58 protein-coding genes (2 of these 58 running past the window's edge) are annotated in these 54636 nt (G+C 72.2%); 23 read left to right on the top strand and 35 right to left on the bottom strand.

The genetic code is table 11. The annotated features are described in order from the left end of the window. The 3 genes from crtI to ACLJPY_RS13405 all read left to right on the top strand — a co-directional run. Positions 1-180 carry the 3' end of a phytoene desaturase family protein gene (crtI, locus tag ACLJPY_RS13415; RefSeq protein WP_410588547.1) on the top strand. 1293 nt of this gene lie to the left of the window's left edge, so only the last 180 of its 1473 coding nucleotides appear in the window; its start codon lies off the left edge, out of view; its stop codon occupies positions 178-180. Next, on the top strand, positions 177-1073 hold the full coding sequence (locus tag ACLJPY_RS13410; protein ID WP_410588546.1) for a phytoene/squalene synthase family protein: 897 nt from the start codon (positions 177-179) through the stop codon (positions 1071-1073). Before crtI ends, ACLJPY_RS13410 begins: the two co-directional genes overlap by 4 nt. Before the next feature lie 250 nt (positions 1074-1323). Beyond that, on the top strand, positions 1324-2103 hold the full coding sequence (locus ACLJPY_RS13405; protein WP_410588545.1) for an LLM class F420-dependent oxidoreductase: 780 nt from the start codon (positions 1324-1326) through the stop codon (positions 2101-2103). A gap of 3 nt (positions 2104-2106) precedes the next feature. Here ACLJPY_RS13405 and ACLJPY_RS13400 read toward each other — a convergent pair whose 3' ends face one another. From ACLJPY_RS13400 to ACLJPY_RS13390, 3 genes are all read right to left on the bottom strand, one after another. Beyond that, positions 2107-2628, bottom strand: coding sequence for a CGNR zinc finger domain-containing protein (locus tag ACLJPY_RS13400; RefSeq protein WP_410588543.1), 522 nt, complete (start codon positions 2626-2628; stop codon positions 2107-2109). A 240-nt stretch (positions 2629-2868) separates the two neighbouring features. After that, positions 2869-3279, bottom strand: coding sequence for a hypothetical protein (locus tag ACLJPY_RS13395; RefSeq protein ID WP_410588541.1), 411 nt, complete (start codon positions 3277-3279; stop codon positions 2869-2871). A gap of 481 nt (positions 3280-3760) precedes the next feature. Further along, a complete protein-coding gene (locus ACLJPY_RS13390) occupies positions 3761-4129 on the bottom strand; it encodes an Rv2175c family DNA-binding protein (protein WP_410588540.1) in 369 nt (122 codons plus the stop codon). Between the two features lie 103 nt (positions 4130-4232). On the opposite strand from ACLJPY_RS13390, the gene pknB reads away from it, so the two are divergent. The 5 genes from pknB to ACLJPY_RS13365 all read left to right on the top strand — a co-directional run bounded on the left by pknB (position 4233) and on the right by ACLJPY_RS13365 (position 10439). Then, on the top strand, positions 4233-6272 hold the full coding sequence (pknB, locus tag ACLJPY_RS13385; protein WP_410588538.1) for a Stk1 family PASTA domain-containing Ser/Thr kinase: 2040 nt from the start codon (positions 4233-4235) through the stop codon (positions 6270-6272). Next, entirely contained in the window at positions 6269-6478 is a 210-nt protein-coding gene (locus tag ACLJPY_RS13380; RefSeq protein ID WP_410588537.1) for a hypothetical protein, read from the top strand. Before pknB ends, ACLJPY_RS13380 begins: the two co-directional genes overlap by 4 nt. A 111-nt stretch (positions 6479-6589) precedes the next feature. Then, positions 6590-8098, top strand: coding sequence for an SPFH domain-containing protein (locus ACLJPY_RS13375; RefSeq protein ID WP_410588536.1), 1509 nt, complete (start codon positions 6590-6592; stop codon positions 8096-8098). A 133-nt stretch (positions 8099-8231) separates the two neighbouring features. Next, positions 8232-8936, top strand: coding sequence for a hypothetical protein (locus ACLJPY_RS13370; protein WP_410588534.1), 705 nt, complete (start codon positions 8232-8234; stop codon positions 8934-8936). Positions 8937-9122: 186 nt separating this feature from the next. Continuing rightward, positions 9123-10439, top strand: coding sequence for a wax ester/triacylglycerol synthase family O-acyltransferase (locus ACLJPY_RS13365; RefSeq protein WP_410588532.1), 1317 nt, complete (start codon positions 9123-9125; stop codon positions 10437-10439). 9 nt (positions 10440-10448) lie between these two features. On the opposite strand, the gene ACLJPY_RS13360 is transcribed toward ACLJPY_RS13365, so the two are convergent. Further along, positions 10449-11840 (bottom strand): class II 3-deoxy-7-phosphoheptulonate synthase, encoded by a 1392-nt coding sequence (locus tag ACLJPY_RS13360; protein WP_410588530.1) that lies wholly within the window; start codon positions 11838-11840, stop codon positions 10449-10451. Positions 11841-11864: 24 nt separating this feature from the next. Here ACLJPY_RS13360 and ACLJPY_RS13355 point away from each other — a divergent pair, with 24 nt between their 5' ends. Continuing rightward, entirely contained in the window at positions 11865-12464 is a 600-nt protein-coding gene (locus ACLJPY_RS13355; protein ID WP_410588529.1) for a hypothetical protein, read from the top strand. A gap of 10 nt (positions 12465-12474) precedes the next feature. On the opposite strand, the gene ACLJPY_RS13350 is transcribed toward ACLJPY_RS13355, so the two are convergent. From ACLJPY_RS13350 to gltB, 4 genes are all read right to left on the bottom strand, one after another. Beyond that, the gene (locus ACLJPY_RS13350; protein ID WP_410588527.1) at positions 12475-12690 is read right to left on the bottom strand and encodes a hypothetical protein; all 216 of its coding nucleotides are present in this window, start codon (positions 12688-12690) and stop codon (positions 12475-12477) included. After that, on the bottom strand, positions 12687-13574 hold the full coding sequence (locus ACLJPY_RS13345) for a peptidase (protein WP_410588525.1): 888 nt from the start codon (positions 13572-13574) through the stop codon (positions 12687-12689). The genes ACLJPY_RS13350 and ACLJPY_RS13345 overlap by 4 nt, the downstream gene beginning before the upstream one ends. A gap of 195 nt (positions 13575-13769) precedes the next feature. After that, entirely contained in the window at positions 13770-15278 is a 1509-nt protein-coding gene (locus ACLJPY_RS13340) for a glutamate synthase subunit beta (protein ID WP_410588523.1), read from the bottom strand. After that, positions 15271-19824 (bottom strand): glutamate synthase large subunit, encoded by a 4554-nt coding sequence (gene gltB / locus ACLJPY_RS13335; protein WP_410588522.1) that lies wholly within the window; start codon positions 19822-19824, stop codon positions 15271-15273. Before gltB ends, ACLJPY_RS13340 begins: the two co-directional genes overlap by 8 nt. Positions 19825-20124: 300 nt before the next feature. On the opposite strand from gltB, the gene ACLJPY_RS13330 reads away from it, so the two are divergent. Continuing rightward, positions 20125-20910: an SDR family oxidoreductase gene (locus ACLJPY_RS13330; RefSeq protein ID WP_410588521.1), complete on the top strand. Its 786-nt coding sequence runs from the start codon at positions 20125-20127 to the stop codon at positions 20908-20910. Between the two features lie 306 nt (positions 20911-21216). Here ACLJPY_RS13330 and lgt read toward each other — a convergent pair whose 3' ends face one another. The 4 genes from lgt to ACLJPY_RS13310 all read right to left on the bottom strand — a co-directional run bounded on the left by lgt (position 21217) and on the right by ACLJPY_RS13310 (position 26078). Next, a complete protein-coding gene (gene lgt / locus ACLJPY_RS13325; protein ID WP_410588520.1) occupies positions 21217-22236 on the bottom strand; it encodes a prolipoprotein diacylglyceryl transferase in 1020 nt (339 codons plus the stop codon). A gap of 124 nt (positions 22237-22360) precedes the next feature. Then, positions 22361-23533 (bottom strand): M20 metallopeptidase family protein, encoded by a 1173-nt coding sequence (locus ACLJPY_RS13320; RefSeq protein ID WP_410588519.1) that lies wholly within the window; start codon positions 23531-23533, stop codon positions 22361-22363. Then, complete coding sequence (locus tag ACLJPY_RS13315; protein ID WP_410588518.1) at positions 23530-24654, bottom strand: amidohydrolase family protein; 1125 nt, start codon at positions 24652-24654, stop codon at positions 23530-23532. The genes ACLJPY_RS13320 and ACLJPY_RS13315 overlap by 4 nt, the downstream gene beginning before the upstream one ends. Continuing rightward, positions 24651-26078 (bottom strand): APC family permease, encoded by a 1428-nt coding sequence (locus ACLJPY_RS13310; protein ID WP_410588517.1) that lies wholly within the window; start codon positions 26076-26078, stop codon positions 24651-24653. The genes ACLJPY_RS13315 and ACLJPY_RS13310 overlap by 4 nt, the downstream gene beginning before the upstream one ends. 58 nt (positions 26079-26136) lie before the next feature. On the opposite strand from ACLJPY_RS13310, the gene ACLJPY_RS13305 reads away from it, so the two are divergent. Further along, the gene (locus tag ACLJPY_RS13305; protein ID WP_410588516.1) at positions 26137-27495 is read left to right on the top strand and encodes a glutamine synthetase; all 1359 of its coding nucleotides are present in this window, start codon (positions 26137-26139) and stop codon (positions 27493-27495) included. 118 nt (positions 27496-27613) lie between these two features. Further along, positions 27614-28885: a hypothetical protein gene (locus tag ACLJPY_RS13300; protein ID WP_410588515.1), complete on the top strand. Its 1272-nt coding sequence runs from the start codon at positions 27614-27616 to the stop codon at positions 28883-28885. Between the two features lie 3 nt (positions 28886-28888). Here ACLJPY_RS13300 and ACLJPY_RS13295 read toward each other — a convergent pair whose 3' ends face one another. The 7 genes from ACLJPY_RS13295 to ACLJPY_RS13265 all read right to left on the bottom strand — a co-directional run bounded on the left by ACLJPY_RS13295 (position 28889) and on the right by ACLJPY_RS13265 (position 35775). Next, positions 28889-29548 (bottom strand): peptidoglycan recognition family protein, encoded by a 660-nt coding sequence (locus tag ACLJPY_RS13295; protein ID WP_410588513.1) that lies wholly within the window; start codon positions 29546-29548, stop codon positions 28889-28891. Positions 29549-29594: 46 nt separating this feature from the next. Then, a complete protein-coding gene (locus ACLJPY_RS13290; protein WP_410588511.1) occupies positions 29595-30164 on the bottom strand; it encodes a Uma2 family endonuclease in 570 nt (189 codons plus the stop codon). Between the two features lie 154 nt (positions 30165-30318). Further along, a complete protein-coding gene (trpA, locus tag ACLJPY_RS13285; RefSeq protein ID WP_410588510.1) occupies positions 30319-31110 on the bottom strand; it encodes a tryptophan synthase subunit alpha in 792 nt (263 codons plus the stop codon). After that, complete coding sequence (trpB, locus tag ACLJPY_RS13280) at positions 31107-32333, bottom strand: tryptophan synthase subunit beta (protein ID WP_410589191.1); 1227 nt, start codon at positions 32331-32333, stop codon at positions 31107-31109. The genes trpA and trpB overlap by 4 nt, the downstream gene beginning before the upstream one ends. After that, positions 32312-33121, bottom strand: a complete 810-nt coding sequence (trpC, locus tag ACLJPY_RS13275) for an indole-3-glycerol phosphate synthase TrpC (protein WP_410588508.1) — start codon at positions 33119-33121, stop codon at positions 32312-32314. Before trpC ends, trpB begins: the two co-directional genes overlap by 22 nt. A gap of 124 nt (positions 33122-33245) precedes the next feature. Beyond that, positions 33246-33770, bottom strand: coding sequence for a Trp biosynthesis-associated membrane protein (locus ACLJPY_RS13270; RefSeq protein ID WP_410589190.1), 525 nt, complete (start codon positions 33768-33770; stop codon positions 33246-33248). 445 nt (positions 33771-34215) lie between these two features. Further along, entirely contained in the window at positions 34216-35775 is a 1560-nt protein-coding gene (locus tag ACLJPY_RS13265; RefSeq protein WP_410588506.1) for an anthranilate synthase component I, read from the bottom strand. A gap of 94 nt (positions 35776-35869) precedes the next feature. On the opposite strand from ACLJPY_RS13265, the gene ACLJPY_RS13260 reads away from it, so the two are divergent. Then, positions 35870-36484, top strand: coding sequence for a TetR/AcrR family transcriptional regulator (locus tag ACLJPY_RS13260; RefSeq protein WP_410588504.1), 615 nt, complete (start codon positions 35870-35872; stop codon positions 36482-36484). 25 nt (positions 36485-36509) lie between these two features. Here ACLJPY_RS13260 and ACLJPY_RS13255 read toward each other — a convergent pair whose 3' ends face one another. Both ACLJPY_RS13255 and ACLJPY_RS13250 read right to left on the bottom strand, forming a co-directional pair. After that, positions 36510-37508, bottom strand: coding sequence for a DUF3592 domain-containing protein (locus tag ACLJPY_RS13255; RefSeq protein WP_410588503.1), 999 nt, complete (start codon positions 37506-37508; stop codon positions 36510-36512). Then, a complete protein-coding gene (locus ACLJPY_RS13250) occupies positions 37505-38578 on the bottom strand; it encodes a DUF3592 domain-containing protein (protein ID WP_410588502.1) in 1074 nt (357 codons plus the stop codon). The genes ACLJPY_RS13255 and ACLJPY_RS13250 overlap by 4 nt, the downstream gene beginning before the upstream one ends. 187 nt (positions 38579-38765) lie before the next feature. Between ACLJPY_RS13250 and ACLJPY_RS13245 the strand changes: the two genes are divergently transcribed. Beyond that, on the top strand, positions 38766-39599 hold the full coding sequence (locus ACLJPY_RS13245; RefSeq protein WP_410588500.1) for a helix-turn-helix domain-containing protein: 834 nt from the start codon (positions 38766-38768) through the stop codon (positions 39597-39599). 11 nt (positions 39600-39610) lie between these two features. Continuing rightward, positions 39611-39778, top strand: coding sequence for a DUF397 domain-containing protein (locus ACLJPY_RS13240; RefSeq protein ID WP_410588498.1), 168 nt, complete (start codon positions 39611-39613; stop codon positions 39776-39778). A 1-nt stretch (position 39779) separates the two neighbouring features. On the opposite strand, the gene ACLJPY_RS13235 is transcribed toward ACLJPY_RS13240, so the two are convergent. From ACLJPY_RS13235 to hisF, 4 genes are read right to left on the bottom strand one after another with little or no spacing between them, the layout of a single operon-like run. Further along, positions 39780-40142, bottom strand: coding sequence for a DUF1304 domain-containing protein (locus tag ACLJPY_RS13235; protein ID WP_410588497.1), 363 nt, complete (start codon positions 40140-40142; stop codon positions 39780-39782). Then, positions 40139-40501, bottom strand: a complete 363-nt coding sequence (gene hisI, locus ACLJPY_RS13230) for a phosphoribosyl-AMP cyclohydrolase (protein ID WP_410568839.1) — start codon at positions 40499-40501, stop codon at positions 40139-40141. The genes ACLJPY_RS13235 and hisI overlap by 4 nt, the downstream gene beginning before the upstream one ends. Then, positions 40498-40875, bottom strand: coding sequence for a hypothetical protein (locus tag ACLJPY_RS13225; protein ID WP_410588495.1), 378 nt, complete (start codon positions 40873-40875; stop codon positions 40498-40500). The genes hisI and ACLJPY_RS13225 overlap by 4 nt, the downstream gene beginning before the upstream one ends. Continuing rightward, the gene (gene hisF / locus ACLJPY_RS13220) at positions 40872-41645 is read right to left on the bottom strand and encodes an imidazole glycerol phosphate synthase subunit HisF (RefSeq protein ID WP_410568841.1); all 774 of its coding nucleotides are present in this window, start codon (positions 41643-41645) and stop codon (positions 40872-40874) included. Before hisF ends, ACLJPY_RS13225 begins: the two co-directional genes overlap by 4 nt. A 150-nt stretch (positions 41646-41795) precedes the next feature. Between hisF and ACLJPY_RS13215 the strand changes: the two genes are divergently transcribed. Both ACLJPY_RS13215 and ACLJPY_RS13210 read left to right on the top strand, forming a co-directional pair. Then, entirely contained in the window at positions 41796-42296 is a 501-nt protein-coding gene (locus ACLJPY_RS13215) for a SigE family RNA polymerase sigma factor (RefSeq protein ID WP_410588494.1), read from the top strand. Further along, positions 42293-43270 carry a hypothetical protein gene (locus ACLJPY_RS13210; protein WP_410588493.1) on the top strand — a complete coding sequence of 326 codons (978 nt, stop codon included), beginning with the start codon at positions 42293-42295 and terminating at the stop codon, positions 43268-43270. Before ACLJPY_RS13215 ends, ACLJPY_RS13210 begins: the two co-directional genes overlap by 4 nt. On the opposite strand, the gene ACLJPY_RS13205 is transcribed toward ACLJPY_RS13210, so the two are convergent. Next, on the bottom strand, positions 43260-44195 hold the full coding sequence (locus ACLJPY_RS13205; protein WP_410588491.1) for a hypothetical protein: 936 nt from the start codon (positions 44193-44195) through the stop codon (positions 43260-43262). The two genes, ACLJPY_RS13210 and ACLJPY_RS13205, sit on opposite strands and share 11 nt — an antisense overlap. A 164-nt stretch (positions 44196-44359) precedes the next feature. Here ACLJPY_RS13205 and ACLJPY_RS13200 point away from each other — a divergent pair, with 164 nt between their 5' ends. Further along, the gene (locus ACLJPY_RS13200; RefSeq protein ID WP_410588490.1) at positions 44360-44746 is read left to right on the top strand and encodes a PPOX class F420-dependent oxidoreductase; all 387 of its coding nucleotides are present in this window, start codon (positions 44360-44362) and stop codon (positions 44744-44746) included. On the opposite strand, the gene ACLJPY_RS13195 is transcribed toward ACLJPY_RS13200, so the two are convergent. From ACLJPY_RS13195 to ACLJPY_RS13170, 6 genes are all read right to left on the bottom strand, one after another. Further along, entirely contained in the window at positions 44730-45206 is a 477-nt protein-coding gene (locus tag ACLJPY_RS13195) for a GNAT family N-acetyltransferase (protein ID WP_410588488.1), read from the bottom strand. The genes ACLJPY_RS13200 and ACLJPY_RS13195 overlap by 17 nt on opposite strands. A gap of 437 nt (positions 45207-45643) precedes the next feature. After that, positions 45644-46225: a TetR/AcrR family transcriptional regulator gene (locus tag ACLJPY_RS13190; RefSeq protein WP_410588486.1), complete on the bottom strand. Its 582-nt coding sequence runs from the start codon at positions 46223-46225 to the stop codon at positions 45644-45646. Positions 46226-46253: 28 nt separating this feature from the next. Continuing rightward, a complete protein-coding gene (locus ACLJPY_RS13185; protein WP_410588485.1) occupies positions 46254-46721 on the bottom strand; it encodes a MarR family winged helix-turn-helix transcriptional regulator in 468 nt (155 codons plus the stop codon). A gap of 515 nt (positions 46722-47236) precedes the next feature. Beyond that, positions 47237-47974: a bifunctional 1-(5-phosphoribosyl)-5-((5-phosphoribosylamino)methylideneamino)imidazole-4-carboxamide isomerase/phosphoribosylanthranilate isomerase PriA gene (gene priA / locus ACLJPY_RS13180; RefSeq protein ID WP_308670266.1), complete on the bottom strand. Its 738-nt coding sequence runs from the start codon at positions 47972-47974 to the stop codon at positions 47237-47239. 36 nt (positions 47975-48010) lie between these two features. Then, positions 48011-48628 carry an imidazole glycerol phosphate synthase subunit HisH gene (gene hisH, locus ACLJPY_RS13175; RefSeq protein ID WP_410589188.1) on the bottom strand — a complete coding sequence of 206 codons (618 nt, stop codon included), beginning with the start codon at positions 48626-48628 and terminating at the stop codon, positions 48011-48013. A 32-nt stretch (positions 48629-48660) separates the two neighbouring features. Next, positions 48661-49524, bottom strand: coding sequence for a hypothetical protein (locus ACLJPY_RS13170; protein ID WP_410588483.1), 864 nt, complete (start codon positions 49522-49524; stop codon positions 48661-48663). A 170-nt stretch (positions 49525-49694) separates the two neighbouring features. On the opposite strand from ACLJPY_RS13170, the gene ACLJPY_RS13165 reads away from it, so the two are divergent. From ACLJPY_RS13165 to ACLJPY_RS13155, 3 genes are read left to right on the top strand one after another with little or no spacing between them, the layout of a single operon-like run. Beyond that, positions 49695-49871 carry a hypothetical protein gene (locus tag ACLJPY_RS13165; RefSeq protein ID WP_410588482.1) on the top strand — a complete coding sequence of 59 codons (177 nt, stop codon included), beginning with the start codon at positions 49695-49697 and terminating at the stop codon, positions 49869-49871. A gap of 48 nt (positions 49872-49919) precedes the next feature. Continuing rightward, positions 49920-51092 carry an acyl-CoA dehydrogenase family protein gene (locus ACLJPY_RS13160; protein WP_410588480.1) on the top strand — a complete coding sequence of 391 codons (1173 nt, stop codon included), beginning with the start codon at positions 49920-49922 and terminating at the stop codon, positions 51090-51092. A 37-nt stretch (positions 51093-51129) separates the two neighbouring features. Continuing rightward, positions 51130-51720, top strand: coding sequence for an NIPSNAP family protein (locus ACLJPY_RS13155; RefSeq protein ID WP_410588479.1), 591 nt, complete (start codon positions 51130-51132; stop codon positions 51718-51720). On the opposite strand, the gene ACLJPY_RS13150 is transcribed toward ACLJPY_RS13155, so the two are convergent. The 3 genes from ACLJPY_RS13150 to ACLJPY_RS13140 are packed head-to-tail and all read right to left on the bottom strand — an operon-like array spanning position 51706 to position 53848. Beyond that, on the bottom strand, positions 51706-52236 hold the full coding sequence (locus ACLJPY_RS13150) for an NUDIX hydrolase (RefSeq protein ID WP_410588478.1): 531 nt from the start codon (positions 52234-52236) through the stop codon (positions 51706-51708). The two genes, ACLJPY_RS13155 and ACLJPY_RS13150, sit on opposite strands and share 15 nt — an antisense overlap. A 23-nt stretch (positions 52237-52259) precedes the next feature. Further along, positions 52260-53153: a transketolase family protein gene (locus tag ACLJPY_RS13145; RefSeq protein ID WP_410588477.1), complete on the bottom strand. Its 894-nt coding sequence runs from the start codon at positions 53151-53153 to the stop codon at positions 52260-52262. 2 nt (positions 53154-53155) lie between these two features. Then, positions 53156-53848 carry a thiamine pyrophosphate-dependent enzyme gene (locus tag ACLJPY_RS13140; RefSeq protein WP_410588476.1) on the bottom strand — a complete coding sequence of 231 codons (693 nt, stop codon included), beginning with the start codon at positions 53846-53848 and terminating at the stop codon, positions 53156-53158. Positions 53849-53900: 52 nt separating this feature from the next. Between ACLJPY_RS13140 and soxR the strand changes: the two genes are divergently transcribed. Further along, a complete protein-coding gene (gene soxR / locus ACLJPY_RS13135) occupies positions 53901-54362 on the top strand; it encodes a redox-sensitive transcriptional activator SoxR (protein WP_410588474.1) in 462 nt (153 codons plus the stop codon). A 33-nt stretch (positions 54363-54395) separates the two neighbouring features. Beyond that, positions 54396-54636, top strand: partial view of an RNA 2'-phosphotransferase gene (locus ACLJPY_RS13130; RefSeq protein ID WP_410588473.1) — the beginning only. 293 nt of this gene lie beyond the right edge of the window; only the first 241 of its 534 coding nucleotides appear in the window; the start codon lies at positions 54396-54398; the stop codon falls past the right edge of the window.

Raw genomic sequence — 54636 nt, 5'->3', positions numbered from 1 at the left:
GCCGGGACGCCGTTCTCGCTGGCGCACACGTTCACCCAGACGGGTCCGTTCCGGCCGGCGAACCTGGTCCGCGCGGCGGCCAACGTCGTCCTGGCCGGCTGCGGCACCACCCCCGGCGTCGGCATCCCGCCGGTGCTCATCTCCGGCCGCCTGGCGGCGGAACGGATCACCGGCCGGTGAACGAACTCGACGCGGCGGGCATCCACGCGCCGGAGCTGCGGGCCGCGTACACGGAGTGCCGGCGCATCAACGCCCACTACGGACGCACGTTCTTCCTCGCGACGCGGCTGCTGCCGCCCCGCGCCCGGCCCGCCGCGCACACGCTGTACGGCTTCGCGCGGATGGCGGACGAGCTGGTCGACAACCCGGCGCCGGGCAGCGACCCCGCGGCTTCACTCGACCGGGTCGGTGAACTGGTCGACGTCGTGTTCTCCGGCGGCACCCCGGACGAGCCGGTGCTGGTGGCACTGGCCGACACGGTGCGGCGCCACGGCCTTTCGCGGGAGCTGTTCGACGCGTTCCTGAAGTCGATGCGGGCGGACCTTTCGCCGGTCGAGTACCGGACGTTCGCCGAGCTGGGCGAGTACGTGTACGGCTCGGCCGCGGTGATCGGGCTGCAGCTGCTGCCGGTGTTCGGCACGGTGGGCCCGCTCGCCGAGGCTGCCCCGGGGGCGATCGCGCTCGGGGAGGCGTTCCAGCTGACGAACTTCCTGCGCGACATCGGCGAGGACCTCGACCGCGGGCGGCTGTACCTGCCCACCGCGGAACTGGCCGCCTTCGGCGTCACGCGCGCGTTGCTCGAGGCTCGCCGCCCCGACCCGCGGATCCGGGCGGCCCTGGCGTACTTCGTCGCGCGGACGCGGGCGGTGTACCGGCGGGCCGAAGCGGGAGTCGCGTGGTTGCGCCCGGAATCGCGGCCGTGCGTGCGGACGGCGTTGACGCTGTACGAAGGGATCCTCGACGAGATCGTCGCGCTGGACTACGACGTGTTGACGCGGCGGGCGGTGGTCTCGAAGCGGCGGAGGCTGGCGGTCGCGGGACCGGCGTTGGTGCGCGTGGCCTGGCGCCGGTGAACGGGCACGGCATGCTCGCTCACCGGCCGCGACTCCTGAGCGGGCGGGCGGTGGTTCCGAAGCGGCTGGCCATCGCGGGACCCGCACTGGTGCGCGCCACCTGGCGCCGCTGAGCGGACACAGCATGCTCGCCACAGGCCACTACTCCCGACCGGTCGGGCGGTGGTCCCGAAGCGGCTGGCGGTCGCGCTACCCCTCGGCCGGCCCGCTGGGCGCGCGGGAAGCTCGAGAGCGGTCGTAGGCTGCGATCATGACCGAACGACGCATCCGGATCGGCCTGCAGCTCCAGCCGCAGCACGCCGACTACGACAGCATCCGGCGCACCGCGTCGGCCGCCGAAGAGCTCGGGGCCGACATCGTCTTCAACTGGGACCACTTCTACCCGCTCTACGGCGATCCCGACGGCAAGCACTTCGAGTGCTGGACGATGCTCGGCGCGTGGGCGGAGTCGACGTCCCGGGTGGAAATCGGCGCCCTCGTCACCTGCAACAGCTACCGCAACCCCGAACTGCTCGCCGACATGGCCCGCACCGTCGACCACATCTCCGGCGGGCGGCTCATCCTCGGCATCGGGTCCGGCTGGTTCGAGAAGGACTACGACGAGTACGGCTACGAGTTCGGCACCGCCGGCGGCCGCCTCGACGACCTCGCCGAGTCCCTCCCCCGGATCGAAAGCAGGCTCGGCAAGCTGAACCCGGCGCCGACGCGCAAGATCCCGGTCCTGATCGGCGGCGGCGGCGAGAAGAAGACGCTCAAGCTGGTGGCCAAGCACGGCGACATCTGGCACGGCTTCGGCGACCCGGAGGTCGTCGCCCGCAAGGTCGAGGTCCTCGACCGGCACTGCGCCGACGTCGGCCGCGACCCGGCCGAGATCGAGCGGTCGTGCGGTGTCCAGGGTGAGCCGGACGAGCTCGGGCCGAAGCTGCTGGACCTGGGCGTCACGACGTTCACCGTCGGCGTCGGCGGCCCGGACTACGACCTCGACGCCCTGAAGTCCTGGATCGCCTGGCGCGACAAGACCCAGGGCTGAGCTTCACCCGCGCGCCCGGTGCGCGGCGACGCGTTCGCGTGTCGCGCACCGGGACGAGCAGAACTTCCGCGGGCTGCCGCCTCCCGTGTGCGCGAACGGCTTCCCGCACGCCGGTGACGCGCACAGCCCGCCCGGCACGTCCTGCCGCTCCGCCAGCAGGGACGCCAGTCCCAGCGCCGACGACGTCACCAGCCACGCGCCCCACGGCCCGTCGTCGGCCGCGTCGACGTGCAGGTGCCAGCCGTAGCCCGCCTCGTGGTCCGTCAGGCGCGGCGGTCCCGCGTACGCCGCGAACAGCGCGTTGAGCACCGAAGCCGCCGAAGCGACGTCGGGCGCCGCGAACACCTCTCGCAGTGAAACCGCCGCCGCGCGCAGTTCCGAGACGTCGTCCGGGGACAGCGACACGTCCGGTTCGCCGTGCTCGCGCAGGACCTGGGCCACCGAGGCCGGGTCAGGGGACGACACCAGCAACACACCCAGCAGGTCGACCGCGCGCTGCACGGAATTCCGGTGCGGAAAGGCCATGCCCCACTGTAACGTCTTGGCCGTGATAAGGCGTTACCTGGTCGGTGCCACGCTCGCCCGGACCGGCGACGAGCTGTCCGGGCCCGCGCTGCTGCTGCTCGGGCTGACCGCCGGTCCGCACGGGGGCTCGGCGCTGCTCGCCGGGCTGACCGCGGCCGCCGCCGTCGGCGGGCCGGGGTTCGGCGCCCTGCTGGACCGCAGCGGCGCGCCCGGACGGCTGCTCGCCGTCGCCCTCGGCGGCTACGCGGCCGGGCTCGCCCTGGTCAGCGCCACCTTCGGGCACCTGTCGCTCGCCGCCGTCGTCGCCGTGGCCGTCGCGGCGGGCCTGCTCAACCCCGCCATCGCCGGCGGCTGGACCGCGCAGCTGCCCGCCGTCGCCGGGCCCGGGCTGCCGCGGGCCAGCCGCTTCGACGCCATGACGTTCACCGCCGCCGCGCTCGCCGGTCCCGGCCTGGCCGGGCTCCTCGGGGGTGCGGCCGGGCTGGTCGTCGCGGTCGGGATGGTCGCCGCCGCTGTCCCGCTGGCGTGGGTGCTGCCGCGGCGGGAACCGAAGCCGACCCGGCTCAAGGACAGCTTCCGGGTCCTGATGCGCAACGCGCCGCTGCGTCGGGCGACCGTCGCCTCGACGATCTCCTGCACCAGCATCGGCATGGTGACCGTGTGTTATCCCCTGCTGGGCGCCGCGCAGCTGCGCGGCCCGGCGGACGGCGCGCTGCTGCTGGCCGTCCTGGCCGTGGCGTCGCTGGCGGCGAACGCCGTCCTCGCCAAGAAACCGCTGCCGTGGGCGCCCGACCGGACCGTCTGGCTGAGCACCCTGCTGCTCGCGGCGAGCTGCCTCGTCGCCGCGAGCGGGCGCGGCGTCTTCGTGGCGGCAGTGCTGGCCGGGTTCGCCGAAGGTCCGCAGCTCACGGCGTTGTTCGCGATCCGCCACCGCGAAGCGCCCGAGCACGTCCGCGCTCAGGTGTTCACGACGGCGGCGAGCATGAAGATCACCGGGCTGGCCGCGGGCGCGGCGCTGGCCGGTCCGCTGGCCGCGTGGTCGCTGCCGGCGTGCCTGATCGCCGCGGCCGCCGTTCAGCTGGCCGCGGCTCTCAGCTGTTCGCGCAGGTCAGAACGCCGGTCAGAACGCCGGTCAGAACGCCATGGCCTGGGCGCGCCGCTTGACCTCGGTGCCGTGGCTGGTGCGCAGGGCGTTGATGGGCGTGCTCCCGGGCAGCGTGTCGTCGGCGGTGAACAGCCACCGCAGCATCTCGGTCCGGGAGAACCCGGAGTCGGCGAGCACGGTTATCGTCCCGGTCAGGCCCTTGACCACGCCGTCCTTGACGAAGAAGTCGCTGGGCACGCACAGCTCACCGCCGCGCTTGAGCGCGATGAGCTGCCCGTCGCGCAGCATCTGCCGCACCTTGTTGGTCGAAGTCCCGAGGACGGTCGCCACCTCCGTCAAGGGGAGGACCGCGATGGCGGTGTCGAGGATGTCTTCGGCGACAGGAATCCCACTCACAGGTGACACTGTGCCACATTCGGTCCCCGCACCCGCTAGTGCGCACGGGTGACCCGCCAGGTCTCCTCCACGAGGAGTGCGCGGTTCCGTACCATCCATACTCGTGACACGCACCCAACCCAGCCTGGTCGGCACGCTCTTGGAGCGGCGCTACCGGGTGGACCGGCTGCTCGCCCACGGCGGAATGTCTTCCGTCTACCGGGGGACGGACACCCGGCTGGATCGTCCGGTCGCGATCAAGATCATGGATCCGCGCTTCGCCGACGACCGGTCGTTCGTGGACCGGTTCGTGCGGGAGGCGCAGTCGGCGGCGCAGCTGCACCACCCGCACGTCGTGGCGGTGCACGACCAGGGGTTCGACCTGCCGCCGGGTGCGGAGTCCGGGCTGGCGTTCCTGGTGATGGAGCTGGTCGACGGCGGGACGCTGCGCGACCTGCTGGACGACCACGGCTCGCTGGACGTCGCGCTGGCGCTGAGCGTCGCCGAGCCCGTGCTGTCGGCGCTGGCCGCCGCGCACCGGGCCGGGCTGGTGCACCGGGACGTCAAGCCGGAGAACGTGCTGATCGGCCGGGTCGGCCAGCAGACCGGCGGGGCGGTGAAGGTCGCGGACTTCGGCCTGGTGCGGGCCGTGGCGAGCGCGGGCACGACGAGTTCGAGCGTCATCCTCGGCACGGTCGCCTACCTCTCCCCCGAGCAGGTCGCCACCGGCGCGGCGTCCGCGCGCGGCGACGTCTACTCGGCCGGGATCCTGCTCTACGAAATGCTGACCGGTCAGGTCCCCTACACGGGTGATACGGCCATCTCGGTGGCCTACCGGCACGTGAACGACGACGTCCCGCGGCCGAGCGAGCTGCGCCCGGACCTGCCGCCGGCGCTCGACGACCTGATCGTGCGCGCGACGCGGCGGGACCCGCAGGCGCGCCCGGCCGACGCCGGCGAGTTCCTCACCGAGCTGACCGCGGTGCGCGCCCAGCTGGGGCTGCTGCCGGTGACCGTGCCGATCCCGGTGTCCCACAACCAGGGCGACCTCGCCGACACCGAGCGCACGCTGCCGCGGATCCCGCAGGTGCCGGACACCGCGAAGACGATGCCGGTGCACCGGCCGAACGCGACGCGGGCGCTGCACCACGCCGCCGGCCCGCTGACCACGCAGATCCCGCCGCTGACCACGCAGATCCCGCCGGTGACGCCACCGCCGCGGCGCCGCAGCCGGCCCGAGCCGGAGCAGCCGCCGCGGGACAACCGCAAGCGGGCCCTCGTGATCGCCGCCGCGGTGCTGCTGCTCGGCGGGCTGATCGGGGCGTTCGCGTTCATCCTCACCGACACCGGCGGCGACAAGACCGCCCGCGTGCCGAAGCTCGTCGGGCTGAACCAGGCCGCGGCCGGTGACGCGCTGCGCGCGGTGAAGCTGAACCCGCAGTTCAGCCAGGAGTACGACAACACGGCGCCGTCGAACACCGTGCTGCGCGCCGACCCGGCCGAGGGCACGCCGCTGTCGCCGAACGCGACGGTGTCGGTGGTGCTGTCGAAGGGCCGCCCGCAGGTGCCGGACGTCCGGCCGGGCACCGCGGTGCCCGACGCCGAGCAGGCGATCAAGGCGGCGCAGCTGACCCCGGTCCGCGGCGCCGACGACTTCGACGCCGAGGTCCCGCAGGGTGCGGTCATCCGCACGACGCCGTCGGCGGGCAGCCAGCTGACGATCGGCGGCCAGGTCACGATCATCGTGTCGAAGGGCCCGATCCCCTTGCCGCCGGTGCCGGACGTCACCGGCCGGCCCAAGGACGAGGCGTTCCAGACGCTGCAGCAGGCCGGGTTCGAGCCGTTCCAGGCGGGCGAGGAGTTCAAGCAGGACGTCCCGGCCGGTGCCGTCACCCGCACCGACCCGCCGGCCAACTCGCCGGCGAAGGCGAAGCGGATCGGCGTGTTCGTCAACAACGCCGTGCAGGTGCCGGACGTCCGGTTCCGGTCGTTCGAAGACGCCCAGAAGCTCCTGGAGCAGGCGGGGCTGAAGGCCGACCGCGACGGCGGCGGTCACGGGCGCGGCAACGGCGGCGGGTTCGACTTCGTCTTCCAGCAGGACCCGCAGCCGGGCTCGTTCGTGGCGAAGGGCTCGAAGGTCAAGCTGAAGGGCTTCGGGGGATGATCGGCAGCCGAGGCCGCGTGACGGGCACGATCGGCCCCGGCCTCATCGGCGAAGTGCTGTTGAACGTCCGAGGCGGCACGGAGGCGTTCTACGCGTACCCGGCGGACCCGGAGGAGACGTTCAAGCTGGGCACGCAGGTGCTCGTGGTGGACTTCGAGCCGCCGCGGACGGTGTACGTCGAACGGTGGCAGTCGCTGACCCGCTGACCGCCGTTCCGGGCCGCGGAATTCCCTTCCCCCGGTGGCAACCCCCGGGCCGCCGGTGGCGTCGAAGAGGCACCAACACACCCACAACAGAAAAGCGAGGGGGTCGGTGCCATGAGCCTCGTGCAAATCCTGCTGGTCTCGGCCGGTGGCGTCATCGCCGTACTGATCGTCGTCTTCGGCATCCTGCGGCTGCTCTACAAGGTCGCCGAGCCCAACGAAGCGCTGATCATCTCCGGGCTGGGGGTCCGCGTCGACCGGGCCGAGACCGCGGACAGCCTCGGCTTCAAGATCATCACCGGGCGCGGGGTCAACGTCATCCCCGGGTTCCAGACCGCCCGGCGGCTGTCGCTCGACACGCGCGGGGTCAACCTGCAGGTCTCCTGCGTCACCAAACAGGGGCTGCCGGTCACCGTGCGGGCCGTCGTCATCTACAAGGTCGGGGACGACTACGCCTCGATCGCCAACGCCGCCCGCCGGTTCCTGGACCAGCAGAAGGGCATGAACGACACGATCCACGAGCTGTTCTCCGGGCACCTGCGCTCGATCGTGGGCGGGCTGACCATCGAAGACATGATCCACAACCGGGACGCGCTCACCGGCGAGGTCCGGCAGTCCTCGGCGAACGAGATGATCAAGCTGGGGCTGATCGTCGATTCGCTGCAGATCCAGGAGATCGACGACGAGTCCGGCTACATCAACAACCTCGGCAAGCCGCACGCCGCCGCGATCGCCGCGTCGGCCCGGATCGCCGAGGCGCAGCGGGACCAGGAGGCCGCCGAGGTCGAGCAGGTCTCCGCCGCGAAGAAGGCGGCCGCCGTCCGGGAGAGCCAGATCCAGCAGGCCGGCTACCAGGCCGAGGTCGACCAGGCGCGGGCGAAGGCGTCGCAGTCCGGGCCGCTGGCCGAGGCGACCGCGCGCCAGGAGGTCGTCGTCCAGGAGACCCGCGCGGCCGAACTCGAAGCGGCGCTGGCCGAGCAGCGGCTGCAGTCGCAGGTCCGCAAGCCGGCCGACGCGAAGGCGTACGACACGCGGACCACGGCCGACGCCGCCCGTGACGCCTCGATCGCCAAGGCCCAGGCCGAGGCGAAGGAGACCGAGCTGCGGGCCGCGGCGGACGCGACCCGCGTCAAGACGGCCGCCGAAGCCGAGGCCCAGGCCACGAAGGCCCGCGCCGAGGCGATGGCGGGCGCGACCCGGGCGACCGGTGAGGCCGAGGCCGCCGCGGCCAAGGCCCGCGGCCTGGCGGAGGCCGAAGCCGCGAAGGCTCGCGGTCTCGCCGAAGCCGAGGCGGCCCGCGCCAAGGGGCTCGCCGAAGCGGACGCCATCAAGGCGCGTGCCGCGGCGCTGGCGGAGAACCAGGAGGCCGTCGTCGCGCAGCAGCTCGCCGAGCGCTGGCCGGAGATCGTCGAGGCCGGCGCGAGCGCGTTCGGCAACGTCGACCACATGGTCGTGCTCAACGGCGCCGACGGCATGTCCGACATGTTCGCGAAGGCCCTTTCGCTCGGCGGAACCGGTCTCGGCCTGGCCCGTCAGCTGATGGACGCGATGGGCAAGCCGACCGAGAAGGAGCTCGAAGAGCACGCGCGGAAGAACGGGGAGCTCAAGCTGAGCGACCAGTAGGTCACGCTGCGTACGGCCCTGGCGTCCCGGATCACGGGAAGCCGGGGCCGTACGCCCGATCGGGGGCGGAAATTCCCGGGCGGTTGTCCTACCGTGGGCGCATGGTGCCGGACAGCGTGTCGCGGGCCGCCCGATGAGCAGCTTCTTCACCGGCGGTCCTCGCGAGCGTCCCCTGTTCCCCGTCCCGGAACAGGAGCTCTACGCGTTCAACGGACGGCACTGGACGGATCCCCCGCGCGAGTACATCGTCCCGGCCGTGCTGCCGTGGGCGCAGCCGCTGGGCCGCTCCGACCGCACGGTGGTCGCGCTGCGGGCCATCGAGGTGTGGCCCGAGGCGCTGACCCTGCGCGTCACGGTGTACTCCCGGGACAGCCTGGTCGACGACCCCGCCGAGGGCCTGATCGACCACCGGCGCAAACCCGACTACAACGGGCTGCTCATCGGCGTCCTCTACGCCGACGGCAGCCGGGCGAGCTCCGAGACGGTCTCGGTGCCGTCCGCCTCCGAACCGGATGACCCGGTGCTGCGGGCCCAGCCGGTCGGCGGCACGCGGTTCGCCGTCGAGCACGAGGTGTTCCTCTGGCCGCTCCCCTCGGCCGGCCCGCTGAAGCTGGTCGTGCAGTGGACGGACCGGGACATCCCGGAGACCCGCACGACCCTCGACGGCGGCGCCATCCGGTCCGCGGCGAAGGACGCCGCGGAGATCTGGCCGGGGCTCGGCAGGCGGCAGGTGAACGGCCTGCCGGTGCGCCGCGTCGGCAAGCAGGTCGCGCTGACCCCCGATTGGGGCACGCCGGTGGCCCGGGCGGAAGAACCGGGGCATGCTCCAGGGGAATGACCCCTTTCCCGAGCTGTGAGCCGGGGCACCGCGGCCCGGGGTGTCTCGAACGGACGAACGGGGTGGGTAGTTAGCGTCGTGGAAACACTTCGACCACCCGGCCGTCACGTCGGGCTGGTGCAGTGGGTTCCTCCCCTTCCGACGCACGAGGCCGTGCGCCCCACCGCGAACCCGGAAAGGTCGCCCATGGCAGGCTCGCCGCTCAGCGCACTCGACGTCGCTTTCCTTTGCCTGGAAAGCGAAACGACCCCGATGCACATGGGGGCGGTGGTCACCTTCACCGCCCGCGGCCCGGTGGACCCGGCCGCGCTGACGGCGTTGCTCGCGCGACGGGCCGCCCGGCTGCCGAAGCTGCGCCAGCGGGCGCGCGCGGAACTCTTCCCGCCGGGCTCGGCGCGCTGGGCCGACGACCCGGGTTTCGTGGCGGCCGACCACGTTCACCACGTCGTGTTGAGTTCGCTGTACGAACCGGACCCCCTGTCCGCGTACGCGTCGCAGTGGATCGCCGAGCCGCTTGACACGGCCCGCCCGCTGTGGGACCTGACGCTGGTGACCGGGCTGCCGGACGGCAAGTTCGCGCTCCTGCTCAAGCTGCACCACGCGCTGACCGACGGCGCCGGGGCGTACGCGGTCGCCGCCGGGCTCCTCGACGGCGTCCAGCTGCCGGAACGCAGCTCGGCGCCGTCCCGGCCCATCCCCGCTCCGCGCTCCACTTTGGACACGGTGAAGGGCGCGCTGGGCACGGTGTGGGGCCAGGCGAACGAGGCCGCCGGGATCGCGTCCTCGGTGGTGCGGGCCGCGCGCCCGCCGCTGTCACCGGTGTCGGCGCCGCTGTCGGCCGAGCGGCGCCTCGGGTTCGTGCGGCTGCCGCTGACCGAGCTGCGCCGGGTGCGCCGCGCGCACGGCGGCACGACCAACGACGTCGTGCTGGCGGTGCTGTCGGGCGCGCTGCGCGAGTGGCTGGTGAACCGCGGGCAGCGCGCCGACGGCCGCACGCTGCGCGCGCTGATCCCGGTGAGCGTGCGCGGCCGGGCGGCCGAGCAGCTCGGCGGCAACAAGCTTTCCGGCTACCTGTGCGACCTGCCGGTCGGCGAGGACGACCCGGTCGAGCGGCTGCGGGTGGTCCGCCGGGCGATGACCCGCAACAAGGCGGCGGGCCCGAGCCGCGGCGCCGGCGCGCTGCCGCTGCTGGCCGGGCGCGTCCCGCCGCTGCTGCACCGCCTGGGCACGCGCACGGCGGGCCAGGCCGCGCCGCTGCTGTTCGACCTGGTGATCACCGCGGTCCCGCTGCCCCCGGCCCGCCTGTCCCTGGACGGCGCGCGGCTGGCGGAGGTGTACCCGTTCGTGCCGCTGGCCCCGCGTCACGCGGTGGGCATCGCGGTCGCGACGTACCGGGACTCGGTCCACATCGGACTGCAGGTCAACGGCGCGGCGGTCCCGGACGTCGGCTCGCTGCGGGACGCGGTCCTGAAGTCCGCGTCCCGCCTGCTGGACGCCTGCTGACGAGGGACGTCAGCCGCGGAGCATCTCCGCGACCAGGAACGCCAGCTCCAGCGACTGCTGGGTGTTCAGGCGCGGGTCGCAGGCCGTCTCGTAGCGGCCCGAGAGGTCGACGTCGGAGATCTCCTGGGCGCCCCCGAGGCACTCGGTGACGTCCTCGCCGGTCAGCTCCACGTGGATGCCGCCCGGGTAGGTGCCCAGCTTGTTGTGCACCTCGAAGAAGCCCTGGACCTCGTCGACGATCCGGTCGAAGTGGCGGGTCTTGTACCCGGTCGACGACTCGTGGGTGTTGCCGTGCATCGGGTCGCACTGCCAGATGACCTTGTGCCCGGACGCCTCGACCTTCTCCACGATCGCCGGCAGCACCTCGCGGACCTTGCCGTTGCCCATCCGCGCGATGAGCGTCAGGCGGCCCGGCTCGAGGCGCGGGTCGAGCCGCTCGACGTACTCCAGAGCCTGCTCCGGCGTGGTCGTCGGGCCGATCTTCAACCCGATCGGGTTGGCCAGCAGCTCGGCGAACGCGATGTGCGCGCCGTCCAGCTGGCGGGTCCGCTCGCCGATCCAGAGGAAGTGCGACGAGAGGTTGTACAGCTTCGGGTTGGCCGCGTCGGCCTGGTCCAGCCGCAGCATCGAACGCTCGTAGTCGAGCAGCAGCGCCTCGTGGCTGGCGAAGATCTCGGTCGACTGCAGGGATGTGTCGGTGACGCCGCAGGCGGACATGAACCGCAGGCCGCGGTCGATCTCGTTGGCCAGCGACTCGAAGCGCTGCGCCGCCGGGGACGCCGACACGAAGTCCTTGTTCCAGTCGTGCACCTGGTGCAGGTCGGCCATGCCGGCCGCGGTGAGGGCGCGGACCAGGTTCATCGCGGCGCCCGCGTTCGCGTAGGCGCGGATCATCCGGCCGGGGTCCGGCACGCGCAGCTCGGGCTTGGCGACCAGGGAGTTGATGATGTCGCCGCGGTACACCGGCAGGCCGAGGGCGTCCGTCGCGGCCGAACGCGGCTTCGCGTACTGGCCGGCGATGCGGCCGACCTTGACCACCGGCAGGCTGGCGCCGTAGGTCAGCACGACGGCCATCTGCAGCAGCGTGCGCAGGTTGGCCCGGATGTGCGGCTCGGTGTTGGACTCGAACGTCTCCGCGCAGTCGCCGCCCTGGAGCAGGAAGGCCTCACCGCGGGCGACCATGGCCAGCCGGCTCTTCAGCCGGTCGATCTCGGCCGGGACGGTGATCGGCGGCACGCTCTCCAGCACGCCGCGGACCCGCCGGGTCGCCTCGGGGTCGGGCCACTCCGGCTGCTGGGCGGCCGGGAGCGCCAGCGCGGTGTCGAGCCGCTCCCGCAGTTCGGGCGGCAGCGGCGGCAGCTCGGGCAGTGTGTCGACGGGGACGTCCACAGTCCAGTTCACGCAGTCCAGGATAAGGTTCGCGCCGTGCTGCGCTTCGCCCGGTTGGCCACCGAGGTCCTGGCCCCCTGGGTGTGGGTCCTCACGCTGCCCCTCGCCGTCGCCTGGGCCGCCACCGGCCACCGCCCGCTCCCCGCCCTGGCCTGGGGACTGCTGATCTCGGTGACCGGTTCGCTGATCCCGATGGCGGTGATCGTCCGCGGGGCGAGGCGAGGCAAGTGGGACGGCCACCACGTGACGAACCGGGCCGGGCGCCGGGTCCCGCTGCTGGTCGCCGGGGTGTCGCTCGGCCTCGGCTTCGCCGTGCTGCTGGCCGGCGGTGCGCCCGCGCAGCTGGTCGCCCTCGCGGCGTCGATGCTGGCGAGCCTGGTGGTCGCGGTGGCGATCACGTTCGGCGCGAAGTTCAAGATCTCCCTGCACGCCGCGGTGGCCTGGGCCGCGGTCGTGGTGCTGGCGCTGACCTACGGGCCGTGGTGGCTGCTGCTCGCCCTGCCGGCCGCCTGGGTGATGTGGTCGCGCGTCGCGCTGCGCGACCACACCACCCCGGAGGTGCTGGCCGGCCTGCTGATGGGCGTGCTCGTCGGCGGGGGCGGCTACTGGGCGCTGCTGCTCACCGCGTTGACGTGACCGGCGGTCTTCAGCAGGGCCGCGCCGAGGCGACCGTCGACCACACGTTGGCGCTCGAAAACGCCGGAATGCGAAGTGGAAATCCCGCGTAGTTCGGCTGCGGGAACAGGCACCAGTCGTTCTGGCTGCCGTTGCTTTCGGAATACGCGGTGAACGGCGGCGTGATCGCCGGATTCGGCGCCGCCAGGGGACGGAACCTCGGCTCCGTCCCCTGGCCGTGGATCACGCGGCTTGCGCGCGGTTGTACAGGTTCTGCGCGTCGGTGCCGAAGTACGGGCCGAACATGTAGCCCGGCAGGAAGTTGTAGCCGAAGCTGTTCACCGAGGCCTGCACGCCGGCGCCGGTGCTTTCGTCGAACGACAGGAACCACGGGCCGCCGCTGGATCCGCCGGTCATGTTGCAATTCATGCCGTGGTCCTTGGTCAACAGGAAGTCGGTGAACGTGGTGCCGCTGCAGTAGATCAGCTTCGTGCCGTCGTACGGCGCCGCGGCCGGGTAGCCGAAGGTGTACATGTTCTGGTTCTTCGGCTGGTTGAACGCGATGCCCTGCGCCCCGACGACGTCGGTGAGCCGCTGGGAGTTCAGCGGGTTGACGACGGCCATGCCGACGTCGTAGTTGATGTCTTCACTCGCTTCCCACTGCGGCGTGGTGAGGGTGGTCTTCGCCGTCCACTGGCCGTAGGGCGCGTTGCCGTTGTCGTAGCCGGGCACGAACACCCACTGCGTGTGCCAGGTGCCCTGGTACTTCACGCAGTGCCCCGCGGTGACGACGACGCTGCCGTTGGCGCTGGTGACGGCGTCACCGGAGCAGGACGCCTTCTGGCCGTTGAAAAGGAAGAACACGCGCCCGGCCGTCCGGGTCACCTTGCCGCCGCCGGTCCAGGGACCCCCGCCGTTCGGGATGCTCCGGATGAGCGCGCTCTGCCCGCGTGCGACGTCCTTCGGCGTGCCGGCCGGGGCTTTCACGAGCGAGTCCATCGGCACGGCCGCCCGCATCGCGTCGGGCGTCCAGAACGGTTTCGGTGCGGCCTGGGCGGGTGGGCCGGCCAGGGCGAACGCGAGGGAGAGGACGGCGGTGACCACCGCGGCCCGGAGTTTCGTGTGCTTCAAGACGCCCCACCTTCCGCAGAAGTGAATCGTCGCAAAGGCGACACAACTCTCGAACGTAATTGCCCGTACACAGACCGCACAGCCACCGTTCGGCCGTTTCCCCGGCCACCGTTCGCCTCTACCGGGCCTCCGCCTCGGCGGGCTGACCGACGGAAGCCCCCTCACCAGCGGTGAGGGGGCCTCCGGAACGCATGATCAGACGACCGCGAGCGGCAGCGCCGTCGGGTGGACCGGCGCCGGCAGGTCCGACGCCCCCGTCAGGTACGTGTCGACCGCGTTGGCCACCGAACGGCCTTCCGCGATCGCCCACACCACCAGGGAAGCACCGCGGTGGGCGTCGCCGCAGACGAACACGCCCGGTGTCTCCGTCTGCCAGTCCGCGCCGCACGACAGCGTGCCGCGGCGGGTCAGCGACAGGCCGAGCCCGTCCAGCAGCGGCATCTCCTCGACGCCCTCGAAGCCGATCGCCAGCAGGACCAGGTCCGCCGGGAGCGTCTCGACCTCGTCGTTCACCGGGATGACCTCGCGGCGGCCGGTGGCCGGGTCCTTCTGCACCCGGACCTGCTGCAGCTCCACCGCCGTCACGCGGCCCTCTTCGGAACCGACGAACCGCTTGACCGCCACCGCGAACTTCCGCTCGCCCGCCTCCTCGTGCGCCGCGTACGTGCGCAGGATGTACGGCCACGTCGGCCACGGCGAGCGCTCGTCGTCGCGGGCCGTCGGCGGCATCGGGTACTGGTCGAGCTGCGTCACCGACAGCGCGCCCTGGCGGGTGGCCGTGCCGTAGGAGTCCGCGCCCGTGTCGCCGCCGCCGATGATGACGACGTGCTTTCCGTTGGCGTCGACCGACGGCGGGCCGTCGCCCTCGACGTACTTGTTGGCCGGCACCAGGTGTTCCATCGCCAGGTGGATGCCCGCGAGCTCGCGCCCCGGCGTCGTGGTGTCGTCGCGGCCGCGCAGCGCGCCCACCGCCAGCACGACGGCGTCGTACTGCGCGCGCAGGTCTTCCACGGACAGGTCGACGCCGACCTCGCAGCCCGTGACGAACCGGGTGCCTTCCTTGCGCAGCTGCGCCAGGCGCCGGTCGAGGACCTTCTTCTCCATCTTGAACTCGGGGATGCCGTAGCGCAGCAGGCCGCCGAGGCGGTCGTCGCGCTCGTACACCGTGACCTCGTGCCCGGCGCGGGTCAGCTGCTGGGCGGCCGCGAGCCCGGCCGGCCCGGAGCCGACGACCGCCACCCGCCGTCCACTGGACACTTCGGACACCTGCGGCTGGACGTAACCCGCTTCCCAGGACTGGTCGGCGATCGTCTGCTCGACGCGCTTGATCGACACCGGCCCGCCCGACAGCGGCGAGATCGACAGCACGCAGCCCGCCTCGCACGGCGCCGGGCACAGCTTCCCGGTGAACTCGGGGAAGTTGTTGGTGGCGTGCAGCCGGTCGCTCGCCGCGGCCCAGTCGCCGCGGCGGACCAGGTCGTTCCACTCCGGGATCAGGTTGCCCAGCGGGCAGCCGGAGCCGCCGGAGTGGCAGAACGGGATGCCGCAGTCCATGCAGCGCGACGCCTGCTTGCGCACCTGCTCGTTGCGCTCGGCCGGGTCGACGTCCGCGTAGACCTCGCCCCAGCTCGCGAGCCGCTCCTCTGTGGACTTCTTCTTCGGCTCTTCGCGCTCGAACTTCAGGAAACCGGTCGGGTCAGCCACGAGCGGCCTCCATGATCGCCTCGTCGACGTCGCGGCCGGCAGCGCGAGCCGCCTTCGCCGCGTCCAGGACCCGCTGGTAGTCGCGCGGCATCACCTTCGTGAACGCCACCGACCGGCGCGGCCAGTCGCCGAGCAGCGAGGCCGCCACCGCGGAGCGGGTGAGATCGTAGTGCTGTTGCACGGTTTTCTTCAGCCACGCCAGGTCGTCGGCGGTCGGGCGCAGCAGGTCCACCATGTCCTGGTTGACCTTCTTCGCGTCGACGTCGAGGACGAAGGCGATGCCGCCGGACATGCCGGCCGCCAGGTTGCGCCCGGTCGGGCCGAGCACCACCGCGCGGCCGCCGGTCATGTACTCGAACGCGTGGTCGCCGACGCCCTCGGCGACCACCGTGGCGCCGGAGTTGCGGACGCAGAAGCGTTCGCCGACCTGGCCGCGCAGGAAGATCTCGCCGCCGGTGGCGCCGTAGGCGATCGTGTTGCCCGCGATCGTCTGCGCCTCGGCGGCGAAGGTCGCGTCCGGGTCGGGGCGGACGACGATCCGCCCGCCGGACAGGCCCTTGCCGACGTAGTCGTTCGCGTCGCCGACCATGTCGAGGGTGATGCCGCGCGGCAGGAACGCGCCGAGCGACTGGCCCGCCGAGCCGGTGAGCGTGACGTTGATCGTGCCCTCGGGCAGGCCGTCGCCGCCGTAGCGGCGGGTGATCTCCGAGCCGAGCAGCGTGCCGACCGTCCGGTTGACGTTGCGCACCGGCAGCTCGATGTTGACCTGGTGCGCGTCTTCCAGCGCCGCCTCGGCGAGCTGGATGAGCGTGCGGTCCAGGGCGTGCTCGAGGCCGTGGTCCTGGCCGCGGGTGCGCCGCTTGGCGCCGCCGTACGGCGTCTCCGAAGGCATCTCGAAGATCGGCGCCAAGTCCAAACCGGACGCCTTCCAGTGGTCGACGGCGTCGTCGGTGTTCAGCAGCTCGGCGTGGCCGATGGCCTCGTCGAGCGTGCGGAAGCCCAGCGCCGCCAGGGTTTCCCGGACTTCTTCGGCGACGAACTTGAAGAAGTTGACGACGTGCTCGACCTGGCCGGTGTAGCGCTTGCGCAGCTCCGGGCTCTGCGTGGCGACGCCGACCGGGCAGGTGTCGAGGTGGCAGACGCGCATCATGATGCAGCCCGCGACGACGAGCGGGGCCGTCGCGAAGCCGTACTCCTCGGCGCCGAGCAGCGCCGCGATGACGACGTCCCGCCCGGTCTTCATGGCGCCGTCGACCTGGACGGTGATCCGGTCGCGCAAGCCGTTGAGCAGCAACGTCTGCTGGGTCTCGGCGAGGCCGATCTCCCACGGCGTGCCCGCGTGCTTCAGCGAGTTCATCGGCGACGCGCCGGTGCCGCCGTCGTGGCCCGAGATGAGCACGACGTCCGCGTGGGCCTTGGACACGCCGGCCGCGACCGTGCCGACACCGAGCGAGGACACCAGCTTCACGTGGATGCGGGCGTGCTCGTTGGCGTTCTTGAGGTCGTGGATCAGCTGGGCCAGGTCCTCGATGGAGTAGATGTCGTGGTGCGGCGGCGGCGAAATGAGGCCGACGCCCGGCGTCGAGTGCCGGGTGCGCGCGATCCACGGGTAGACCTTGTTCGGCGGCAGCTGGCCGCCTTCGCCCGGCTTCGCGCCCTGCGCCATCTTGATCTGGATGTCGTCGGCGTTGACGAGGTACTCGCTCGTGACGCCGAACCGGCCGGACGCGACCTGCTTGATCGCGCTGCGCCGCTCGGGGTCGTAGAGCCGCTCGGGGTCCTCGCCGCCCTCGCCGGTGTTGGACCGGCCGCCGATGCGGTTCATCGCGATGGCCAGGGTTTCGTGCGCCTCGGCCGAAATCGAGCCGTAGGACATCGCACCGGTGTTGAAGCGCTTGAAGATCGCTTCGGCGGGCTCCACCTCGTCCAGCGGGATCGGCTCGCGGACGCCGTCCTTGAACGAGAACAGCCCGCGCAGCGTGCCGCCCTCGCGGTAGAGGCGGTGCACCTCGTCGGTGTACTTGCGGTAGACCTCGTCGCGGCCGGTCTTGGACGCGTGCTGCAGCAGGAACACCGTCTCCGGCGTGAACAGGTGCAGCTCACCCTCGCGGCGGTAGGCGTACTCGCCGCCCGTCTCGAGTCCACGGTGGACCCGGTCGGTCGGGTTGTCCGGGTACGCACGGCGGTGCCGCGTCGCGACCTCTTCGGCGAGCACCTGCAGGCCGACGCCGCCGAGCTTCGACGACGTCCCGGTGAAGTACTCGTCCAGCAGGTCCTGGCTCAGGCCGAGGGATTCGAAGACCTGGGCGGCGGTGTACGCGCCGACCGTCGAGATGCCCATCTTGGACATGATCTTCAAGACGCCCTTGACCAGCGCCTGCACGTAGTTGCGGATCGCCTTGGCGGGCTCGATGCCGGTGACCGCGCCCTGCCCGATCATGTCCTCGATGGTCTCGAAGGCCAGGTACGGGTTGACCGCGGCGGCGCCGTAGCCGAGCAGCAGCGCGATGTGGTGCACCTCGCGCGCGTCCCCGGATTCGACGACCAGCGCGACGCGCAGGCGTTCCTTGGTGCGGACCAGGTGGTGGTGCACCGCGGAGACCAGCAGCAGCGACGGGATCGGCGCCATCCGGTGGTCGGAGTCGCGGTCGGACAGCACGAGCGTGCGCGCGCCGGCCGCAATCGCCTCGGACGCCTCCCGCCGGACCCGCTCGATCGCGCCCGCCAGCGCCTCGGCGCCGCCGTCCACTTCGTACAGTCCGGAAAGGACACTGCACGCGAAGCCGGGGAGGTCGCCGTCGTCGTTGATGTGGATGAGCTTGGCGAGCTCGTCGTTGTCGATGACCGGGTACGGCAGCTTCAGGTGCCGGCACGACGCCGGGCCGGGGGCCAGCAGGTTGCGCTCCGGCCCCATGATCCGCGCCATGCAGGTGACGAGCTCCTCGCGGATCGCGTCCAGCGGCGGGTTGGTCACCTGGGCGAAGTTCTGCTTGAAGTAGTCGTAGAGCAGTCGGGACCGCTGCGACAGCACCGCCACCGGCGTGTCGGAGCCCATCGAGCCGATCGGCTCGGCGCCCTTCTCGGCCATCGGCGCGAGCAGGATCTTGAGCTCTTCTTCGGTGTAGCCGAAGGAAAGCTGGCGGCGCAGCACGGAGTCGTGGCTCTGCACGACGTGGTCGCGGTCGGGCAGTTCGGCGATCTTCAGCAGGCCCGCGTGCAGCCACGAGTCGTAGGGCAGCTCGGCGGCGAGTGCGGACTTGACCTCTTCGTCGTCCACGATTCGGCCGGCCTCGGTGTCGACCAGGAACATCTTGCCGGGCTTGAGCCGCCCCTTGGCGACGACGTCCTTCGGAGCGACGTCCAGCACGCCCGCCTCGCTGGCCAGCACGACGCGGTCGTCGGCCGTGCGCCACCAGCGCGCCGGGCGCAGGCCGTTGCGGTCCAGCACCGCCCCGACCAGGCTGCCGTCGGTGAAGGTGACGCAGGCCGGGCCGTCCCACGGCTCCATGAGGCTCGCGTGGAACTGGTAGAACGCGCGGCGCTCGGGCTTCATGGTGGCGTGGTTCTCCCACGCCTCCGGGATCATCATCAGCACCGCGTGCGGCAGCGACCGGCCGCCCAGGTGCAGCAGCTCGAGGACCTCGTCGAAGGACGCGGAGTCCGACGCGTCCGGCGAGCAGATCGGGAACAGCCGGCTCAGGTCGCCGGGGAGGACGTCGGATTCCAGCAGCGCCTCGCGCGCCCGCATGCGGTTGCGGTTGCCCCGGATGGTGTTGATCTCCCCGTTGTGGGCAACGAACCGGAAGGGGTGGGCCAGCGGCCACGACGGGAAGGTGTTGGTGGAGAAGCGGGAGTGCACCAGGGCGATGGCGCTTTCCAGGCGTTCGTCACGCAGGTCGCCGAAGAACGCCGGCAGCTGCTCCGGCGTCACCATGCCCTTGTAGACGATGGTCCGCGAGGACAGGGACGGGAAGTACGTGCCGCAGCCGGCGGTAACGCTTTCGTGCTCGACGCGCTTGCGCAGGCAGAAGGCGAGCCTGTCCAGCTCCAGCCCGGCTTTTCCGTCGGCGGTGACGAACAGCATGGCGAAGTGCGGCATGACCGAACGGGCGGTCGGGCCGATGTCGGCGCGGTCGGCGTCGACCGGGACCTCCCGCCAGCCGAGGACCTCCAGGCCTTCTTCGACGGCGATGCGTCCGGCCAGTTCGACGGCCTTGCGGCGCTGCTCGGCGTCTTCGGGGAGGAAAGCGAGGCCGGCCGCGTAGGTGTGGTGGCCGCGTTCGTCGGGTTCGGGCAGCTCGAAACCGGCTTCCGCGCGCAACAGCGTGTCGGGCAGCTGCAGCAGGATGCCGGCGCCGTCGCCGCTGGTGGGTTCGGCGCCGGCGGCGCCGCGGTGGTCGAGGTTGGTCAGCGCGGCCAGGCCGTCGGTGACGATGCCGTGGGAGCGGCGCCCGCGGATGTCGGCCACCATGGCCACACCGCAGGAGTCCTGCTCGGTCTCCGGGTCGTACAGACCCTGCTTGCCGGGCATGGCGGAGAAGATCAACGGGACCTCCTTCGTCGTCTTGTTCGTGCGGGGCCGGGCTACCGGCCGGGGAGCGCACGGGACGACGATGGCCCGCTTGTTAGCGCGACTTTAACACCTGGGAAACACCGCAGCAGCATCTCAGCGCGCCCCGGACGACGTCGGACGGTAACGATCTGGCTGCGCGGAACGACGTAGTTCCTGATGGGTTCCCGGTAGTTCGTTCCGCTAAGTATACGGCCCGGAAACCCCAGCCGAGACCGGCGTGACGTGATCGTCCGGGTGTGTCCCCGATCACTAGAACGTGTTACATTTCGCCGCATGATCCTCGATCGGTTCCAGCTCACCGACCAGGTCGCGGTGGTCACCGGCGCCGGACGCGGCATCGGCGCGGCCACCGCGGTGGCCCTCGCCGAAGCGGGCGCCGACGTGGTGATCGCCTCCCGGACCGCTGCCCAGCTCGACGAGGTCGTCGCCCGCGTTTCGGCGCTCGGCCGCCGGGCCGTTGCGGTGCCGGTCGACCTGTCCGCGCCCGAGGCCGCCGCGGCACTGGCGGCCACGGCGGTGTCGGAGTTCGGACGGCTCGACCTGGTGGTCAACAACGTCGGCGGCACGTACCCGCGCCCGTTGCTGGAGTCGACGGTGGAGTTCATGGAGGAAGCGTTCCGCTTCAACGTGGCGACGGCCCACGCCCTGACGGTGGCGGCGGCGCCGTCCCTGGTGGAGACGGGCGGCTCGGTGGTCAACATCTCGTCGGTGATGGGCCGGGTCTCGGGCCGCGGCTTCGCGGCATACGGAACGGCGAAGGCGGCGCTGGCCCACTACACGCGCTTGGCGGCGGCGGACCTGGCCCCGCGAGTGCGGGTGAACGCGATCTCGGTGGGTTCGGTGGCGACGTCGGCACTGGAGATCGTGGTCGGCAACCCGGAGCTGAAGGAGAAGATGGAGTCGGCGACGCCGCTGCGGAAGATCGGCGAAGCCGAGGACATCGCGGCGACGGTGGTGTTCCTGGCGTCGCGGGCGGGCGGGTACATCACGGGCAAGATCCTCGAGGTGGACGGCGGCTTGCAGGCGCCGAACCTGGAACTGGGCCTGCCGGACCTCTGACCGGCCCGGCCCCAGCGCCCCAATGCGGCCTTGGTTGCGTTGAATCAGCACTGCGGCGCGAAGCGCCTCCGTTGAGGGTGGCGGCGGGGGGCATGGATTGGAGCACCGAAGGCCGCCTTGGTTGCGTCCCACGCACCGAAGGCCGCCTTGGGTGCGTCTCACGCACCCAAGGCCGCCTTGGGGCGCTCGGGACCGGCCGGGAACTGTCGGTGCCACCCGGTAGCGTGGAAACCGGGGGCGGCGCCCAAACCCTGCGCACAACGAAGGCCGCCGCCAGGAATTTCCGGCAGCGGCCTTCGGTAGCGCTCAGCTCTCTTCGGTCTTCTTCGGCTCTTCGGCCGGGGCGTCTTCCGCGGGCTTCTCCGTGGCCGCCGGGGCCTCGGCCGCCACCTTCGCGTGCTCCGGCTCGTCGGCGACCGCGGGCTCGCCGTCTTCCGGAGAAGGCGTCCCCGCGTCCTTGCCCACCAGGGTCTCCGGTGCCTCCCGCGGCCCCCGCCGTCCCGCGATGACGAAGTACACCACCGCCGCGACGAACAGCAGGATCGACGTCCACACGTTCACCCGCAGGCCGAGGATGTGGTTCGCCGTGTCGGTGCGCATCATCTCGATCCAGCCGCGGCCGACCGTGTAGCCCGCCACGTACAGCGCGAACGCGCGGCCGTGGCCCAGCTTGAAGCGGCGGTCCGCCCACACCACCACGAGCGCGACCAGCAGGTTCCAGATCAGCTCGTACAGGAACGTCGGGTGGACCGGGCTCTCCGGCAGCGGGATGTGCCCCGTCGCGACGCCGTTCAGCAGGTTGTCCGGGTCTTCCGGGTTGAAGCGCTGGAAGACCTCCATGCCCCACGGCAGGTCCGTGTGGGCACCGTAGAGCTCCTGGTTGAAGTAGTTGCCGATGCGGCCGATCGCCTGCGCGACGACGATGCCCGGGGCGACCGCGTCCGCCATCGCCGGCAGCGGGATGCCTTTGCGGCGGCAGGCTATGAGCGCGCCCACCGCGCCCAGGGCGATCGCGCCCCAGATGCCGAGGCCGCCGTCCCAGATCGCGAACGCGTTCCACGGGTTGCGGCCCTCGGTGAAGTACAGCTCGGGGTCGGTGATCACGTGGTACAACCGGCCGCCGACCAGGCCGAACGGCACCGCGAACACCGCGACGTCGATCACCGTGCCCTTGGTGCCGCCGCGGGCGATCCAGCGGCGCTCGCCCCACCAGATCGCCACGATGATGCCGGCGATGATGCACAGGGCGTACGCACGGATCGGGATCGGCCCCAGGTGCCACACCCCACGGTCGGGGCTGGGGAACGTCGCGAGGTAGGCGCTCATCACGCGGTCACCGTAGCGCTAGCGTGCCTTTCGTTACCAACCCGGCCGCAGTTACGGCCGCTGGCTCATCGGCAATGGTCACCTGCCGTTCGGAGGGGGGCGGCCTGCTTTTCCGGCCGGATTGCTAAGGCGCCGGAGCATCCAAGGCGGCCAGGTACCCCGCCACCAGCGCGTGCGCGACCTGGGTGACGGCTTGGTCACGCGGGAGGAACCGCTCGTCGTGCAGGCTCGGCACCCCCGCCGTGTCGCCGAGGCCGACGAACAGCATCAGCCCGCGCGTCCCGCCGCCGCAGTAGTGGGCGAAGTCGTCGGCGCCGAAGGACCGGAACTGCTCGTCGACGACGAAGCCCGCGTGCCGCAGCCACTGCTGCGCGCCCGCGGCCAGCGCCGGGTCGTTGTCCAGCACCGGCTCGCACGGGCTGATCTCCAGCTCCGCCGTGCAGCCGTGGGCCCGGGCGGTGCCGTGGACGATGTCGGCCAGGGTCTCCAGGGCGCGCTCGCGGTCCTTCGTGCGCATCAGGCGCAGGGAGCCGAACGCGCTCGCGCTGTTCGGGACGACGTTGGCCGCCGCGCCGCCCTGGATCCGCCCGATCGAGCAGACCGCGCCGAACACCGGGTCGATCCGGCGTGACGCGATCTGCTGCAGGCTCACGACCAGCTGCGACAGCGCCAGGATCGGGTCGCGCAGCAGCTGCGGGTAGCCCGCGTGGCCGCCCTGGCCGTGCATGGTGACCTCGAACTCGTCGGTGGAGGCGTTCACCGGCCCCGGCACCGCCGAGACGACGCCGTGCGCGATCCGCGGCTGGACGTGCGCGCCGATCACCGTGTCCACCCCGTGCTCGGCCAGCACCCCGGATTCGACGACGTCGAGCGCGCCGGGCGGGGACGTCTCCTCCCGCGGCTGCAGCAGCGCCAGGATCGGGCGCGGCACGCCGACGCGCTGCGCGGCCCGGCCGACGGCGACCAGCGCCGCGAGGTGGACGTCGTGGCCGCAGGCGTGCATCAGGTCGTTCCCGGACGCCCACGGCACGCCGGTGCCCTCCAGCACCGGGAGGGCGTCGAGCTCGGCGCGCAGCGCCACGGCCGGGCCGTCCGGCGCACCGGGCAGCAGGATCGCCCGGCCGGTCTTGGCGACGCGGGTGCCGTCGCCGGCGCCGAGCGCGCCGGCCACCAGGCGGGCGGTGTCCTCCTCCTCGCCGGACCCGCGGGGGTCGGCGTGCACGGCGTGCCGGAGCTCGACGGCGGCGGGCAGTTCTTCGGCGATCGCCTGCGTCCACCGGGTCCACAGATCACTCACACGTGCTCCAAGCGGTAGATCCTCTTCGCGTTCTCGTGCCCCACCAAAGCACACAGCCGGACGGCGTCCGGTTCGGACATCGCGTCCGCGTCGAGCGCGGCGCGCAGGAAGTCCGACAAACCCTGCCGGAACAGGGCGGTACCCAGGTGGTACAGCTCGGCCAGGCCGAAGGCGTCGGTCGAGAAGAGCACCTTCCCGAACGGCGCGAGCTCGAGCAACTCGGCCAGCACGGCCGGCGCCCGGAAGCCCGCGTTGTGCGTGATGAGGCCGGCGTCGACGAACACGTGGTCGAAGACCTGCGCCAGGTACGCCGCGTGGCGGTGGAACGGGTAGTTGTGCAGCAGCAGGATCGGCACGCCGAGGCCGCGCGTGGCCCGCAGCAGCCCGGTGAGCAGCAGCGGGTCGCCGCGGCGCAGGTCGACGTCGGCGTCGCCGTAGCCGACGTGGAACTGCACCGGCAGGCCCAGGTCGAGGCCGGTGAAGACGAGGTGCCGGTGCAGGACTTCGTCGGCCAGCCGCCCGCCGCCCGCGGCGAGCCACCGCCCGGCGGCGGCTTCGACCTCCGGCGGCGAAGGCCGCTCCCCCGCCAGTTCCAGGCCGGCGCGGTAGGCCGCGATCGACTTGAGCCCGACCGCCGTCGAGGCGCGTTTTCCCAGCTCGTCGGCGAAAGCGGCGGCGAACCCGCGGGCCGTCGTGCCCGGGATCACCGCCTCGGCGACCTGTTCGAGCCGGACGACGTCGTGCGCGCGCGTGCCCGCCAGCGCGGCGAACTCCGGCGTCGTGGTCAGCGCGTCCGGCAGGAACCCGCCGTCCAGCAGGAAGTCGGTCGTGCCGGTGGCCCGGAGGAACCGCCGGGCCACCTCGTCCGCGCCCAGTTCGGCGCGGCGCCGCAGGTAAGCCTCGGCCGGGGCGTGCTTCGGCAGGTCGAGCACGGGTGCGCAGCGTTCGCGCACGGCCAGCCCGATGAGTGAGTCGAACAGGCTCGTGCCCAGCGGCGACGGCGCATCGGCCTCCGTCAGCATCGCCTCGAAGCCCGCGCGCGTGACGTCCCGGGTGACGACGCCGTGGCAGTGGTGGTCCACCAGCGGCAGGTCCGCGACGAACGGCAGCAACCCGGTCATGCGCCTCCGTCCCCGGTCGTCAGCCTCTCCCCCACCCTACGAGCGAAGCCCGGCGCGGCAAGGACGGCGGCCACCGCGAGCGCGAGCACCGCCGCGGCCACCACCGGGAACCACCGCGCCGGACCTTCGGCCGGGTACGGGACCACGTTGACGTACACGGTGTAGCCGGGCACGACGAGCGCGCCGACCGGGAAGACGAGGTGCCACCCCGGCACGCGCATCCGGCGCTTCACGAACAGCAGCAGGATCGCGCCGACCGTCGTCAGCAGGTAGACGACCAGCAGGATGAGCGTGCCGATCGAGCCGGACCAGGCGAAGGTGTCCGACGCCGTCGCCCCGAAGAACACCGCGCACACCAGGATGATCAGCGCCGCCGCGGCCGCCACGGCGCTCACCGCGGCCACCGGCGTCCCGCGGCCGGACGTGCGGCCGAGGCCACCCCCTGCGTCGCGGCCCAGCGCGTAGAGCAGCCGGGAGCCACCGACGACGCACGCCAGGCAGCAGCCGAACGCGCTGATCGCGGCGCCGGCGCTGATGACGTCGCCGACCCAGGCGCCCGCGTACCGGCCGCCGAGGTCGCCGAGCAGGGACGGCGAGTCGTGGAACGCGCCGGCGTCGCTGCGGAACGCCATCATCTCCACCGCCGTGACCACCACGAAGTAGCCGCCGCCGAAGAGCGCCGTGCCGAGGATCGCGCGCGGGATGTTGCGCTTCGGGTCGTGGGTTTCCTCGCCGAGCGTCGCAGCGGCTTCGAACCCGGCGAAGGACAGGAAGCCGAAGACGGCGCCGAGGAACACGCCCGGGAGCCCGGTTTCCGGCACGAAGACGGCCATCGTGAACCGGGCGCCGCCCGGGGCGTTCCCCGCGACGAGCCGGACCAGGATCACCACGGTGACCAGCAGGATCACCGCGATCGTCGCGCCCTCGACGGCGAGCAGGGTGCTCGTGCCGCGGCGAGCGGGCAGCACGGCCAGCAGCCAGGCGCCGAGCAGCGCGACGGCCGTCAGCACGAACGGCCCCCAGGGCGGCGGATCCGGCCAGATCCCGGTCTGGGTCAAGAAAGCGGTGCCCAGCGTGCCCGCGGCCGAGCTGGTGACGACGGCGTAGAACGTGTACGTGCCGAGGAGCCCGATGCCGGAGACGACGCCCGCGCGCGGGCCGAGGGTCGCGCCGACGAAGGCGTACACCGATCCCGCGTGCTGGTAGTACTGGCAGAGCTTGACGAAGCCGTAGGCGACCAGCAGGACGCCGACCGCGGAGAGCAGGAAGGCGAGCGGCACCGCGCGGCCGGCGGCCGCGGCGGTCTGCTGGGGGTTGATGTTGGCGGCCATGCTCGGGGCCATCAACGCCACGGACAGGCCGACGGCCTGCCAGACGGAGAGGGAGCGGCGCAGACCTGGACGGGTTTCGACGGTGTCTGACACGATCTTCACCTCGTTTCCCAGAGCGAGAAGCACTCAAGTGGACATCGACGGGGGCAGGATGAGCCAGCTCGATCGGGCAGAACTCGCGCAACAGGGCGCTCTCCGCGCCGACGGCCTGCGTGCGGCCGGGGTGGAGCTCGTGGCGCTGACGTTCGTGGACAACAGCGGCATCGCGCGGGTGAAGGCGGTTCCGGTCGACCGGCTGTGGTCGGCGGCGGCGTGGGGCGTCGGCGCGTCGAACTCGTTCGACTTCTTCCTGGCCACCGACGACATCGCCGGCGGCACGCACTCGCGCGGGCCGGTCGGCGACCTGCGGCTGCACCCGGACCTCGACGCGCTCGTGCCGCTGGCCGCGCAGCCCGGCTGGGCGTGGGCGCCGGTCTGGCGGTACGACCAGGAGGGTGCGCCGCACCCGCAGGACGCGCGGGCGCTGGCCGCGGCCGCGACGGCCCGGCTCGCGGAGCTCGGCTACAACGCGCGGACGGCGTTCGAGATCGAGTGGGTGATCACGGCGGCGGACGCGCCCGACGATCCCCGCTCGGCCACCGCGGGTCCGGCCTACGGCTACGCGCGGCTGTCTTCGCAGGCGGCGTACCTGCGGAAGCTGGTAGCCACGCTGACCGCGCAAGGTGTTGCGGTGGAACAGATCCATCCGGAGTACGCGGCCGGGCAGTTCGAGGTCTCGGTCGCGGCGGGCGACCCGGTGCGCGCCGCGGACGTCGCGGTGCTGACGCGGGAGACGATCCGGACCGTGAGCGAGCAGTACGGCCTGCGGGCGTCGTTCACACCCAAGTTCGCGCCGGACGGCGTCGGCAACGGCGGCCACGTCCACCTCAGCCTGTGGGACGGTGACCGCAACCTGTGCGCCGGCGGCGACCGGCGGTTCGGGCTGACCGAGACGGCGGAGGCGTTCGGCGCGGGCATCCTTTCGCGGCTGCCGGCGTTGCTGGCGATCGGCGCGCCTTCGGTGGTCAGCTACCTGCGGCTCGAACCGCACCACTGGGCGGGGGTGTTCCGCGCGTGGGGCCTGGAAAACCGCGAGGCGCCGCTGCGGCTGGTCCAGGGCCCGGCCGGGCAGCGCGAGCGGGCGGCGAACTTCGAGGTCAAGTGCTTCGACCTGACGGCCAACCCGTACCTGGTCGTGGCGGCGCTGATCTTCGCGGGCCTGGCCGGGGTCGAAGCCCGCGAGAGCCTGCCGGAGCCGGCCGACGTCGACCCGGGCACGCTCCCCGCGGCCGAGCGGCTGCCGGTGTCGCTGGCCGAGGCCGTGGCCGCGTTCGAAGCGGACCCGGCGCTGACGTCGGCGTTCGGGCCGGAGCTCGCGACGACGCTGATGGACGTCCGCCGCGGCGAGCTCGACCGGCTCGGCGGCCTGCCGCCGGAGGAGCTGTGCGCCGTGATGCGGTACCTCCATTGATCTTCGCCTTTTGCCGCGAATGCCGTGTTCGTGCCGGAAATCGTTCTGTGATCGGGCTGTTATCTGTGCTAGCGTCCTGCGCCGGGTGAGGTGAGGAGGCCGAAAGAAGGCACAGTCCATGCCAGCAGCTCGTCCCCGCCACCGGCAACGGCCCTGGAAGCTCAAGGTGACCGTCGCGGTGGCCGCGGCGTCGCTCGGCGCGGTCGGAATCGCGGTGGCCGCACCGCGCACCCCGCCACCGCCGCCCGCGATCCCCAATTCCGCGTGCACTCTGAAGGTGCCCGATGATCCATTGTCGGCGCGCGGTCTCGCGACGCCGTACCAGCTCACCGCGACCGACCCCCGGCAAGGCGCGTGCCACGAAACGGTGGACGCGCAGGGCGCGTTCGCCGAGGCGACGATCCTCGACCCCGCGACCGGCAAACTGTCGGTGTACCACCCGCTGGTCGTCGACGCGGGCGCGGCGCCGGCCGCGCCACCGGTCGTTCCGGCGTTGCCGCGGGGCGCGGTCGTCGGGCTGTGGATGGGGTTCAACGGCGACACGCTGACCCTCGCCGGCGGGCGAGCGGGCCGGTGCGTCAACGGTCTCGGCGGTTCGCTGTTCGGCCAGGTCGGTTTCTGCAACGCTCAGGCGTTCTTCGACGCGGCGAACACCGCCGTGCGGGCCGGCAAGCTGCGGATCCCGCCGCTGGGCCGGGCGAAGGACGGCCGGCCGTGCCCGTCGGTGCGCGACTTCTCGCTGGTGGACCAGGACCAGAGCGACAACGTGACGACGACGTACCTGGCCACGCGGGACGGCCGCACCGCGCAAGCCACGGGGGCGAACGCCCGGCGGCTGGGCCAGCCGGCGACGCTGGCGAACGGCAGCGACAACCGCCTGCTCGACGCGTTCGTGGACCCGGCACTGGGCTGCACACCGTTCACCGCCCCGGACCTGACGGACGACGGCCGCCCGGCGACGTCGTTGGCGTTGAACGAACTCCAGGCGGCGGCGGGCCAGCGGACCCCGGTGGCGCTGGTGCCGCCGGGCGACCCGATGACGCTGGTGGACGGCAAACCGAGCGCGGCCAAGACGAACCTGTACCGCGCGGGCGTCGACCAGCCGCCACTGGACCGGCGGTCGACGAGCACCCGGGCGTACTGCCGTAACTTGCGATCCTCTGGACTGGACCGGTTGACGTCGGACCGCCGGTTGCTGCGGGCGGCGGCGTCACCGGATGACGGGGTGGGCTTGCTGAAGTTCCTGACGGACCGGTTGAAGGGGTCGCTGCAGCAGCTGGGGTGCACGCGCCCGGCGGCGTCCCGGCACCCGGCCGCGGCGGCGGAACCGGACCCGGCGGACCAGGCCGCGGCTACGGATGCCGTGCGGACGTTGGACACGCTGGGGTAGGTCTCACCCCGCCAGTGCCCTGGCGACCTCGGTGCGCAGTTGCGGCAGCTTCGCGTACAGGCGGTCGCCGGGGCACTCGGTGTTGTAGAAGTCGCGGTGGCCCTTGATCTCCTCGACCGGAATGCCGTACTGGCGGCAGATGTAGGCGCAGAACACGACGAGCGACGCCCACTGCGCCTGCGGGGGCTCGACGCTGGTGTACGTGCCTTCGTTCTCGATGCCGATGGCGTTGGTGTTCTGGCCCGGGCAGTGGGCGCCCTGGATCATGGTGGTGCCGCCGCGGAGGGCGTCGAGGCTGCCGTGGCGGCCTTCGAGGCGGTAGCCGCCGCGGCTGACCGTGAAGTGCTGGCCCGTGTCGGACCAGCCGTTGTTGTCGATGTGGTCGTGCTGGTCGTCCCGGGCGACCTGGAAGGCGTGCGCCAGGGAGTAGTCGGTGCTGTTGGGGCACGCGATGTGGTGGATGAGCACCCGGTTGGCGGGGTGGTCGAGGGTGGTGAGAACGTCGGCGGGCGGCCGCGCACCCCACTCGGCGCAGCTGTAGATCCGCGGCGGGGCGGAAGCGGCCCGCGCGGCTTGCGGGAGGAGGAGCCCGGCGCCCCCGGCGACGGCGAGCCCGGCGGCACCGCGGAGGAAGCTGCGCCGCGGGAGGTGTGCGATGTCCATGCCGCGGACTCTCCCGCGGCGGCGTACAGCTTTTGTACAAGAGCCGTCAGAGGCGAAGGACGGCCTCGAAGGGGCGGGTGAAGTGCAGTTCGCCGTTTTCGCTCTTGGCGATGGGCTCGTATTCGCCGCTTTCGAGGGCGAAAAGTGTGGCCGCCGTCGGATCGAGTGGCTCCACCAGGAGGTAGTACGGGATCAGTGCCTCGGCGTAGATGGCCCTCTTGAGCATCCGGTCCTGCACCTTGCTCGAAGGTGAGACGATCTCCGCGGCAAGCACGACATCGCTCGCGAGGTACGCCACGGTGTCGACTCCAGGACAGTTGAGGATCACCAGATCGGGGACCAGCAGCCGCTGCGTTCCGAAGCGGACGTTCACGCCGGGCAGTAGCTCGTTGCCGTCCGGCAGTGCGGGCACGAGGGCGAGCTGCAACTTCTGCAGGAGCCGCTGGTGCACCGAAGTCGGCGCGGGGCTCACGAGGAGAGCTCCGTCCACAACCTCGATCCGCTGCCGTGAGGCTTGTTTCTCGGATAAGGCGAGAACCTCGTCGACCGTCCAGCCATCCGGTCGCGGCGGGATGTGGAACTCGCTGCTCGTCCCAGGCTCAGCCGGTGCTGCCATCGCGCTTCACCTCCGCTCCCGCGCGTCGCCGTGAGTCTGTTCCAGTGTGACATGTGCGGTCGGTCCCCTCGTTGTGGATCATCACACAACGAGTATGCGGACCGCTACTGACAGTTCTGGATCAGGTGAGGGCGTCACACCGGCAAAACAGCGCTCAGGCCTTCGCGACCGTCCGCCGCACGCCTTCCGCCAGCTCAGCCGACAGCGCGCGAACCCCCGAAGCACCCTCCGCCGCCGCCGTGACCAGCGCCGAACCCACGATCACCGCGTCGGCGAACGAGGCCACCTCGGCCGCCTGGTCGCCCGAACGGACGCCCAGCCCCACGCCGATCGGCAGGGACGTGTGGGAGCGGACCCGGCGGACCAGTTCCTCCGCGCCCTCGCCCACCTGGTCGCGGGCGCCCGTCACGCCCATCACCGCCGTGGCGTAGATGAACCCCGATGACGCGGCCGCCGTCAACGCCAGGCGCTCCTCCGACGACGAAGGCGCTACCAGGAACGTGCGGTCCAAGCCGTGCGAAGCCGAAGCTTCCATCCACGAGCCGGCCTCGTCCGGGATCAGGTCCGGGGTGATCAGACCGAGGCCGCCCGCCGAGGCGAGGTCGCGCGCGAAGCGGTCCACGCCGTAGCGGTTCACCGGGTTCCAGTACGTCATCACGACCGCGCGGCCGCCGCGCGACGACACCGACTCGACCACCTCGAACAGGTTCTTGAGGCGGAAGCCGTTGTCCAGCGCGGTCACCGAGGCGGCCTGGATCGTCGGGCCGTCCATCACCGGGTCCGAATACGGGACGCCGACCTCGATCAGGTCGGCGCCGCCGTCGACGCACGCCGCGATGAGGTCCTTCGACCCGTCGACCGTCGGGAAGCCGGCCGGCAGGTAGCCGATCAGCGCGCCGCGGCCCTCCGTGCGCGTGGCCGCGAAGAGGTCGTCGAGCCCGCTCATCCGTTCACCAGTCCGAACCACTTGGCCGCCGTGTCCATGTCCTTGTCACCACGACCCGAAAGGTTGACCACGATCAAGCCGTCCGGGCCCAGCTCGCGGCCCAGGTCCAGCGCGCCGGCCAGCGCGTGCGCCGACTCGATCGCCGGGATGATGCCCTCGGTGCGCGAGAGCAGCTGGAACGCGTCCATCGCCTGGGCGTCGGTGATCGGGCGGTACTCGGCGCGGCCGGTGTCCTTCAGCCACGCGTGCTCCGGGCCGACGCCCGGGTAGTCGAGCCCGGCCGAGATCGAGTGCGACTCGACCGTCTGGCCGTCCTCGTCCTGCAGCAGGTACGTCATCGCGCCGTGCAGGTTGCCCGGGGTGCCCTTGGTCAGGGTCGCCCCGTGCCGGTTGCCCTCGATGCCCTCGCCGCCCGGCTCCAGGCCGACCAGCCGCACCGACGGGTCGTCGTAGAAGCCCGAGAAGATGCCGATCGCGTTCGACCCGCCGCCGACGCACGCCGCGACGACGTCCGGCAGGCGGCCGGCCTGCTCCAGGATCTGCTCGCGGGCCTCGGTGCCGATGACGTGGTGGAAGTTGCGCACCATCGTCGGGAACGGCGCCGGCCCGGCGGCCGTGCCGAACAGGTAGTGCGTGGTGTCGGCGTTGGTCACCCAGTCGCGCAGCGCCTCGTTGATCGCGTCCTTCAGCGTCCGCGACCCGGTCTTGACCGGAATCACCTCGGCGCCCAGCAGCCGCATCCGGGCCACGTTCAGCGCCTGGCGCTCGGTGTCGACCTCGCCCATGTAGACGACGCAGTCGAGGTCGAGCAGCGCGCACGCGGTGGCCGTCGCGACGCCGTGCTGGCCCGCGCCGGTTTCGGCGATGACGCGCTTCTTGCCCATCCGCTTGGTGAGCAGCGCCTGGCCCAGCACGTTGTTGATCTTGTGGGAGCCGGTGTGGTTCAGGTCCTCGCGCTTGAGGAACACCCGCGCACCGCCGGCGTGCTCGCCGAAGCGCTTCGCCTCGGTGAGCAGCGACGGGCGGCCCGCGTACTCGCGCAGCAGGCGGTTGAACTCGTTCAGGAACTCCGGGTCGTGGCGGGCCTTGTCGTACTCGGTGGCGACCTCGTCGACGACGCCGATCAGCGCCTCCGGCATGAACCGCCCGCCGTACGGGCCGTAGTAGCCGCGCTCGTCCGGGTCGTGCTTCGCGTTCTCCGTCACCGCGACGGCCTCGGGCAGGCGGGGTGCGAGCCGGCGGTGACCAGCTTGACCAGGGCGCCCTTCGGGTCGCCGGAGGCGACGAGACCCTCGCCGACCAGCACCGCGTCGGCGCCGTGGCCGGCGTAGGACATCAGGTCGCCCGGGCCGCGGACGCCGGATTCGGCGACCTTGTAGACGTCCATCGGCAGGCCGGGGGCCAGCCGGGAGAAGACGTCCCGGTCCACCTCGAGGGTGTGCAGGTTGCGCGCGTTGACGCCGATGACCTTGGCGCCCGCTTCGAGGGCCCGGTCGGCTTCCTCGGCGTTGTGGATCTCCACCAGCGCGGTCATACCGAGGGACTCGACGCGGTCGAGCAGCGCGACCAGCGCGTTCTGCTCCAGCGCGGCGACGATCAGCAGCACCATGTCGGCGCCGTGCAGGCGGGCCTCGTGCACCTGGTAGGGGCTGACGACGAAGTCCTTGCGCAGGATGGGGACGTCGACCGCGGCGCGGACGGCGTCCAGGTCGGCCAGCGAACCGCCGAAGCGGCGCTGCTCGGTGAGCACGCTGATCACGCGCGCCCCGCCGGCCTCGTAGTCCTTCGCCAGCGCGGCCGGGTCGGGGATGTCGGCCAGCTCGCCCTTCGACGGGCTGCGCCGCTTGACTTCGGCGATCACGCCGATGCCGGACTCGCGCAGGGCGGCCATGACGTCGCGGGGGCCGGGGGCGGCGGCCGCGCGGATCTTCAGCTCGTCGAACGGCAGCGCGGATTCCCGCACGGCGAGATCTTCCCGCACGCCGGCGACGATGTCTTCGAGCACGCTCACCGGGCGCCCCCACCAGGGCGCGTGCTCACGCTTTCACTCGCAAGGTCGCTCACAAAAACCTTCCCCTTCCCGCCGAAACGATGCTAACCCCCGCATCCGAGACGCCCGGTTCCGGGTGTGCGCGTTACTCCGAATGCCCGCCCCGGAGGTCCGTCGGATCTTCCCCTTCGGACAGGGCGTCCCACAGCTGGACGTCGGGGTCACGGACCTTTTTCCGGGTGGCCGGGGCCGCGTACTTCGTCCCGAGCCGGGTGGCCCCGCCGGCGCCCTTGACAGCGGCCAACCCGCCGGCGGCGACGAGCATTCCCGCGACCACGGCCAGGCCGCGGCCCAGCAGCATCTCGGTCACCGGCAGGCCGGCGGCGTAGCCGGAGAACCGGACGCCGGCGACGCCGCTCCAAATCGCTGCCGCACCGGCCAGCGCGAGCACGACGCCGAGCACGCGCCGCGCCCAGCCGCCGGTGGCCACCAGCCCGGCCACCCCGGCCAGGGCCAGCAGCGCCAGCGGGACGAGCGCGGTGGCCCGCTGCTCGCCGGTCTCGCGGTACAGGACGGTGCCCCGCACGCCGCCGTCGCGGAATTCGGCGAACCACGTCAGCCGTGACGCACCCCACAGGGCCAGCGCGCCCAGCAGGAGCGCCAGCACCATCGTCCATAGTGGACGCCTCGACGCGGGTGCCGCCGAGGAGGCCGGATCCGCGGCTGGGGAGGCCGGGTCCGTCGCCGGAGAGGCCGGGTCCGCGGCCGGGGAGGCCGGGTCCGCCGGAGCGGCCGTGTCCGCCGGAGCGGTCGGGTCCGCCGCTGGGGAGGCCGAGTTCGCCACCGGAGCGAGCGAGTCAACCGCCGAGGAGGCCGGGTCCACCGCCGCAGCGGCCGCGCCCGCGGCCGGGGAGGCCGGATCCGCCGCCGGGGAGGCCGGATTCACCGCCGGACCGGCCGAGCCCGCCGCCGAAGCGGCCGAGTCCCCCGCCGAAGCGGCCGAGCCCGCCGCCGGAGCGGCCGAGTCCGCGGTCGGGGAGGCCGGGTCCGGCGCCGCAGCGGCCGGATCCGCGGCCGGGGAGGCGGCGCCCGGTGCCCGCGACGCGTCCGGTGCCTCAGACATGCGCAGCGTCCGCGGCCGGGTCGAGGGCGCCGGCCGGCACCATCGTCTGTGCGGCGGCCACCGCCGACAGCACGGTCCGGGCCTTGTTCAGCGATTCGGTGTCCTCGTAGTCCGGCACCGAGTCGGCGACCACCCCGCCCCCGGCCTGGACGTGTGCGATGCCGTCCTTGACCAGGGCCGTGCGGATGGCGATCGCGGTGTCGGCGTCGCCGGCGAAGTCGAGGTAGCCGACGACTCCGCCGTACAGCGCGCGGCGGACCGGCTCGAGCTCCTCGATCAGCTGCATCGCGCGGACCTTCGGCGCGCCCGAGAGCGTTCCGGCCGGGAAGCACGCCGTGACCGCGTCGAACGCCGTCTTGCCCTCGGCCAGCTCGCCGGTGACCGTCGACACGATGTGCATCACGTGGCTGTACCGCTCGATCTGGAAGAAGTCGACCACGCGCACGGTGCCCGGCTTGCAGACCTTGCCGAGGTCGTTGCGGCCCAGGTCGACGAGCATCAGGTGCTCGGCGCGCTCCTTCTCGTCGGCCAGGAGGTCCTTGGCCAGCTGCGCGTCCTCCTCCGGGTCGGCGCCGCGCCAGCGGGTGCCCGCGATCGGGTGCGTGGTCGCCCGGCCGTCCCGCACGGTGACCAGGGATTCCGGGCTCGAGCCGACGATGTCGAAGCCTTCGAGCCGCAGCAGGTACATGTACGGGCTCGGGTTGGACGTCCGCAGCACCCGGTAGATGTCGAGCGCGTCGGCCGCGGTCGGGATCTCGAACCGCTGCGACGGCACGATCTGGAACGCTTCGCCGGCCTTGATCGCCTCGACGGCCTTCTCCACGGCCGCGTGGAAGTCCGCCTTCGACCGCTTCCGGACGAACTCGGGCGCGGGCCGGTCGAACGCGGCGACGGTGGCCGGCGCGGACACCTGCAGCTGCTGGGTCATCGCGCTCAGCCGCGCGACGGCGTCGTCGTAGGCGGCGTCCACGCGCTCGGGCGAGTCGTCCCAGTTGACGGCGTTCGCGATGAGCGTGACCGTGCCCTCGTGGTGGTCGAACGCGGCCAGGTCGGTGGCCAGGAGCATGGTCAGCTCGGGCACGTCGAGGTCGCGCTCGGCCAGCTCCGGCAGCCGTTCCAGCCAGCGCACGGCGTCGTAGCCGATGTAGCCGACCATGCCGCCGGTCAGCGGCGGCAGCCCGGGCAGCGGCTCGGTGTGCAGGGCCTCGATCGTCTCGCGCAGGACGGTCAGCGGGTTGCCTTCGGACGGCAGGCCGACCGGCGGGGTGCCGGTCCAGACCGCTTCGCCGTCGCGGACGGTCAGCGCGGCCGGGCTGCGGACGCCGATGAACGACCAGCGGGTCCAGGACGCGCCGTTTTCGGCGGACTCGAACAGGAACGTGCCGGGCCGGTCGGCGGCGAGCTTGCGGTACACCCCGATCGGCGTCTCGCCATCGGCGAGGACCCGGCGCACGACCGGGATCACGCGGCGGCTCTCGGCGAGGACGCGGAAGTCCTCGCGGGACGGGCTGACCGTGCCGGGACCGGCCGAACCGGCGGATGCGCTGACCATGGCCCTCATTGTGCCGCCCGGCCGGATCGGCCGGACGCCGGGCCGTAATTCAATGACTGTTGAATTAAGCGCGGCCGTGGGCCATGATGGAACCGTGAGCACCCCGGGGAACACCGAGACTACTGGCCGCCGCCGCGGGCGCAGGCCCGCCGGCCAGGACACCCGCACCGCGCTGGTCGAAGCCGCGCGGGCCGTGTTCGCCGAGAACGGCTACGACGGCGCGACCGTGCGTGCGATCGCCACCCGCGCCGGCGTCGACGCGGCGATGGTCAACCACTGGTTCGGCAGCAAGGAGGGGCTGTTCGCGCAGGCGGTCCTCGAGCTGCCGTTCGACCCCGCGGAGCTGCAGCAGGCGTTGCGCGACGGCCCCGGCGACGAGCTGGCCGAACGGATCGTCCGCACCTTCATCACCCGCTGGGACAGCGCGGGCGGCGGCCAGTTCGTGGCGCTCATCCGCAGCGTCACCGGCCACGAGCAGGCCGGGCACGTGCTGCGCGACTTCTTCCAGGAGTTCTTCAGCACGGTGATCACCTCGATCGGCTCGGACCGCACCACGCTGCGCATGAACCTGTGCGCGACCCAGATGGTGGGCCTGGGCATGGTCCGGTACGTGGCGAAGTTCGAGCCGCTCGCCACCGAGGAGGTCGAGGTCCTGGTGCGGGCCATCGCGCCGAACCTGCAGCACTACCTGACCGGCGAGCTCGGCTGACCCGCGGTCCTGGGGGCGCCGAGGGCTATCCGGTCGTCGTCCGCGGGCTGATGGCGGACACCGGGACCAGGTGCGGTCCGGGCGTGTCCGGGCCGTACGGGAACAGGACGACCATCCGCCGTCCCCAGCCGCCGATCCACGCGCGGCGGCGGGTCAGGGCGTCCGGGCGGTGCAGCGACGGCGCGCACCGCAGCTCGATGCCGCTGCCGTCGCGGTAGCGGGCCTCGATCTCCGTGGCGCGCCGCACGGCGGGCACGACGGTCACCGTCGCGATCCGCCACCCGGTGACCGCGACCGCGCGCGCCCGGCGTCGCCAGCCCAGCGCGGACGTCGCCGCGAACGGCAGCGCGGCGAACCCGCAGATCAGCAGCACCACGCTGAAGCCGGAGCTCGCGTTGGGCTCGGCCGTGGTGCGGACGTGCGCCGGGTCGGCGGGGTCGTAGACGACCGTCACGACCTCGCCTTCGTGGTACTCGTGGTCGGTGTCGCGGTCGATTTCCCGGGTCCAGGACGCGTCCGGCGAGTGGTAACGCACCCAGATCGACGGCGTCCCGTCACCCTTGGCCGGGTTCACGACCGACAGCACCGAGCCTTCCACGCGGACGCCGGTCGCGAGCAGGGCCGCGGCGGCGCGGTCCGCGGCGATGATCCCGGCGAGGCCGCCCACGAACAGCAGGCCGCAGCCGACGGCGATCGCGGTGGCCCGGCGGGCGATCCGGCGCAGGCGCACGGTCTGGGCGTCGAGGTCGATCCGGCCCTCGCCGTGGGAACCTTCCCGCCCGGGCAGCCACGCGCCGAAGTCCGGCACGCCGTCGTGGAGCCGGCGGTCCGCGGCCTGCGAGCGGTGGGCGCCGACCGCGGCGAGGGCCAGGGAGCCGGTCAGGATGGCGGCCTCGCCGGCGAGTTCGCCGTCGGCGAAGACGTAGTCCGGGGCCAGCAGCGAGTACGCCGTGCCCGCGCCGAAGAACAGGAAGACGAGGACCGCGAGCACGGTCACGGCGGACCACGCCGTCCGGCGCGTCATCGGCGGGACCGGCGGAAGGCGCTCGCCGCGCGCGGGGTCTTCGCGGCTGCCGGAACGGCGTACGGCTCCGGGCGGCGCGGTCCCCGCGGGAACAGGACGGCCATCTCCCGCCCCCAGCCGCCGACCCACGCGAGGCGATCGGTGAAGTCCGCCAGCGCCTTGGCGCCGTGCGTCGAGGGCACCGCGCGCAACACGATCCCGGTGCCGTCCGGGTAACGGACGTACAGCGTCGGCGGCGGTCGCCTCCGGGGGTCGGCGGAGCGGCCGCGCACGACGTCGACGGTGGCGACCCGCCACCCGGTGACCGCGACCGCGCGGGCCCGGCGCCGCCAGCCGAGTGCGGCCCCGGCCGCCACCGGAGTCCCGGCGAGCCCGATCAGCAGCGCGGCGACGCAGCAGCCGAAGGCGAACTGGTTTTCGTTCTCTTCGTCGGTGGTCCGCACGTGCGCCGGATCGGCGCGGTCCACGACGACGGTGACCGCCTCGCCGACGTGGTAGCGGTGCCCGGTGTCGCGGACGATCTTCGCGGTCCGCTCGCCGTAGCGCACCTGCATCGACCACGTGCCCTTGTCGGGCGTGTGCACGGACACCACGACGCCGGGGACCCGCTCACCGGTCGCGAGGAGCTCGTCGGCGGCCTCGTCGAGCAGGCTGATCCCCGTGAAGCCGCCCGTGAACAGCGCGACCCAGACGAGGATCAGCGCCGCGGCCCGACCGGCGATCCGGCGCAGCCGGGCGGTCTCGGCCCCGAAGTCGATCCGGGGATCGTGGTCGGCGGCGGCCGGCGACGGCAGCCAGGCCCCGAAGCCGTTTTCGCCGGCGGTGGCACGGATCCGGTGCGCGAGCACCCGCAGCCGGTCGCCGCCGAGCGCCGCGCAGCCGAGGGACGTCGTGAAAACGACGATCAGGGCGACGACGTCCCCCCGGTCGAAGCCGGGATCCGCGACGACCAGCCGGTAGACGCCCACGGCCACCGCGAAGAAGCCGGAAACGGCCACGCCGGCGGCCGCCACGGCCAGCCACCCCGCCCGCCGCCGGGTGAGCCGGCGCAGCGGATCGTCGAGCACCATCAGCCGAGCTTAGGCCCGTGGCGCAGCGCCGATCCTGCGAGAAACGGCACAGGACGGCGAGGCAACCGGACGGCCCCGCCGAGCGTGCGGGCCGACGGGCGAGCCGGTCACCCGGATGCCCATTTGTCCCAATTTGCGGACACCATTCGCACATTCGAGGAATCGACGGGATTCGTACTATTCCCTCATGAAGCCAACGTCTTCGGGGCCGGCCGCGAGAACTCTCGCCGCTTCACTGCGTGAAGAACGCGAAGCGCGGAAAGTCGGACTTCGCGTGCTCGCCGACGAACTGGGGATCCTGCCCCAGCTGCTGTCGGCGTGGGAGAAGGGGTACCGCCTGCCGAGCGTCGAGGACGTGTCGGCGATTCTGGCGCTGCTCGGTATCCACGGCGAGAAACGCGACCGGATCCGCACCCTCGCCCGGCACGCCCGCGAACCCAATTGGCTGGCCGCGAGCAACACCGATCTTCCCTTCGCCCTCACCACGAGGCTCGACCTCGAACGGACCGCCACCGCGATCACCACGTGGTCGCCGTTGATCATCCCCGGGCTTTTGCAGACCCCGGACTACATCCGGTCGATCATGGACAAGTCCCCGGTGACGGTCGAGCAGGCCGACAAGCGGCTGCGGGTCCGGTTGGCCCGGCAGGAGATCCTCACCCGCCGCGACCCGATCCGGTTCACCGCTCTGCTCGGCGAACGGTCGCTCCAGGAGAACTTCGGCGATGCCGGAGTCATGTCCGACCAGATCGACCACCTGGTCGCGATGTCCGCGCGGGCGAACATCAGCCTGCGCATCGTGCCCGCGGGAATCGGCTACCACCCCGGCCTCATCGGGCCGTTCGACATCTACGAGTTCCCCGGCTCGCCACCGATCGCCTCGGTCGAACATGTCTACTCAACGGCTTTCCTCCACGAGGAATCTCAGACCGCAGGCCACAAACGCGATGCTAAGGTGCTACGTGAACTAGCTCTGAGCGAAGAGGCTTCCCGGGCTTTGCTGCGGGAGGCCGCCGGATAACGGAGGCGATAGTGGGCTCGACCGGCTGGCGCAAGTCCTCCTACAGCGGCCCGAACGACAACTGTGTCGAGGTGGCGCTGGGGCCGGTCGTGGGCGTGCGGGACACCAAGGCCCGCCAAGCCGGTCAGCTGACCGTCTCCCCGCGGGCCTGGCGTTCCGTCCTCGACCGGCTGCGCTGACCTACCGCGCGAGCAGCAGCGCGATGAGCGCCAGCGCGCCCGGGACCACCTGCACCAGCAGGATCCGCTTGCTGGCCGTCGCCGCGCCGTACAGACCCGCGATGATCACGCAGACGAGGCCGTACAGCTTCAGCTGGAACCCGGTCGGATCGCTCGCGATCAGGCCCCACACCAGCGCCAGCGCCAGGAAGCCGTTGTAGAGCCCCTGGTTCGCGGCGAGCGTCTTGGTCTGCTCCGCGAACTCCTTCGTCGTGCCGAAGCCGGCGCGGGCGCGGGGCGAGGTCCAGAGGAACATCTCCAGGACGACGATGTAGAGGTGGATCAGGGCGACGAGCCCGACCAGGATGTCGGCGGCGATGGTCACGCGAGCTCTTTCTCCTCGGCCAGGAGCAGGCGCTCCTCGGTGTCGAAACAGGTGTGCGTGCCGGTGTGACAGGCCGGGCCGGTCTGGTCGACGCGCAGCAGCACGGTATCGCCGTCGCAGTCGATCCGCACCTCGCGGACGTGCTGGTAGTGGCCCGACGTCTCGCCCTTGACCCACAGCTTCTGCCGGCTGCGCGAGAAGTACGTCCCGCGGCGGGTGGCCAGCGTCGCCGCGAGGGCGTCGTCGTTCATCCAGGCCATCATCAGCACGTCCGAAGTGGCGTGCTCGACGACGACCGCCGCGATCAGGCCGTCGGCGTTGCGCTTGAGGCGCGCCGAAACGGCCGCGTCCAGGGTCATGCGGTGGCTCCCAGGATGTGCCGCTTGAGCGGCCTCGAGTTCAACAGGACGAACGCGTAGCCGTAGCCCGCGAAGGAAAGGCCGGAGAACAGCTTGACCCACCACAGCTCGGCGCCGAGCAGCAGGAGGGCGTGCAGCAGCGCGAAGACCACGGTGACGACCAGCCCGCCGATGCGCGCGCTGCCCATCCTGAGCGCGAGCCCGGTGGTGACGACGCCGCCGAGGACGAGCGCGAGCGCGGGCATCCGGTAGATCGCCAGGCCGGCCCCGGCGTCCAGCACCGGGATCAGGTCGAGCAGCGCCCAGGCCACGGGCAGCCCGACCAGCAGACCGGACGTCACCTTCACCTCGACGGGTGCGTGCCAGGACCTCACCGGACTTCGACCCCGCCTTCGCGCAGGGCGCCCTTGACGTCGCCGATCTTCAGCTGTCCGAAGTGGAACACGCTGGCGGCGAGCACGGCGTCGGCCCCCGCCTGCACGGCGGGCAGGAAGTGCTCGACGGCCCCGGCGCCGCCGCTGGCGATCACGGGCACGCGCACGGCCTTGCGCACGAGCCCGAGGAGTTCGAGGTCGAAGCCGTTCTTGGTGCCGTCGGCGTCCATGGAGTTGAGCAGGATCTCGCCGACGCCGAGCTCTTCGCCGCGGGCGGCCCATTCGACGGCGTCGATCCCGGTCCCGCGCCGGCCGCCGTGGGTGGTGACCTCGAACCCGGAGGCCGTCGGCTCGCCGCCTTCGGGCACGCGCCGGGCGTCGACCGACAGCACGATGCACTGGGCGCCGAACCGCCGGGACGCCTCGCTGAGGAACTCGGGCCGCGCGATGGCGGCGGTGTTGATGCTGACCTTGTCGGCCCCGGTCCGCAGCAGCCGGTTGACGTCGTCGTTGCTGCGCACGCCGCCGCCGACGGTCAGCGGGATGAAGACCTGCTCGGCCGTCCGGCGCACGACGTCGTAGGTGGTTTCGCGGTCGCCGGAGGAGGCCGTGACGTCGAGGAAGGTGAGCTCGTCGGCACCCTCGGCGTCGTAGCGCCGGGCCAGCTCGACAGGGTCACCGGCGTCGCGGAGGCCGGCGAAGTTGACACCCTTCACGACCCGGCCCGCGTCGACGTCGAGACAGGGGATCACCCGCACCGCGACAGACATGGCCACCAGCGTAGTCAAGGGGGCGCGCCCCGCAGCACGTGCCCGGCGGCGCCCGGCCGCCGCTTCGGCGCAGACCGCGGAAAAACTCCGGTCCGCCGTGCAGCGGTCCGGCCCCCTCGCGCGTCCACAGTGGTGACGGAGAGGACGCGGGTGACTTTCGAAGAGTTCGTGGCGGAGCGGCTGGACGGGCTGCTCCGCTACGCCACCGTCCTGACCAACGACCCCCACCTGGCGCAGGACGTCGTCCAGGACGTGCTCCTGCGCGCCCAGCAGCGGTGGGACAGCATCGACGCGCCGCCGACGTACGTGCGGCGGATGGTCACCAACGAGTACCTGTCGTGGCGGCGCCGCGCGGTGCGGCGGATGGTCTCCAGCAGCCACGAGGTCCTCGACGCGCTGAGCCCGCCGCAACCCGACCCGTCGGCCGCCTACGACGAGCGCGACGCCATGCTCGGCCTGCTCGCCACCCTGCCCCGCAAGCAGCGGGCGGCCGTCGTGCTGCGGTACTACGAGAACTACTCCGACAGCGAGATCGCCGCGTTCCTGCGGTGCGGCCCCTCCACCGTGCGCAGCCAGATCTCGCGGGCACTGGCCACCCTGCGCGAAGCCGGGTTGAACCCCACCGTCATCACCACCGGAGCCCCCGAATGACCCGCAGCGAGCACGAGACCGAGACGCTGATCCGGGACAGCCTGGACCGCCTCGCCGCCCGCGCCCCGGACGGCCACGCGGTCCGCGAGGCGCTCGCGCGCGCGGGCCGGGGACGGCAGCCGGCGAGCCGGCTGGCACTGGTCGCCGCGGCCGTCGTCCTGCTGGTCGTCGGCGTCTTCGCGGGCACGCAGCTGCTGACCAGGCCGGACGTGGTGCCGGCCGCGGGCCGCCCGGTGCTCACCTACGGGCCGGACTGGCTGCCGGACGGCTTCACCGAGCAGTACCGCGAAGGCGGCCCCGAAATCACCCCGGGCGTCCGGCGGTGGATCGCCGGCGAGGCCTCGATCACGCTGCAGACCTACTCCACCGCCGACCCCGAGTGGTCGCAGACGGCGTTGCGGATCGCGTCGCTCAAGGACCAGGCGCTGGTGCGCGGCCGGGTCTCCATGGTCACCGGCGACGGCGACGCCGCCCAGCTCACCTGGCTGGCCGACGACCGGCACGTGCTGCGCGCGGCGGTCTCCGGGATCCCGGACGCCCGCACGGTCGTCCAGCGGATCGCCGAGTCCGTCACCGCCGATCCGGTCGGCGTCCGCGGTGAGCTGCGGTTCGGCGCGCTGCCGCCGGGGCTGGCCGAGCGTTCGACGGCGGTGCAGGGCACCGGTCCCGGCGACGCGAGCACCACGCTGACCGCGGCGGACCCGGCGCGGCCGGCGGAGCCGGTGGTGCGGGCCGTCGCCGGCGCACCGGCCCCCGCGCCGGCCGGCGCGGCACCGGTGACCGTCCGCGGCGGCGCGGGGTTCTTCGTGGCGCCGGCGAACGGGCGGGACGCGCTGGTCGCGGTCCGGCTGCCGTCGGGACGCTGGTTGCAGGTGTCGGGTCCGCGGCCGGAGGCCGAGCTGATCGCCGTCGCGAACGGCGTCCAACTCGACCCCGCACCCGACTACCGCTGGCTCGGGCGGCCTACCAGTTGACCATCGGGAACCAGATGATCCCCAGCCTGCCGAGCACGCGGACGTCCCAGTAGAGCAGCGTGAACGTGCCGCCGACGAGCAGGGCCGCGCCGGTGACGGCCGCGACCCGCGCCGGTTTCGCGGCCAGCCAGCGCTGCACGCGACCGCCCGTGGCGTAGGTGAGGACCAGGAACAGGACCGCCATGACGACGATGTTGCCGAGCGACTGCAGCGCGAACGCGGCGGCGCCGTAGAGCACGTTGTGCTGTTCGGCGGCGCTGCGGAACATGATCCGGAACAGCGGGTACGGCCGTCCGATGAGGAACCCGCCGATGAGCGCGCCCATCAGCACGAGCGGCGCGGCGGGGTGGCGGCGGGTGAAGCCCGCGAAGGGGTTGCCGACGATGCCGAGGGCGATCAGGCCCAGCAGCAGGAAGACCAGGCCGACGACCCCGAAGGCGACCATGGACTGGATGCTGCGCGGCGAAAGCCCGGTCGTGGCCGCGGTGCTGAACTGCGGCATCCGCGTCCCGACGAGCGCGACGACCACGCCGTAGACGATGGACACGGTGAGCATGCCGGCGGCGATCCAGCCGAGCGGCTTGAGCGCACTTCGTTTCCGGCCGGTCTGGTCGCCCACCAGCGGCGCGACGGCCCCGAACGCGGCGATGTTGCAGGCGGTGAAGGAGCCCGCGAGCCCGGAGACGAACGCGAAGAGCGTCCCGGCGAGGACGCCGCTGATCGGGGTGGCTTTGGCGTCGTAGCCGAGGAGGTTGTTGGCGACGCTGTCGCCGATCACGGAGTCGACGAGGGGCGCCGACCAGATCGCGGTGAGCACGAACCCCGCCAGGATCGCTCCGACGGCGATCCGTGCGCGCCGGGGCGGGTAGGGCCCTTCGCCGAAGAACCCTGCTCGGGGGTGGACCGGGAGCTGCTGTACCGCCATCTACGCCTCCAGTGTGCGGGAAACCAGCGTCTGAAGCGTTGCAGAATCCGGCGTTGAAACGCTTCGGCCGCCCGTGTGGGGTTCGGGGGCCGAAAGGCCTAGGCAGTTTTCCCGGCCGGTGAGTCCACACTGGACGCTGCGCCCCGCGCGGCTACGGTGGGCACATGACTTCCGAGACCGACCGGCTCGCCGCCGAGCGTTACGTCGTCCTCACCACATTCCGGCGCGACGGGCGGGCCGTGCCGACCCCGATCTGGGTCGCCGGGCGCGGTGGTGAGCTCGTTATGTGGTCCGTGCGCGAGGCAGGCAAGGTCAAGCGCATCCGCAACGGCGGCCGGGTCGAGGTGCAGGCCTGCGACGTCCGCGGGCGGAAGACCTACGGCGCGAAGGTCTCCGGCCAGGCCAGGCTGCTCGACGCCGCGGAGACCGAGGAGGTCCGGCGGGCGATCGCCCGCAAGTACGGCATCGTCGGGCGCGTCACGATGTTCTTCTCGAAGCTGCGCGGGCCGGCGGACCGGACGGTCGGCATCGCGGTCAAGCTGGCCGGCTGAAGCTGCGGAAGCCGCGGCGCAGGTAGTTCGGCAGCGCGTTCGGGTGGTCGAGGGTCGAGGTGTGCAGCCAGACGCGCCGCGTACCGGGCAGCGCCCACGCGTCGGCGACGACGAGGGTGAGCGCGCACCCGCCGAGCCCTTTGCCGACGAACTCGGGCACGAGCCCGAACGTGGTGATCTCGACGGCGTTTCCGGGCTGCGGCTCGAAGTCCGCGGCCCCGGCGACCTCGCCGCGGTACTCGATCAGCCGGTATTCGCGGCGGGGAGCGGCGAGCCAGCGCGCCCATTCTTCGTCGCTGCGGGACGCGCTCGGCCACCGGTACGGCGTCCCGATCCGGACGTGCAGCTCGCGGATCAGCGGCCCGGGCCGGGCGCTCCGCAAGGCGACGCCGTCGACGAGCGGAGCGGGGTTGAGCTGATCGGCGGCGGTCATTTCGAGCTGGGTGACGATCTCCTCCACCGCGGCAACCTACGGCTCACCGCGGCGGCTGTCAGCCGCTTTTCGGCGTCAAGCTGCTGCGCGGAGGGCTGCTGCGAGTGCGGCCGAGTCGTGGTCGGGTCCGCAGCCCTCCACCGGCATCAGGTGACGGGGATGTGGGTCGCGCAGGGTTTTCCGGCAGGCGGGCGAGCTTTGCTGCCAGTGTCCGCCGCCGCCCCCGCCGACCACACACGCCCCCACCCTCTCCGGGGGGCGTCCCAAGTCCAGTCTACCGGCTCTGGCCTGCAAAAACGCCCGCTCCGGAAATCTGTGGACAACCCGACCCGATGTGGATGACCACGCCGCCCCACCGAAACCCTCTTCGGACCGCACGGGGAGCGTCGTCGGCGGCCGATCCGTTGGCGGCCGTGGCGAACTTTTCGTTGCCGGACTAGAAGTCCGGCCTGCGACGGCGTCGATTACCCCGGAGGTAACGCCGGCTGCCCGGCCAGCAGCCGCTCCACCAGCGCCGCGACCAGCTCGTGGCGCTGCTCGTCGGTGAACAGGTCCGGCAGCGTCAGCCGTTCCAGGATCAGCCAGTTCAGCGCCAGCCACAGCAGGACCACCGTCGTGCCGTCGCCCGGCAGGCCGGACTTCTCGTGGTACTCGACGTCCGCCCGGATGCGGCGGGTCAGCACGTCCCGCAGCTCCGGCCGCCGCGTGGCTTCGAGCCGCAGTTCCAGCAGCGCGAGGAACCCCGTCGGGAACGCGGCCACGCGCTCGACCAGGGCGTGCATCAGCTCGGTGACGCGCGCCCGGTCGCGCGGGCCCGCCAGGCCGTCCGCGATGACGCCGTCGTCGACGAGCCGCTCGTAGACCCGCTCGCCCGCGTGCCGGAGGATCTCGTCGCGGGTGGCGAAGTAGTTGGACGCCGTGCCGGCCGGGACGCCGGCCTGCTGGTCGACCGCGCGGAACGTGAGGCCGCGCGCGCCTTCGTTCGCCAAGACCTCGATCGAGGCGTCGAGCAGGGCGGCCCGCCGCTCGGGATTGCGTCGCACCATGATGGCGGTCAAAGTACTACAACCGGAGTTACTTCGACGGGCGCTCGCGCGTCGCCTTCCGGATCTCCTCCGACGCCTCCCGGTACGCCGGCGCCGCGCGGGCGAAGTAGTCGAACAGCACGGCCCGCTCCTCCGGTGAGTACCGGCCGAGGACCTCGGCGATCCGGCCGCGCGCCGGGCCCACGATCGCCTCGACGCCGGCGAGCGCGTCCGGCACCGGCTCCACCACCACCTTGCGCCGGTCCGCCGGGTCGGCGGCGCGACGCACGTACCCGGCGCGCTCGAGCCGGTCGATCAGGCGGGTCGTCGCGCCCGTCGTGAGGCCGGTCCGGCCGGACAGCTCGCCCGAGGTCAGCGGGCCCTCCAGGTCGAGCAGGCTCAGCGCGTACCACTCGGTCGCGTGCAGCCTCGCCGCTTCCGCGCCGGCCAGGCCGTGCAGCCCCACCGCGTCCAGGTAGCGCCGGAAAACCACGTGCTGCTCCTCGGCGCTTGTCACCGGTTCCTCCTCCTGGTTAATATCTGCATGTGTGCAGATACTGCACACGAGAAGCTAAGCATAGGAGACGACGATAAAGACCACAGACGTCACCACCGTGCTTGACTCGCTGGCCGACGCGTGGGGACGCGGCGACGCCGACGCCTACGGGGCGCACTTCACCGAGGACGCGACGTACGTGACCTTCGTCGGCACGCGCTACTGCGGCCGCGACGACATCGCGGGGCAGCCACCAGGTCCTGTTCTAGAAGTTCCTCAAGGGCACCAAGGTCCAGACGTACACGCTCGTCCGCGAAGGCGACCGCTGGCTCGTCGCGGCGTTCCACAACACCCAGCGCAAGCCGCTGATGGAGCGCGTCTCGTTCGCGTTCGCGCCGGAAACGAAGCCGAAGCGGTGAAGCCCGCCTCGCCGACCTCGTGGCGGAACTCGGTCCCGGCCACGACTTCCTGGCCGCCGACCTGGCCACGCCCGAAGGGCTGCGGGCCACCGCCGACCGGATGGCCGAGCCACGCAGCTAGACCTTCGCGACCGCGGCGAGCGCTTCCGGCAGCGTGAACGCGCCGGCATACAGCGCCTTGCCGACGATCGAGCCCTCGACGCCGTCGGAGGCCAGGCCCGCCAGCGCGACGAGGTCGGCCACGCTCGACACCCCGCCGGAGGCGATCACCGGTGCGTCGGTGCGGGCGACGACGTCACGCAGCAGCTCGAGGTTGGGGCCGCGCAGGGTGCCGTCCTTGCTGACGTCGGTGACGACGTAGCGGGACGCGCCGTCGCGGTCCAGGCGCTCCAGGACGTCCCAGAGGTCGCCGCCGTCGGAGGTCCAGCCGCGGGCCGAAAGGCGGTGGCCGGCCTCGGTGATCCGCACGTCGAGGCCGATCGCGACGCGGTCGCCGTACTCGCCGATGACCCGCGCGGTCCACTCCGGGTCCTCGAGCGCGGCGGTGCCGAGGTTGACCCGGCGGGCCCCGGTGTCCAGGGCGGCCTTCAGCGAGGCGTCGTCGCGGATGCCGCCGGACAGCTCGACCTGGACGTCCAGCTTGCCGACGACCTCGGCGAGCAGCTCCCGGTTGCTGCCCTTGCCGAAGGCGGCGTCGAGGTCGACCAGGTGGATCCACTCGGCGCCGTCCCGCTGCCAGGCGAGCGCGGCCTCGAGCGGGCTGCCGTAGGAGGTCTCGGTGCCGGCCTCGCCCTGGACGAGTCGCACGGCCTGGCCATCGGCCACATCAACGGCGGGAAGCAGCGTGAAAGTCACGCCGGTAACTCTAGGGCGGAGACCCGGATCACCCGGTCAGAGGGTGGCCAGCCAGTTGCGCAGCAGCTGCGCGCCGGCGTCGCCGGACTTCTCCGGGTGGAACTGCGTCGCCCAGAGCGGCCCGTTCTCGACCGCGGCGACGAAGTCCTCGCCGTGGTTCGCCCAGGTCACCTTGGGCTCCTGACCGAGGCCCGATTCCAGCTCCCACTTGCGCGCGGCGTAGGAGTGCACGAAGTAGAACCGCTCGTCCGGGTCGAGCCCGGCGAACAGCTGCGAGTCCGCGGGCGCGCGCACGGTGTTCCAGCCCATGTGCGGCAGGACGTCGGCGTGCAGCCGGTCGACGACACCGGGCCACTCCCCCGTGCCCTCGGTCTCTTCGCCGTGCTCGACGCCGCGGGCGAAGAGGATCTGCATGCCGACGCAGATGCCGAGGACCGGGCGGCCGCCGGCCAGGCGCTTGCCGATGATCCGGTGCCCGTGCACGTCCAGCAGGCCCGCCATGCAGGCGGAGTACGCGCCGACGCCCGGCACGACCAGGCCGTCGGCTTCGACGGCGGCATGCGGGTCGGCGGTGACCTCGACGTCGGCCCCGGCGCGCGCCACAGCGCGTTCGGCGGAGCGGAGGTTGCCGGAACCGTAGTCGAGGATCACCACACGAGACACGCCACCCAGCGTAGCCGTCGCGCTCAGCGGCGCTCGAACGAATAGACGTCCGTCACCGTGTTGCAGGGTGACGGCGGCACGACCTCGACGCGGAGCACGCCGTCGTCGTAGTCGACGCCTTCCGGGGTGAAGGTGCCCGTACAGGTGCTGACCAGCGGGACCTGGCCGATCTCGTGCACCCGCGCGGTGACGTCGCGGCCGGTCAGCGGGCGCGCGAGATCGATCTGCAGGAGCTGCAGGTTGGTCGGGTACAGGTCGTTGTACGGATCACTCGTCGCGCAGATCAGCCGCGTCGCGCCGACGAAGTCGCAGCCCTGGGCGCTGCGGATGTGGTGGTCGAGGTGGATGCGGGCGGCGACGGGGAGGTCGCCGGCCGCTTTAGGGCCGCGCGGGTTCAGGAACGGCGTCGGGGAGACGTAGAGCCGGTCGATCTCGCCGAGCGGCCCCGAGACCAGCCACTGCCCGTCCGGGGTGACCGCGACCTGGGCGTTCGCGTTGGCGGCCGGTTCGTCGGCCTGCAGCGGGTGGACGAACTCCGTCGTCGTCCCGTCGGGCCGGGTGACCAGGTACATCTTCGTCGTGGGCACCGGGGTGCGGGTGTCCTGGTAGACGTCGAAGACGTAGCCGCGCAGCGAATCGGGGTCGCCGACGTGGCCCCAGCCCTCGTCCTTGAGCGGCTGCGGGATGGTGGCGCCGTTGCGGTAGACGATCTCGGGCGCGTGTCCCGGCAGCCGGAGGGTGGTGAGGCCCTCACCGCTGATCCGGTTCTCCGCGGTGGTGTGGCCGACCTGCTGCCAGCGGGTGCCGTGCGCGGCGGCGACGCCGGTGGCGGCGAGCAGGGTGGCGGTGGTAAGGGCGAGCAGACTTGCCGTCCGCAGTGCGCGCATGTGCGCTCCTCGGGAGTGGAGGCCTTGGCGGCGGCGATGTCATCCTGCCACAGAGCGCGGCCCGCCCGGAAAAATCTTGAAGAAACCCGTTTGACCGTTCCGCTGGCCGGGTATCAAAGCACCCGATCGTGTGCGTCGGGCCGCCACGACCGGACGCCAGGGAGGCGAAGATGGCCGAGGACGATCTGCTGTCCGAGATGCTGGACGCCTGGCGCGACGACATCGAGAGCGTCCCGTTCCCGCAGTTCGGCGAGCTGCTGATCCCCCGCCAGCAGACCCGGTCGCGGTGCACGCCGGGTCCGTCTGCTGCGCGCGTGACGAACGCCACGCGGAGAACAGACGCCTGACTGTGGTTTCCTGCGGGGACCGCATCGACGCGTCCCCCGGGAGTCCTCATGAGTCGCAGCCCTGACCCGCACGACTTCCTCGACCTCGACGCCGGGCTCGCCGAGGAGGAACGCGCGATCCGCGACGCCGTCCGCGCGTACGCGAAGGACCACCTGCTCGGCCACGTCGCCGACTGGTACGAATCGGGTGCTCTTCCCGCCGCGGAGCTGGCGAAGGGCTTCGGCTCGCTCGGCCTGCTCGGCATGCACCTGGAGGGCTACGGCTGCGCCGGCACCAGCGCCGTCGCGTACGGCATCGCGTGCCGAGAACTCGAAGCCGTCGACTCGGGGTTGCGCAGTTTCGTCTCGGTGCAGGGGTCGCTGGCGATGTACGCGATCCACCGGTGGGGCAGCGAGGAGCAGCGGCAGGAGTGGCTGCCGCGGATGGCCACCGGCGACGCGCTCGGCTGCTTCGGGCTGACCGAGCCGGACGCGGGCAGCGACCCCGGCTCGATGCGCACGCGCGCGGTGCGCGACGGGTCCGACTGGGTGCTGTCGGGCACGAAGATGTGGATCACCAACGGAACCGTCGCCGACGTCGCGGTCGTCTGGGCGCAGACCGACGACGGGATCCGCGGCTTCGTCGTCCCGACGTCGACGCCGGGGTTCACCGCGAACGAGGTGAAGCACAAGCTGTCGCTGCGGGCGTCGCTGACCGCGGAACTGGTGCTCGACGGCGTCCGGCTGCCGTCTTCGGCGGCGTTCCCCGAGGTCCGCGGGCTGCGCGGGCCGCTGTCTTGCCTCAACGAAGCGCGCTACGGGATCCTGTTCGGCGTCGTCGGCGCGGCGCGCGCGTGCTACGAAGCCGCGTTGGAGTACACGCTGTCGCGGTCGCAGTTCGGCAAGCCGCTGGCGGGGTTCCAGCTGACCCAGCGCAAGCTGGCCGACCTGCTCGTCGAGGTCAACCGCGCCGGCCTGGTGGCGCTGCAGATCGGCCGGCTGAAGGACGCCGGTTCGCTGCACCACAACCACGTCAGCTTCGGCAAGATGGCGAACGTCCGGTCGGCGCTGGAGGTGGCCCGCACCGCGCGGTCGATGCTCGGCGCGAACGGGATTTCGCTGGAGTACCCGGTGATGCGGCACATGGCGAACCTGGAGACGGTGCTGACCTACGAAGGCACCGAGGAGATGCACGCGCTGTCACTCGGTCAGGCGATCACCGGGCTCGCGGCGTTCCGCTGATCGTTTTTTGTCGGTGGTGGCCGCTAGCTTCTCCACCATGACTTCTTCCGACTTGACTTCTTCCGGCTCTACTTCCTCCGACCTGACCTTCTCCGACTTCGAAACCGTGGTGGAGCTGCGGCGCTACACCCTGCACCCCGGCCGGCGCGACGAGCTGATCGAGCTGTTCGAGCGCGAGTTCGTCGAGCCGCAGGAAGCCGCGGGCGCGCACCTGTTCGGCCTGTTCCGCGCACCGGCGGCGCCGGACGAGTTCGTGTGGCTGCGCGGATTCCGCTCGATGGAGGCCCGCAAAGAGGCGCTCGAAAAGTTCTACTTCGGCCCGGTGTGGCAGGAGCACCGCTCGGCGGCGAACGCGACGATGATCGACTCCGACAACGTCCTGCTCCTGCGCCCGATCCGCCGCGGCCTGGCGGCGCCACCACCGGGCACGGGTGTGCACGTGACGATTTCGGCGCCACCGGAATCCCCACCGGAGCAGGCGTTCGCGGCGTTCGAGACGGAGCCGTCCCCCAACAACTTCCCGCGGCTGCCGGTGCGCACGGACGGCCCGTTCTCGGTGTGGTTCAGCCGGGAGCCCGCGCCGTCGTCGCTCGAGCTCGTCCCGACGTCCCGGTCACTGATCCGCTGAAAGGAGCCCGATGAGCCCTTCGGGGTAGAGGATCCGGCGCCCGTCCCGGAACTCGGCGAGCTCGACCCACCGCGCGGTGGCGGGATCGTCGAGGATCTTCATGGCGTCTTCGCCGTACAGACCGGGGTCGGCGAACTCGGCTTCGTAGACGAAGGCGATCTCGTGCCCGGGGTTGCCGCGCCAGTCGAAGACGTTCTCGAGCACCCCGAGCAGTCGGTTGACGACGATCTCGGCATCGAGTTCTTCGCGGAACTCCCGCTTGAGCGCGTCTTCGGCGCGCTCACCGAACTCGATCCCACCTCCGAGCGGCCGGTGGAAGGTCTCCCCTTTGACGTCGTCATGGGCATCGAAGACGAGAATGGCCTCCCCGCGCCGGAGAACGGCGAGGACGATGGGCCGGATGGAGGGCATACCGGCCACGCTATCGACCCGAGGGCGGCGGCGCACTAACCAGAGCCCGCCACCATCGTCGAACAGCGCCCCGCCGAGCCCGAGCCCGGCCGCGGCGACGATCACCCCCGCGGCCGGCGATTGTCCGCCTACTGCCCCAAAAACTCCCTGATCGACAACCCCAGTGACCCGGCATCCAGCCCGTGGGCCAGATCGTGGTCCCCGATCCCCCCGTAGGTCCGGACCTCCGCATCCCGCCGCACGCCCAACGACCGCAGCCGGTGCGGCACATCGGCCAGCGCCTCCGCGACGCAATACGCCGACGTGCCTACCAAGTACGGCTCCACCAGCACCACCGAAGCCGCCGCCGAGCGCACCGCCGAGCGCAAACCGGCGCCGTCGAACGGGCGGATCGTCGATGCGTACAGCACCGTCACGTCCAGGCCCGCCGTTGCGCGCAGTACGCGGTCCAGCACCGGGCCCACCGCCACGACCACGCCCGACGAGCCCGTCCGCAGCCGTGTGAAGCCCACCCCGAGATGCGGGGAAGCGTTCTCCTGCGCCGACAACCTCAAGTACACGCGCCCGTCTCCGGGGATCGACTCCAGCAGCAGGCGGCGGGCCTCCTCCGGGTGGCCGGGTACGTGGATCGTCCAGCCCGGCAGGGCGTCGATCAGCGCGACGTCGGCCGGCGACTGGTGCGTCCGGCCCGCCGTCGGCATGTCGTACGACGCTCCCCACGACACCAGGACGCCGCCCACCTCCTGGTGGGAGAAGTCCAGCTTGATCTGCTCGAACGCGCGCTCCACCAGGAACGGCGGGAACGTGTGCACGATCGGGCGCAACCCCGCCAGCGCCAGGCCGGCGCCCGTGCTGACCAGCAGCTGTTCGCGGATGCCGACGTTGATCACCCGGTCGGGGTGCCGCCGCGCCGCGCCCGCCAACTGGGCTGCCGAGATGTCGGCCAGCACCACCGCGACGTCCGGGTCGGCGTCGATGATCCGTTCGGTGGTGGCGAGGAATTCTTCGCGCATCGACAGCATGGTCAGCCCTTCGGTTCGACGACGGCGACCACGGCCAGCGGCCGGCCGGGGTGGGCGGTGGTGAAGGCCTCGTACAGCGCGTCGTGGTCGCGGCCGGACACCGTGCGCGTCTCCCAGCCCTCGACGCCGAAGCGGCGCGCGATGCCGCCCGGCCAGCCGCGCGTCGACGACTGGTTGTCGATCACCACCGTGGTCAGGTTTTCGAGGCCTTCGCGCGCCGCGACGACGATCGCCTCGTGGTTCGAGCCTTCGTCCAACTCGGCGTCGCCGACGAGCGTCACGACCTTCGCGCCGGTCAGGCCGCGGGCGCGCAGGCCGAGCGCGGTGCCGAACGCGATCGGCAGGCCGTGGCCGAGCGACCCGCTGGAGATTTCGACGCCGGGGATGCGGCGCCGGTCGGGGTGGTGGCCCAGCCGCGACACCGGATCGGACCACGACTCCAGCTCTTCCTCGGCGATGAAACCTTTCGCGGTGAGCACGGCGTAGTAGGCCATCGGCCCGTGGCCCTTGGACAGCAGGAACCGGTCGCGGCCGGGTTCGCGGAAGTTCCCGGGCGTGACGTCGAGCACGCGGTCGTAGAGCACCCACAGGACGTCCAAAGTGGACTCCGCGGCGGCGCTGTGCTTTTCGTCGCCGGTCATCAGCGCGATCAGCCGGGGGAGGCCGGCGTAGCCGGATTCGGTCACAGTGGTCATGGCCCGACGATGCAACCTCGACTAAACTCGAAGTCAAGGATAGCCTGACCTGGTGACCAGGCTCGCTGAACATCTCAGCATCGGACAGGTGGCGGAACGCAGCGGGGTGCCGCACACGGCACTGCGGTTCTACGAGGAGAAGGGGCTGATCAGCTCGGAGCGTTCGGCGGGCAACCAGCGCCGCTACGCGCGCTCGGTGCTGCGCCGGATTGCGTTCATCCGCGCCGCGCAACGGGTCGGGCTTTCGCTCGAGGACATCAGCTCGGCGCTGTCGACGCTGCCGGTGGACCACGCGCCGACGAAGGCGGACTGGGCGCGGCTGTCCCGCGACTGGCAGCAGGAGCTCGACGCGCGGATCGACGCCCTGCAACGGCTCCGCAGCCGCCTCACCGGCTGCGTCGGCTGCGGCTGCCTTTCCCTGCGCAGCTGCGCGCTGTACAACAACGACGACGAGCTGGCGCGCTTCGGTCCGGGCGCGAGCAAACTGCGTCCCGCGGTCGAGGGCGGCATCTAAACCGCTTGCGCGCGGCGCGATGCTGGAACGGCGATGAACGAAAAGCAGCTGACCCGCCTCTCGAAGCGGCTGGCCCGGCACCTGCGCCACGACCCCGCCGCCCTCGGCCTGACGCTCGCCCCCGGCGGCTGGGTGGCGGTCGACGCCCTCTTGCGGGCCCTCGCGATCACCCGCGAGGAGCTCGAGGAAGTGGTCGAGAAGAACAACAAGCGCCGGTTCGCGTTCGACGGAACGGGCACGCGGATCCGCGCGAGCCAGGGCCACAGCGTGGAGG

Origin of the sequence: Amycolatopsis sp. lyj-23, from assembly GCF_046549135.1 — a bacterium.
Classification (GTDB): Bacteria; Actinomycetota; Actinomycetes; order Mycobacteriales; family Pseudonocardiaceae; genus Amycolatopsis.
This window is presented reverse-complemented; position numbering and strand designations above follow the sequence as displayed.

Excerpts from the sequence above, each read along its gene's own strand:
- trpA (WP_410588510.1), bottom strand. The coding sequence starts at position 31,110 with ATGAGCGGGCTCGACGACCTCTTCGCGGCCACGCGCACGGAGGGCCGC.
- ACLJPY_RS13395 (WP_410588541.1), bottom strand. The coding sequence starts at position 3,279 with ATGCCGATGCTGGTGCAGGAGATCGTCGAGGCGACGGTCGCCCGACGC.
- ACLJPY_RS13200 (WP_410588490.1), top strand. The coding sequence starts at position 44,360 with ATGACTTCCGAGACCGACCGGCTCGCCGCCGAGCGTTACGTCGTCCTC.
- hisF (WP_410568841.1), bottom strand. The coding sequence starts at position 41,645 with ATGTCTGTCGCGGTGCGGGTGATCCCCTGTCTCGACGTCGACGCGGGC.
- ACLJPY_RS13250 (WP_410588502.1), bottom strand. The coding sequence starts at position 38,578 with ATGGTGCTCGACGATCCGCTGCGCCGGCTCACCCGGCGGCGGGCGGGG.
- ACLJPY_RS13295 (WP_410588513.1), bottom strand. The coding sequence starts at position 29,548 with ATGGACATCGCACACCTCCCGCGGCGCAGCTTCCTCCGCGGTGCCGCC.
- ACLJPY_RS13210 (WP_410588493.1), top strand. The coding sequence starts at position 42,293 with ATGACCCGCAGCGAGCACGAGACCGAGACGCTGATCCGGGACAGCCTG.
- ACLJPY_RS13255 (WP_410588503.1), bottom strand. The coding sequence starts at position 37,508 with ATGACGCGCCGGACGGCGTGGTCCGCCGTGACCGTGCTCGCGGTCCTC.
- ACLJPY_RS13370 (WP_410588534.1), top strand. The coding sequence starts at position 8,232 with ATGAGCAGCTTCTTCACCGGCGGTCCTCGCGAGCGTCCCCTGTTCCCC.
- ACLJPY_RS13140 (WP_410588476.1), bottom strand. The coding sequence starts at position 53,848 with ATGACCACTGTGACCGAATCCGGCTACGCCGGCCTCCCCCGGCTGATC.
- ACLJPY_RS13205 (WP_410588491.1), bottom strand. The coding sequence starts at position 44,195 with ATGGCGGTACAGCAGCTCCCGGTCCACCCCCGAGCAGGGTTCTTCGGC.
- ACLJPY_RS13155 (WP_410588479.1), top strand. The coding sequence starts at position 51,130 with ATGACTTCTTCCGACTTGACTTCTTCCGGCTCTACTTCCTCCGACCTG.
- ACLJPY_RS13380 (WP_410588537.1), top strand. The coding sequence starts at position 6,269 with ATGATCGGCAGCCGAGGCCGCGTGACGGGCACGATCGGCCCCGGCCTC.
- ACLJPY_RS13245 (WP_410588500.1), top strand. The coding sequence starts at position 38,766 with ATGAAGCCAACGTCTTCGGGGCCGGCCGCGAGAACTCTCGCCGCTTCA.
- ACLJPY_RS13315 (WP_410588518.1), bottom strand. The coding sequence starts at position 24,654 with ATGACCGGGTTGCTGCCGTTCGTCGCGGACCTGCCGCTGGTGGACCAC.
- ACLJPY_RS13160 (WP_410588480.1), top strand. The coding sequence starts at position 49,920 with ATGAGTCGCAGCCCTGACCCGCACGACTTCCTCGACCTCGACGCCGGG.
- hisI (WP_410568839.1), bottom strand. The coding sequence starts at position 40,501 with ATGACCCTGGACGCGGCCGTTTCGGCGCGCCTCAAGCGCAACGCCGAC.
- ACLJPY_RS13265 (WP_410588506.1), bottom strand. The coding sequence starts at position 35,775 with ATGGTCAGCGCATCCGCCGGTTCGGCCGGTCCCGGCACGGTCAGCCCG.
- ACLJPY_RS13405 (WP_410588545.1), top strand. The coding sequence starts at position 1,324 with ATGACCGAACGACGCATCCGGATCGGCCTGCAGCTCCAGCCGCAGCAC.
- ACLJPY_RS13300 (WP_410588515.1), top strand. The coding sequence starts at position 27,614 with ATGCCAGCAGCTCGTCCCCGCCACCGGCAACGGCCCTGGAAGCTCAAG.
- lgt (WP_410588520.1), bottom strand. The coding sequence starts at position 22,236 with ATGAGCGCCTACCTCGCGACGTTCCCCAGCCCCGACCGTGGGGTGTGG.
- ACLJPY_RS13145 (WP_410588477.1), bottom strand. The coding sequence starts at position 53,153 with ATGCTGTCGATGCGCGAAGAATTCCTCGCCACCACCGAACGGATCATC.
- ACLJPY_RS13330 (WP_410588521.1), top strand. The coding sequence starts at position 20,125 with ATGATCCTCGATCGGTTCCAGCTCACCGACCAGGTCGCGGTGGTCACC.
- ACLJPY_RS13400 (WP_410588543.1), bottom strand. The coding sequence starts at position 2,628 with ATGGCCTTTCCGCACCGGAATTCCGTGCAGCGCGCGGTCGACCTGCTG.
- ACLJPY_RS13290 (WP_410588511.1), bottom strand. The coding sequence starts at position 30,164 with ATGGCAGCACCGGCTGAGCCTGGGACGAGCAGCGAGTTCCACATCCCG.
- ACLJPY_RS13165 (WP_410588482.1), top strand. The coding sequence starts at position 49,695 with ATGGCCGAGGACGATCTGCTGTCCGAGATGCTGGACGCCTGGCGCGAC.
- ACLJPY_RS13375 (WP_410588536.1), top strand. The coding sequence starts at position 6,590 with ATGAGCCTCGTGCAAATCCTGCTGGTCTCGGCCGGTGGCGTCATCGCC.
- ACLJPY_RS13190 (WP_410588486.1), bottom strand. The coding sequence starts at position 46,225 with ATGGTGCGACGCAATCCCGAGCGGCGGGCCGCCCTGCTCGACGCCTCG.
- ACLJPY_RS13270 (WP_410589190.1), bottom strand. The coding sequence starts at position 33,770 with ATGGTGCTGGCGCTCCTGCTGGGCGCGCTGGCCCTGTGGGGTGCGTCA.
- ACLJPY_RS13170 (WP_410588483.1), bottom strand. The coding sequence starts at position 49,524 with ATGCGCGCACTGCGGACGGCAAGTCTGCTCGCCCTTACCACCGCCACC.
- ACLJPY_RS13305 (WP_410588516.1), top strand. The coding sequence starts at position 26,137 with ATGAGCCAGCTCGATCGGGCAGAACTCGCGCAACAGGGCGCTCTCCGC.
- ACLJPY_RS13365 (WP_410588532.1), top strand. The coding sequence starts at position 9,123 with ATGGCAGGCTCGCCGCTCAGCGCACTCGACGTCGCTTTCCTTTGCCTG.